At 64.3% G+C, this 57,671-nt stretch carries 49 protein-coding genes (2 of these 49 cut by a window edge); 26 read left to right on the forward strand and 23 right to left on the reverse strand.

Features of this window, described 5'->3' with window-relative positions; translation table 11 throughout:
* The 4 genes from fusA to AB4Y42_RS10210 all read right to left on the reverse strand — a co-directional run.
* Positions 1 to 650 carry the start of an elongation factor G gene (fusA, locus tag AB4Y42_RS10195; RefSeq protein ID WP_342948498.1) on the reverse strand. The gene continues 1,459 nt to the left of window position 1, outside the view, so the window shows 650 of its 2,109 coding nt (coding positions 1-650); it begins with the start codon at positions 648 to 650; the stop codon falls past the left edge of the window.
* Between the two features lie 312 nt (positions 651 to 962).
* Entirely contained in the window at positions 963 to 1,481 is a 519-nt protein-coding gene (locus AB4Y42_RS10200; protein WP_368694094.1) for a DUF192 domain-containing protein, read from the reverse strand.
* Between the two features lie 232 nt (positions 1,482 to 1,713).
* A complete protein-coding gene (locus AB4Y42_RS10205; RefSeq protein ID WP_028213393.1) occupies positions 1,714 to 1,914 on the reverse strand; it encodes a hypothetical protein in 201 nt (66 codons plus the stop codon).
* A gap of 344 nt (positions 1,915 to 2,258) precedes the next feature.
* The gene (locus AB4Y42_RS10210; protein ID WP_368687663.1) at positions 2,259 to 2,840 is read right to left on the reverse strand and encodes a pseudouridine synthase; all 582 of its coding nucleotides are present in this window, start codon (positions 2,838 to 2,840) and stop codon (positions 2,259 to 2,261) included.
* Positions 2,841 to 3,247: 407 nt separating this feature from the next.
* On the opposite strand from AB4Y42_RS10210, the gene icd reads away from it, so the two are divergent.
* Positions 3,248 to 4,504, forward strand: a complete 1,257-nt coding sequence (gene icd, locus AB4Y42_RS10215) for an NADP-dependent isocitrate dehydrogenase (protein ID WP_368694095.1) — start codon at positions 3,248 to 3,250, stop codon at positions 4,502 to 4,504.
* 155 nt (positions 4,505 to 4,659) lie between these two features.
* On the opposite strand, the gene AB4Y42_RS10220 is transcribed toward icd, so the two are convergent.
* A complete protein-coding gene (locus AB4Y42_RS10220; RefSeq protein WP_368694096.1) occupies positions 4,660 to 4,848 on the reverse strand; it encodes a hypothetical protein in 189 nt (62 codons plus the stop codon).
* A 296-nt stretch (positions 4,849 to 5,144) separates the two neighbouring features.
* Between AB4Y42_RS10220 and AB4Y42_RS10225 the strand changes: the two genes are divergently transcribed.
* Positions 5,145 to 6,758 carry a multicopper oxidase family protein gene (locus AB4Y42_RS10225; RefSeq protein WP_368694097.1) on the forward strand — a complete coding sequence of 538 codons (1,614 nt, stop codon included), beginning with the start codon at positions 5,145 to 5,147 and terminating at the stop codon, positions 6,756 to 6,758.
* Between the two features lie 79 nt (positions 6,759 to 6,837).
* Here the strand turns inward: AB4Y42_RS10225 and cspD are convergent, their stop codons facing one another.
* On the reverse strand, positions 6,838 to 7,044 hold the full coding sequence (gene cspD, locus AB4Y42_RS10230) for a cold shock domain-containing protein CspD (RefSeq protein ID WP_017776809.1): 207 nt from the start codon (positions 7,042 to 7,044) through the stop codon (positions 6,838 to 6,840).
* A gap of 585 nt (positions 7,045 to 7,629) precedes the next feature.
* On the opposite strand from cspD, the gene clpS reads away from it, so the two are divergent.
* From clpS to AB4Y42_RS10245, 3 genes are all read left to right on the forward strand, one after another.
* Positions 7,630 to 7,944, forward strand: coding sequence for an ATP-dependent Clp protease adapter ClpS (gene clpS, locus AB4Y42_RS10235; RefSeq protein ID WP_028213389.1), 315 nt, complete (start codon positions 7,630 to 7,632; stop codon positions 7,942 to 7,944).
* The gene (gene clpA / locus AB4Y42_RS10240; protein WP_069262762.1) at positions 7,941 to 10,232 is read left to right on the forward strand and encodes an ATP-dependent Clp protease ATP-binding subunit ClpA; all 2,292 of its coding nucleotides are present in this window, start codon (positions 7,941 to 7,943) and stop codon (positions 10,230 to 10,232) included. The genes clpS and clpA overlap by 4 nt, the downstream gene beginning before the upstream one ends.
* A 215-nt stretch (positions 10,233 to 10,447) precedes the next feature.
* Positions 10,448 to 11,863 (forward strand): amino acid permease, encoded by a 1,416-nt coding sequence (locus tag AB4Y42_RS10245; protein WP_368687667.1) that lies wholly within the window; start codon positions 10,448 to 10,450, stop codon positions 11,861 to 11,863.
* Positions 11,864 to 11,919: 56 nt separating this feature from the next.
* Here AB4Y42_RS10245 and dut read toward each other — a convergent pair whose 3' ends face one another.
* From dut to AB4Y42_RS10275, 6 genes are all read right to left on the reverse strand, one after another.
* On the reverse strand, positions 11,920 to 12,366 hold the full coding sequence (gene dut, locus AB4Y42_RS10250; protein ID WP_028205273.1) for a dUTP diphosphatase: 447 nt from the start codon (positions 12,364 to 12,366) through the stop codon (positions 11,920 to 11,922).
* 32 nt (positions 12,367 to 12,398) lie between these two features.
* Positions 12,399 to 13,403: an LLM class flavin-dependent oxidoreductase gene (locus tag AB4Y42_RS10255; RefSeq protein WP_368694098.1), complete on the reverse strand. Its 1,005-nt coding sequence runs from the start codon at positions 13,401 to 13,403 to the stop codon at positions 12,399 to 12,401.
* A 67-nt stretch (positions 13,404 to 13,470) separates the two neighbouring features.
* On the reverse strand, positions 13,471 to 14,700 hold the full coding sequence (coaBC, locus tag AB4Y42_RS10260; protein ID WP_368694099.1) for a bifunctional phosphopantothenoylcysteine decarboxylase/phosphopantothenate--cysteine ligase CoaBC: 1,230 nt from the start codon (positions 14,698 to 14,700) through the stop codon (positions 13,471 to 13,473).
* A gap of 86 nt (positions 14,701 to 14,786) precedes the next feature.
* Positions 14,787 to 15,302, reverse strand: a complete 516-nt coding sequence (lspA, locus tag AB4Y42_RS10265; protein WP_368687671.1) for a signal peptidase II — start codon at positions 15,300 to 15,302, stop codon at positions 14,787 to 14,789.
* Positions 15,302 to 18,151 carry an isoleucine--tRNA ligase gene (gene ileS / locus AB4Y42_RS10270; RefSeq protein WP_368687672.1) on the reverse strand — a complete coding sequence of 950 codons (2,850 nt, stop codon included), beginning with the start codon at positions 18,149 to 18,151 and terminating at the stop codon, positions 15,302 to 15,304. The genes lspA and ileS overlap by 1 nt, the downstream gene beginning before the upstream one ends.
* 141 nt (positions 18,152 to 18,292) lie before the next feature.
* On the reverse strand, positions 18,293 to 19,288 hold the full coding sequence (locus tag AB4Y42_RS10275) for a bifunctional riboflavin kinase/FAD synthetase (RefSeq protein ID WP_368687673.1): 996 nt from the start codon (positions 19,286 to 19,288) through the stop codon (positions 18,293 to 18,295).
* Positions 19,289 to 19,478: 190 nt separating this feature from the next.
* On the opposite strand from AB4Y42_RS10275, the gene purN reads away from it, so the two are divergent.
* The 5 genes from purN to nadC all read left to right on the forward strand — a co-directional run bounded on the left by purN (position 19,479) and on the right by nadC (position 25,415).
* On the forward strand, positions 19,479 to 20,138 hold the full coding sequence (gene purN / locus AB4Y42_RS10280; RefSeq protein WP_368687674.1) for a phosphoribosylglycinamide formyltransferase: 660 nt from the start codon (positions 19,479 to 19,481) through the stop codon (positions 20,136 to 20,138).
* Positions 20,135 to 21,526, forward strand: coding sequence for an RsmB/NOP family class I SAM-dependent RNA methyltransferase (locus tag AB4Y42_RS10285; protein ID WP_368694100.1), 1,392 nt, complete (start codon positions 20,135 to 20,137; stop codon positions 21,524 to 21,526). Before purN ends, AB4Y42_RS10285 begins: the two co-directional genes overlap by 4 nt.
* A 484-nt stretch (positions 21,527 to 22,010) precedes the next feature.
* Positions 22,011 to 23,207: an acyl-CoA desaturase gene (locus AB4Y42_RS10290; protein ID WP_342921099.1), complete on the forward strand. Its 1,197-nt coding sequence runs from the start codon at positions 22,011 to 22,013 to the stop codon at positions 23,205 to 23,207.
* 177 nt (positions 23,208 to 23,384) lie between these two features.
* Entirely contained in the window at positions 23,385 to 24,515 is a 1,131-nt protein-coding gene (gene nadA / locus AB4Y42_RS10295; RefSeq protein WP_368687758.1) for a quinolinate synthase NadA, read from the forward strand.
* A complete protein-coding gene (gene nadC / locus AB4Y42_RS10300) occupies positions 24,516 to 25,415 on the forward strand; it encodes a carboxylating nicotinate-nucleotide diphosphorylase (RefSeq protein ID WP_368694101.1) in 900 nt (299 codons plus the stop codon).
* A gap of 89 nt (positions 25,416 to 25,504) precedes the next feature.
* Here nadC and nadB read toward each other — a convergent pair whose 3' ends face one another.
* The 4 genes from nadB to radC all read right to left on the reverse strand — a co-directional run bounded on the left by nadB (position 25,505) and on the right by radC (position 28,869).
* Positions 25,505 to 27,106, reverse strand: a complete 1,602-nt coding sequence (gene nadB / locus AB4Y42_RS10305) for an L-aspartate oxidase (protein ID WP_368694102.1) — start codon at positions 27,104 to 27,106, stop codon at positions 25,505 to 25,507.
* Positions 27,107 to 27,376: 270 nt separating this feature from the next.
* On the reverse strand, positions 27,377 to 27,544 hold the full coding sequence (gene rpmG, locus AB4Y42_RS10310; protein WP_027794136.1) for a 50S ribosomal protein L33: 168 nt from the start codon (positions 27,542 to 27,544) through the stop codon (positions 27,377 to 27,379).
* A 10-nt stretch (positions 27,545 to 27,554) separates the two neighbouring features.
* Positions 27,555 to 27,788 carry a 50S ribosomal protein L28 gene (gene rpmB, locus AB4Y42_RS10315; protein ID WP_027794135.1) on the reverse strand — a complete coding sequence of 78 codons (234 nt, stop codon included), beginning with the start codon at positions 27,786 to 27,788 and terminating at the stop codon, positions 27,555 to 27,557.
* 256 nt (positions 27,789 to 28,044) lie between these two features.
* Entirely contained in the window at positions 28,045 to 28,869 is an 825-nt protein-coding gene (radC, locus tag AB4Y42_RS10320) for a DNA repair protein RadC (protein ID WP_368694103.1), read from the reverse strand.
* Positions 28,870 to 29,058: 189 nt separating this feature from the next.
* Here radC and AB4Y42_RS10325 point away from each other — a divergent pair, with 189 nt between their 5' ends.
* From AB4Y42_RS10325 to AB4Y42_RS10355, 7 genes are all read left to right on the forward strand, one after another.
* On the forward strand, positions 29,059 to 29,514 hold the full coding sequence (locus AB4Y42_RS10325) for a peptidylprolyl isomerase (RefSeq protein WP_368694104.1): 456 nt from the start codon (positions 29,059 to 29,061) through the stop codon (positions 29,512 to 29,514).
* 5 nt (positions 29,515 to 29,519) lie between these two features.
* A complete protein-coding gene (ispH, locus tag AB4Y42_RS10330) occupies positions 29,520 to 30,491 on the forward strand; it encodes a 4-hydroxy-3-methylbut-2-enyl diphosphate reductase (RefSeq protein WP_368687680.1) in 972 nt (323 codons plus the stop codon).
* 550 nt (positions 30,492 to 31,041) lie between these two features.
* A complete protein-coding gene (locus AB4Y42_RS10335; protein ID WP_368694105.1) occupies positions 31,042 to 31,344 on the forward strand; it encodes a hypothetical protein in 303 nt (100 codons plus the stop codon).
* Positions 31,345 to 31,557: 213 nt separating this feature from the next.
* Positions 31,558 to 32,508: a branched-chain amino acid ABC transporter permease gene (locus tag AB4Y42_RS10340; RefSeq protein WP_133185789.1), complete on the forward strand. Its 951-nt coding sequence runs from the start codon at positions 31,558 to 31,560 to the stop codon at positions 32,506 to 32,508.
* A 16-nt stretch (positions 32,509 to 32,524) separates the two neighbouring features.
* Positions 32,525 to 33,694, forward strand: a complete 1,170-nt coding sequence (locus AB4Y42_RS10345; RefSeq protein ID WP_368694106.1) for an ABC transporter ATP-binding protein — start codon at positions 32,525 to 32,527, stop codon at positions 33,692 to 33,694.
* Positions 33,695 to 33,709: 15 nt separating this feature from the next.
* Positions 33,710 to 34,486 carry an ABC transporter ATP-binding protein gene (locus AB4Y42_RS10350; RefSeq protein WP_069262747.1) on the forward strand — a complete coding sequence of 259 codons (777 nt, stop codon included), beginning with the start codon at positions 33,710 to 33,712 and terminating at the stop codon, positions 34,484 to 34,486.
* On the forward strand, positions 34,486 to 35,202 hold the full coding sequence (locus AB4Y42_RS10355) for an ABC transporter ATP-binding protein (protein WP_112173207.1): 717 nt from the start codon (positions 34,486 to 34,488) through the stop codon (positions 35,200 to 35,202). The genes AB4Y42_RS10350 and AB4Y42_RS10355 overlap by 1 nt, the downstream gene beginning before the upstream one ends.
* 96 nt (positions 35,203 to 35,298) lie before the next feature.
* Here AB4Y42_RS10355 and AB4Y42_RS10360 read toward each other — a convergent pair whose 3' ends face one another.
* The 3 genes from AB4Y42_RS10360 to AB4Y42_RS10370 all read right to left on the reverse strand — a co-directional run bounded on the left by AB4Y42_RS10360 (position 35,299) and on the right by AB4Y42_RS10370 (position 38,336).
* Positions 35,299 to 35,769: a GNAT family acetyltransferase gene (locus AB4Y42_RS10360; protein WP_368687683.1), complete on the reverse strand. Its 471-nt coding sequence runs from the start codon at positions 35,767 to 35,769 to the stop codon at positions 35,299 to 35,301.
* An 18-nt stretch (positions 35,770 to 35,787) separates the two neighbouring features.
* Positions 35,788 to 36,972, reverse strand: a complete 1,185-nt coding sequence (locus AB4Y42_RS10365; protein WP_254316012.1) for an acetylornithine transaminase — start codon at positions 36,970 to 36,972, stop codon at positions 35,788 to 35,790.
* A gap of 332 nt (positions 36,973 to 37,304) precedes the next feature.
* A complete protein-coding gene (locus tag AB4Y42_RS10370) occupies positions 37,305 to 38,336 on the reverse strand; it encodes a CDP-6-deoxy-delta-3,4-glucoseen reductase (protein WP_368694107.1) in 1,032 nt (343 codons plus the stop codon).
* Between the two features lie 121 nt (positions 38,337 to 38,457).
* Here AB4Y42_RS10370 and AB4Y42_RS10375 point away from each other — a divergent pair, with 121 nt between their 5' ends.
* Entirely contained in the window at positions 38,458 to 39,540 is a 1,083-nt protein-coding gene (locus AB4Y42_RS10375; RefSeq protein WP_368694108.1) for an NAD-dependent epimerase/dehydratase family protein, read from the forward strand.
* A 34-nt stretch (positions 39,541 to 39,574) separates the two neighbouring features.
* On the opposite strand, the gene AB4Y42_RS10380 is transcribed toward AB4Y42_RS10375, so the two are convergent.
* Together AB4Y42_RS10380 and AB4Y42_RS10385 are read right to left on the reverse strand one after the other, a co-directional pair.
* A complete protein-coding gene (locus tag AB4Y42_RS10380) occupies positions 39,575 to 39,763 on the reverse strand; it encodes a hypothetical protein (protein ID WP_042260822.1) in 189 nt (62 codons plus the stop codon).
* A 155-nt stretch (positions 39,764 to 39,918) separates the two neighbouring features.
* A complete protein-coding gene (locus AB4Y42_RS10385; protein ID WP_368694109.1) occupies positions 39,919 to 40,626 on the reverse strand; it encodes a pseudouridine synthase in 708 nt (235 codons plus the stop codon).
* A 254-nt stretch (positions 40,627 to 40,880) separates the two neighbouring features.
* On the opposite strand from AB4Y42_RS10385, the gene poxB reads away from it, so the two are divergent.
* Complete coding sequence (gene poxB, locus AB4Y42_RS10390; RefSeq protein WP_368694110.1) at positions 40,881 to 42,599, forward strand: ubiquinone-dependent pyruvate dehydrogenase; 1,719 nt, start codon at positions 40,881 to 40,883, stop codon at positions 42,597 to 42,599.
* 21 nt (positions 42,600 to 42,620) lie between these two features.
* Here poxB and AB4Y42_RS10395 read toward each other — a convergent pair whose 3' ends face one another.
* Complete coding sequence (locus AB4Y42_RS10395) at positions 42,621 to 42,842, reverse strand: hypothetical protein (protein ID WP_368687688.1); 222 nt, start codon at positions 42,840 to 42,842, stop codon at positions 42,621 to 42,623.
* Between the two features lie 151 nt (positions 42,843 to 42,993).
* Between AB4Y42_RS10395 and AB4Y42_RS10400 the strand changes: the two genes are divergently transcribed.
* From AB4Y42_RS10400 to AB4Y42_RS10415, 4 genes are all read left to right on the forward strand, one after another.
* Positions 42,994 to 43,932 carry a hypothetical protein gene (locus tag AB4Y42_RS10400; RefSeq protein ID WP_368694111.1) on the forward strand — a complete coding sequence of 313 codons (939 nt, stop codon included), beginning with the start codon at positions 42,994 to 42,996 and terminating at the stop codon, positions 43,930 to 43,932.
* Positions 43,933 to 44,061: 129 nt separating this feature from the next.
* Positions 44,062 to 44,385, forward strand: coding sequence for a hypothetical protein (locus AB4Y42_RS10405; protein ID WP_368694112.1), 324 nt, complete (start codon positions 44,062 to 44,064; stop codon positions 44,383 to 44,385).
* A gap of 405 nt (positions 44,386 to 44,790) precedes the next feature.
* Positions 44,791 to 45,531, forward strand: a complete 741-nt coding sequence (locus AB4Y42_RS10410) for a hypothetical protein (RefSeq protein ID WP_368687691.1) — start codon at positions 44,791 to 44,793, stop codon at positions 45,529 to 45,531.
* Positions 45,532 to 46,187: 656 nt separating this feature from the next.
* On the forward strand, positions 46,188 to 46,838 hold the full coding sequence (locus AB4Y42_RS10415; protein WP_368687692.1) for a hypothetical protein: 651 nt from the start codon (positions 46,188 to 46,190) through the stop codon (positions 46,836 to 46,838).
* Here the strand turns inward: AB4Y42_RS10415 and AB4Y42_RS10420 are convergent.
* Positions 46,722 to 47,333: an AAA family ATPase gene (locus tag AB4Y42_RS10420; protein WP_368694113.1), complete on the reverse strand. Its 612-nt coding sequence runs from the start codon at positions 47,331 to 47,333 to the stop codon at positions 46,722 to 46,724. The genes AB4Y42_RS10415 and AB4Y42_RS10420 overlap by 117 nt on opposite strands.
* A gap of 264 nt (positions 47,334 to 47,597) precedes the next feature.
* Between AB4Y42_RS10420 and AB4Y42_RS10425 the strand changes: the two genes are divergently transcribed.
* From AB4Y42_RS10425 to AB4Y42_RS10435, 3 genes are all read left to right on the forward strand, one after another.
* A complete protein-coding gene (locus AB4Y42_RS10425) occupies positions 47,598 to 55,739 on the forward strand; it encodes a hemagglutinin repeat-containing protein (RefSeq protein WP_368694114.1) in 8,142 nt (2,713 codons plus the stop codon).
* On the forward strand, positions 55,736 to 56,107 hold the full coding sequence (locus AB4Y42_RS10430) for a hypothetical protein (RefSeq protein WP_368687694.1): 372 nt from the start codon (positions 55,736 to 55,738) through the stop codon (positions 56,105 to 56,107). Before AB4Y42_RS10425 ends, AB4Y42_RS10430 begins: the two co-directional genes overlap by 4 nt.
* Positions 56,108 to 57,340: 1,233 nt before the next feature.
* A protein-coding gene (locus tag AB4Y42_RS10435; protein WP_368687695.1) for a ShlB/FhaC/HecB family hemolysin secretion/activation protein crosses the window boundary here: on the forward strand, positions 57,341 to 57,671 show its start. 1,412 nt of this gene lie beyond the right edge of the window; 331 of the gene's 1,743 nt are visible here — the first part of the coding sequence; the start codon lies at positions 57,341 to 57,343; its stop codon lies off the right edge, out of view.

The raw sequence follows: 57,671 nt of genomic DNA on the forward strand, positions 1-57,671 counted from the left end.
TCGTGCGCAAGTTCGACGAGATTCGCGGGGATGTCCTCGTACTCGAACTTCACGCCCTGGCTCTCGTCGTCCCAGACGATAGCCTTCATCTTCACGAGATCGACCACGCCCTGGAAGTGATCTTCCGCGCCCACCGGAATCTGGATAGGCACGGCCACGCCCTTCAGGCGCTCGCCGATCTGCCGCTGCACGCGGAAGAAGTCCGCACCCACGCGGTCCATCTTGTTGACGAACGCGATGCGCGGCACCTTGTACTTGTTCGCCTGACGCCACACGGTTTCCGACTGCGGCTGCACGCCGCCCACGGAGTCGTACACCATGCACGCGCCGTCGAGCACGCGCATGGAGCGCTCGACTTCGATCGTGAAGTCCACGTGCCCCGGGGTGTCGATGATGTTGATGCGGTGTTCGGGGTAATTGCCGGCCATGCCCTTCCAGAACGCAGTGGTCGCCGCCGAGGTGATCGTGATGCCGCGTTCCTGTTCCTGCTCCATCCAGTCCATGGTCGCCGCGCCGTCGTGAACCTCGCCGAGCTTGTGATTCACGCCGGTGTAGAAAAGGATGCGCTCGGTCGTCGTGGTTTTGCCGGCGTCGATGTGAGCGCTGATCCCGATGTTGCGATAGCGCTCGATGGGGGTCTTGCGAGGCACGGTGATCTCCTTGGAATGACGCGCCATGGAAGCTGCCGGGCGGCACGCGGCGCGGCCAGCGCGCGGCCCGATGCGCCGCATGGCGCACGCGTTGGTGGCACGCGCCATGCGGGGGATTTATAGGATAGCGCTTGCGCGGCGGTTTTGCAGGGCGTTTGCCGCGGCGCGGGAAGTGGCGACCGCGCTGCGCAGGGGCGCCAGGCGGCGCGCCGGCGGGCAGGGGGGCGCAAAAAAAGCCGGCGCCGCGCGCGTGCGGGGCCGGCTTGCGTTTTTGCGCGGCGCGCGAATGGCGCGCGCTGGGTCGCCGCGCGCTTACTGCAGCGGCGGCAGTCCCTGAATCTTCATGCCGGGCTTGATGCCCTTCGCCGTGAACCAGCCCTTCGGCATTTCGAGCGCGAAGACGCCGTTGTTACGCGGGCAGTGGTTGTTGGTCGTTTCGGCCTGCATCTCGTCGATGTCGGTGATCGTACCGTCGGCGCGAATAAAAGCGATCGACAGCGGGATCAGCGTGTTCTTCATCCAGAAGCAGTGCACGGCGTTTTCGCCGAACACGAACAGCATGCCTTCATTGGGCCCGAGCTGCGAGCGGTACATGAGGCCTTGTTCACGGTCCGCGTCGTTGGCGGCGACCGCTGCGTCGATCACGAACATGCCTGCCGTGAGCTTCACGCGCGGAAATTCGCTCGGCTGCTTCGCGCCCGGCGGCATCTGCTGCGCCTGCGCGATGCTCGACGTGGCCGTCGCGGTGAACATGAGCGCCGCGAAAGCGGCCAATGGCAATGCGACGACAAGCGCGCAGCGCACGAAGAACGAGCGCAGGGAAAATCGCACGAGAGACTCCTTCCTGTAGGTTAATCCGCGCATGTTACGCGACCAGGTCAGAGCGGGTCAAAATGCGCGGCGCGGTTCACGTCATCGACGTGATGCGGCGAGCGCGCGTGACAAAAAAATGGCTGAAAATCGGGCAGCCAAACAAAAAGGCAGAACGCCTTGCGGCGCTCTGCCTTTCGTCGCGCTGAAGAGCAGCACCGAGTGCCGCGGCTTCATGCGTCTTACAACAAGCTTACTCCGAAGCTGCCGAAGCGGCTTCAGCCTTCGCTGCCTTCTTGTGCGACGACTTCTTGTGTGCCTTCTTGTGCGACGACTTGTGAGCAGCCGAAGCAGCAGCAGCCGGAGCAGCCGAAGCAGCTTCCGGAGCCGAAGCTTGTGCGAATGCAGCCGATGCGAAGAGACCAGCGACCAGAGCAGCGATCAGTTTGTTCATGTTGTGAATCCTCAAGCTTGAGTTGATTAACCAAGTGACCCGGTTTTTGGAGTCAGGTCGGTAAACGTGCCATCCACCTTTCGGTTGACAGCCGCTTTCGACAAATTCACGTGAATTTGATTTCTGCGTCTGCCAGCGGTCGGGACCGTACATTGCTGCGAGGACCCTGAAGGCTGAATGCCGGATAGCTTCTGGAGGCATCTGCGTCGAATAACGCATGGTCTCGCGAGACGGTTGACGCAAACTTTTGATTTGCTTCGTAACGAGACGCAACAGAAAGATGAGGGACGTGCCGCGTAATTCGAAAAAAAATGATCAGCACGCGAAAAGTGCTTGCACAACAATCACTTGTGTCTGTGAGACGTGTTTTGCCAGGGCGCATTGGTGGGCACGTCGATGCTTTCGCCGGGTGCCAGGCCAAGTGAAAAAATATCGAGCGCGCCGATCGCGACGCGTACGAGTCGCAACGTTGGATAGCCCACTGCCGCGGTCATGCGTCGCACTTGCCGGTTCTTGCCTTCGCTGATCGCAATCTCGACCCACGTGGTGGGGATCGACGCGCGATAACGAATCGGCGGATGACGCGGCCACAAATTTTCGGGCTCAACAATGATTCTTGTTCGACACGGCTGCGTCACGAAGTCACCGAGATCGAGGCCGCGTTCGAGCGCGGCAAGCGCTGCCGCATCAGGTTCGCCTTCCACTTGCGCCCAATAGCGCTTCACGAGCTTGCGTTTCGGTTCGGCGATGCGTGCTTGCAAGGCGCCGTCGTCGGTGAGGAGCAGGAGCCCTTCGCTATCGGAGTCGAGCCGGCCCGCGGGATAGACGCCCGGCACCTTCACCCAGTCCGCGAGAGACTGACGGGTTTCGTGCGGCGAAAACTGACAGATCGTGCCGAACGGTTTATTGAGGGCGATCAAGCGCATGACTGGGCGACGGGTACGAATGGATGACTGGCTGGCGCCGAGATCTTAATGCATATTACGTTTCGCCGATTTCTACGTCTTATATAAGACATAAGATACGAGCGGACCGGATCATCCGATAGTGGCGACGACAACCCACGCGAGGACGCCGCGCGCGCGGTACGGACATGTTCGCCATGCCGCGCCGCAGCACCGCAAATGGCTTGCTTTGAGCCGGCGTTCGTGTGAAGGGCGCGGCACGCATGCGCGAGGCGTGGGCTAGAATAGCCGCCAGACCCTCACGCCGACGGGCTGTTCGCGCCGCCAGGCAAGCCGCCCGCTCTCGCCGGGCGAACAGGCTTCGCCGCCGCTGCGAGGCGCCGCGCGCCACACCCGCTACCACAGCCTTGCCCTTACTGGAGTCGATCATGCCGTATCAGCACATCGTGGTTCCGACCGGCGGTGAAAAGATCACCGTCAATCCGGACTTCTCGCTCAACGTCTCGGACCAGCCGATCATCCCGTACATCGAAGGCGACGGCACGGGCGTGGACATTACGCCGGTCATGCTGAAAGTGGTCGATGCGGCAGTCGAAAAGGCCTACGGCGGCAAGCGCAAGATTCACTGGATGGAAATCTACGCGGGCGAGAAGGCGACGCGGGTCTACGGTCCCGACGTGTGGCTGCCCGAAGAAACGCTCGACGTCGTGAAGGAATACGTGGTGTCGATCAAGGGGCCGCTCACGACGCCGGTGGGCGGCGGCATCCGCTCGCTCAACGTCGCGCTGCGCCAGCAGCTCGATCTGTACGTGTGCCTGCGCCCGGTGCAGTACTTCAAGGGCGTGCCCTCGCCGGTGCGCGCGCCGGAGAAGGTCAACATGGTCATTTTCCGCGAGAACTCGGAGGACATCTATGCGGGCATCGAATGGCCCGCGGAGTCCGAAGGCGCGAAGAAGCTCATCAGCTTCCTGCGCGAAGAGATGGGCGTGGCGAAGATCCGCTTCCCGGACAGTTCCGGCGTCGGCGTCAAGCCGGTGTCGCGCGAAGGCACGGAGCGTCTCGTGCGCAAGGCGATCCAGTATGCGATCGACAACGAGCGCCGCTCGGTCACGCTCGTGCACAAGGGCAACATCATGAAGTACACCGAAGGCGCGTTCCGCGACTACGGTTATGCGCTCGCGCAGAAGGAGTTCGCAGCGGAACTGATAGACGGCGGCCCGTGGATGAAGATCAAGAATCCGAAGACGGGCGGCGACATCGTGATCAAGGACGTGATCGCCGATGCCTTCCTGCAGCAGATCCTGCTGCGCCCTGCCGAATACGACGTGATCGCCACGCTGAACCTGAACGGCGATTACATTTCCGATGCGCTGGCGGCACAGGTGGGCGGCATCGGGATCGCACCGGGCGCGAATCTTTCGGACTCCGTGGCGATGTTCGAGGCGACTCACGGCACGGCCCCCAAGTATGCGGGCAAGGACTATGTGAATCCGGGCTCCGAAATTCTTTCGGCGGAAATGATGCTGCGTCATCTCGGCTGGTTCGAAGCGGCGAACCTCATCATCGCCTCGATGGAGAAGTCAATTCTGCAGAAGCGCGTGACCTATGACTTCGCGCGTTTGATGGAAGGGGCGACGCAGGTATCGTGCTCGGGCTTCGGGCAGGTGATGATCGAGAATATGTAGGCACAAGACGGCTCATCGCCGTCCTGGTGGAAAAAACCGGCAGATCGCAAGATCTGCCGGCTTTTTTTATCCGGCTCGCCGTCAATCCGTCACGATTGGGCGGTCGATCCGACTTCGCTCACCCCGTGCGCTATCATGGCAGCGGTCAATCGAATTCATCCGCAGCTTCGTACAACGTGCCAGTCGTCTATCGCTTCTTTCTCGTCTGCCTGCTCGCGCTGCTTTCCATGCGCGGCGCGATGGCGTGCGAGCACGCGCAGCACGATGCGCTGGCGGCGCACGCTGCACTCACGCCGCACGTTGTCGTCGCCGCCGGCGGTCGTTGCGCCGGGACGAGCACTCATGGTCAGGGTTCGCATTCCCCTTGCGGCACGAGTTGCTGCGTCGCGGGCTGCTGCGCGCATTGCAGCGTGCCTTCCGTGGTGACCGCATTCGATGTGCAAACCGGCGCTCGTTCCGCGCTTACCGTGCTTTCCGCAGCCTTGCGCGCCGGCATTACGCACGCGCCTCCTTTGCCTCCTCCAATCGCCTGAACAGTGGCGCTCGCGCTTTGCGCGAGCGCAACGAATTCCGCGCGCACGGCGTGCGTGTTGTCGCGCGACGCGTGCCCAGGCATGAACGAGGTATGAGGATTTCATCGATGAAACGAAGAGCATTTCTATCCGGCGCGTTGGGCGCCGCCACCGCGACCCTGTTCGCGCGCCATGCATCCGCACAGAACGCGGGCGATGCGATGCACGGCATGCACGGCATGCACGGCATGACGGACATGCCGGCGATGTCGGGCGGCACGATGCACGCGCAAGGGCCGCTTGCGCCCGCCGATGCGTTACCCGCCGGCGCGCCGCTTGCCGCGCTGCGCACGCTCGCCAATCAGAGCCGCGAGCCAGGCCAGTTTCGCGCGACTCTCGTCGCGCAACCCGCTGCGCGGGCGCTGCTGCCCGGAAAGCAGCAAACCGTCTTCTGGCAATACGATGCACTCTCAGCGGCCGAAAACGATGGCCCGGTCATCGGCCCGATGATCGACGTACGCGAGGGCGACACCGTCGAAATCACCTTCGTGAACCGGCTGCCCCTGCCGTCGACGATTCACTGGCACGGCCTGCCCGTGCCGCCCGATCAGGACGGCAATCCATCGAAACCCGTCGCGCCTGGCGCGCAGCATGTTTATCGCTTCACGCTGCCGCCGGGGAGCGCGGGCACCTACTGGTATCACCCGCATCCGCACATGCTGAGTTCGGAGCAGGTGTTCCGAGGGCTGGCGGGGCCCTTCGTCGTGCGTGCCGCCGATGATCCGCTCGCGGCGTGGCCCGAGCGGCATCTGTTCGTGTCCGACCTGAAGCTCGCGGCGGACGGCACGATTCCCGCGAACGGCATGATGGACTGGATGAACGGCCGCGAAGGTCAGTACGTGCTCGTCAACGGCGCGCGTCAGCCTCACATCGAGGTCGTGCGCGATGAGCGCTGGCGCGTCTGGAATGGCTGTAACGCGCGCTATCTGCAACTCGCCTTCGACGACGGCCGCGCGTTCACGCAGGTGGGCACCGACGGCGGGCTGCTGGGCGCGCCGCGCGAGGGCGTGACCTCGTTGTTGCTCGCGCCGGGCGAACGCGTGGAGCTGATCGTGCGCGTGGGGCAGGGCGCCTCGCGTGCGTCGCTGATTGCCGCGCAATACGACCGTCGCAAGATGGCGATGACGCACGGCAGCTTGCCTGCTGGGCCATCGCTGATCCTCGCGAGGGTTGGCTTCGCACCGGCAGGCGCGACACAAACGGCGCTGCCGGCGCGCCTGCGCGAGATTGCGCCGCTCATTTCTTCAGGTTCCCTAACGGTCCCGAAACAGAGCGTGCTGTTCAGCGAGGCGATGGACATGAAAGCGATGCACGCACCGGGCGCGTCCGCGCAGCCCATGCCGCGCGGCATGCAGTTCATGGTGAACGGAGCGGTATTCGATCCGGCGCGCGTGACGCTGACGAGCCGGCGCGGCGAAGTCGAGCACTGGACGATTGCAAACGGCACGGACATGGATCATCCGTTTCATCTGCACGGTACGCAATTTCAGGTGCTGGCGCGCGAGCGCGGCGGTGTGCGCAAGGAGGAGGATCTGCTGGCTTGGCGCGACACAGTGAACGTGCGGCCCGGTGAAACGGTGCACATCGCCACCGTCCAGCACGAGGCGGGCGATCGCATGTTTCATTGCCATATCCTCGAGCACGAGGATCTCGGCATGATGGGTACGTTGCGCGTGAGCTAGCACGCGAACGTTAAAAAACCATTACACCAAAAAGAAACCCGGCCGAAGCCGGGTTTCCAAGGTACGGGTACCGAACAGATCAGGCTGCTGCCTGAATGTTCGATGCCTGTTTACCCTTCGGGCCTTGCACGACCTCGAAGCTCACCTTCTGCCCTTCTTTGAGGGTCTTGAAGCCATTCATTTGAATAGCCGAAAAGTGAGCGAACAGGTCCTCACCGCCTTCATCCGGCGTAATGAACCCGAAACCCTTCGCGTCGTTGAACCACTTGACCGTACCGGTTGCCATACCAACTTCCCCTGTAACTCATGTCACTACCACGAGCAGTTCGAAAAGCTAAACGATCGCGGTGCGATCGCCCCCTCCTCACAAGCTCACCAACGGCATTTTTTCGAATTAAAGGCGGTTGAAAAAAGTGCCAGCTTGATTGTTGAGGGTCTTTAATCTGCTGTCAAGAATATTTTGAGACGCTCCTTGACACGTTGTAAAGAGCGCATTTCCAGGGTTTTTCCTGCTTTTCGCCGACGCTGGGCACCGGTGCATAAAGCAGGTGCAGGAGAGCGTCTTGAAAAATCGCGCAGGTGACGCATATGCGATGCACCGCACCATGGAATCTGACACTGAGCGTGCGGGCGCCTACAGTCGCTTCCCACGGCAACGTCAAGGTTGTGCGATACTCGATTCAACGGTGGCGTGAAAGCTGCTGAGAGCAGGATTGTGTACCGGCCCCGCAGCCGGTCCAAGGGATCGGGGCCGGGCCAGGGCGCATGAATTGCTTGCAGCGGGTCGCAGGTCGGGAGCGCCGGGTTCACCGGCCGGCCGGTCAGGTTACGGCAGGATTGCGGGCCTGTCCGAGTTGTTTAGAATGGGTGTATGGCGATTATCCCGGACAAGCAGGATTCAACCGTACTGGAGCGGCAGGAGCAAAAGGTCAAACCGCCCTCCATGTACAAGGTCGTGCTAATGAATGATGACTACACGCCGATGGAATTCGTCGTGATGGTCGTGCAGGAATATTTCAATAAGGACCGCGAGACCGCAACGCAGATCATGTTGAAGGTCCATCGCGAGGGCAGGGGTGTTTGTGGGGTCTATACGCGGGACATCGCGTCGACCAAGGTTGAGCAAGTCGTTACCCACGCACGGCAGGCCGGGCATCCGCTGCAGTGTGTGATGGAGGAAGCATGATTGCCCAGGAACTGGAAGTCAGCCTGCACATGGCGTTCATGGAAGCACGTCAGGCGCGGCACGAGTTCATAACGGTCGAGCATCTGCTGCTGGCGCTGTTGGACAATCCAACAGCGGCGGAAGTGCTGCGCGCGTGTGCCGCCAATATCGAAGACCTGCGACAGAACCTGCGCAACTTCATTCACGACAATACCCCTACGGTTCCCGGCACGGATGACGTCGATACGCAGCCGACGCTCGGGTTCCAGCGCGTGATCCAGCGCGCGATCATGCACGTTCAGTCCACTTCCAACGGCAAGAAGGAAGTGACGGGCGCGAACGTACTGGTCGCCATCTTCGGCGAGAAGGACTCGCACGCGGTGTACTACCTGCAGCAGCAGGGCGTCACGCGTCTGGATGTCGTGAATTTCATTTCGCACGGTATCGCGAAGACGGGCAGCGGCGAAGCCGCCAAGGCCAGCGACGCGAACGCCGAAGCCGAAGACGCCGCCGGCCAGAAGGAAACCCCGCTCGCCCAGTTCACGCAGAACCTGAACCAGATGGCGAAGGACGGCCGGATCGATCCGCTCATCGGTCGCGAACTGGAAGTGGAGCGCGTGGTGCAGGTGCTGTGCCGCCGCCGCAAGAACAATCCGCTGCTCGTCGGTGAGGCCGGTGTCGGCAAGACCGCGATCGCGGAAGGGCTCGCCTGGCGCATCACGCGCGGCGAAGTCCCGGACATTCTCGCGGATGCCCAGGTCTACTCGCTCGACATGGGCGCGCTGCTGGCGGGCACGAAATATCGCGGCGACTTCGAGCAACGCCTCAAAACGGTGCTGAAAGAACTGAAAGAGCGTCCGCACGCCATTCTGTTCATCGACGAAATTCATACGCTGATCGGCGCGGGCGCCGCGTCGGGCGGTACGCTCGATGCGTCGAACCTGCTCAAGCCGGCGCTCTCGTCGGGCACGCTCAAGTGCATCGGCGCGACGACGTTCACGGAATACCGCGGCATCTTCGAGAAGGACGCGGCGCTGTCGCGGCGCTTCCAGAAGGTCGACGTGGTCGAGCCGACCGTCGAGCAAACCGTGGCGATCCTGCGCGGTCTGAAGTCGCGCTTCGAAGAGCACCACGGCGTGAAGTATTCGTCGGGCGCGCTGAACGCGGCCGCTGAACTGTCGGCGCGCTTCATCACCGACCGTCACTTGCCCGACAAGGCAATCGACGTGATCGACGAAGCGGGCGCGGCCCAGCGCATCCTGCCGAAGTCGAAGCAGAAGAAGACCATCGGCAAGAGCGAGATCGAGGAAATCATCTCGAAGATCGCGCGCGTGCCGGCGCAAAGCGTGTCGCAGGACGATCGCAGCAAGCTGCAGACGCTCGACCGCGATCTCAAGGCCGTGGTGTTCGGCCAGGATCCGGCCATCGACGCGCTCTCGGCTTCGATCAAGATGGCGCGCGCGGGGCTCGGCAAGACGGACAAGCCGATCGGTTCGTTCCTGTTCTCGGGCCCGACCGGCGTCGGCAAGACCGAAGTGGCGCGCCAGCTCGCGTTCACGCTCGGCATCGAGCTGATCCGCTTCGACATGTCCGAGTACATGGAGCGCCATGCGGTGAGCCGTCTGATCGGCGCGCCGCCGGGCTATGTCGGGTTCGACCAGGGCGGTCTGCTCACCGAAGCCGTCACGAAGAAGCCGCACTGCGTGCTGCTGCTCGACGAAATCGAGAAGGCGCACCCGGACATCTTCAACGTGCTGCTGCAGGTGATGGACCACGGCACGCTGACCGACAACAACGGCCGCAAGGCGGATTTCCGCAACGTCATCATCATCATGACGACGAACGCAGGCGCCGAGGCGATGAACAAGTCGACGATCGGCTTCACGACCCGGCGCGAGCAGGGCGACGAGCTGGCCGATATCAAGCGCCTGTTCACGCCCGAGTTCCGCAACCGGCTCGATCAGACGATCAGCTTCCGTGCGCTCGATGAGGAAATCATCATGCGCGTGGTCGACAAGTTCCTCATGCAACTGGAAGACCAGCTGCACGAGAAGAAGGTCGACGCGGTCTTCACCGACGCGCTGCGCAAGCATCTGGCCAAGCACGGCTTCGACCCGCTCATGGGCGCGCGGCCGATGCAGCGCCTGATCCAGGACACGATCCGCCGTGCGCTCGCCGACGAACTGCTGTTCGGCAAGCTCATGAACGGCGGCCGCGTGACCGTGGACGTGGACGCGGAAGACAAGGTCCAGCTGACGTTCGACGAGCAGCCGGCGCCGCGCAATCCGGAAGCGGTGGAAGTGGAGTAAGCGACACCGCACACGGCTTCAAGGCAAGACGGCGCAGTCCGAAAGGACTGCGCCGTTTTCTTTTGTGCTGTGGCAGGTCCAGGCGTTGCGGCGTGACGCGCGGGCGCGCCAGCCGGCTGCCGGCAATCAGCCGGTAAAATGCGCGTTTGTCCCGCCAGGGCGTTTATTTGATGCGCAGCGCTCAGTAGCGTCTCGCGCGAAGCAGGGGTGTAACAGTGGTACCACGTAAATCGGGCGCGTTCGAAGCCATCGTCGAGCGCGAACAAGGGCTGCGCCAGGGTTTGTCCGCTGGGCAGATGACGATGATCGCCATAGGCGGCGCAGTTGGCACGGGGCTCTTTCTCGGCAGCGGCTTCGCGATCTCGTTCGCCGGACCTGGCGTGCTCATTTCCTACGCGATCGGCGCGCTGATCGCCTTGCTGCTGATGGGCGCGCTTGCCGAGATGACCGTCGCGCATCCCGTATCGGGCTCGTTCGGCGCGTATGCCGAGCACTACATCGGGCCGCTCGCCGGGTTCGTCGTGCGCTATGCGTACTGGTCGGCGTATGTGCTGGCGGTGGGCACCGAGGTCGCGGCAATCGCTGTCTACATGAAATTCTGGTTCCCCCACGTGCCGGGGCTCTACTGGATCGTCGGATTTTCAGCAGCGTTGATCGTTGTGAACGCAATGAGTGTGCGCGCGTACGGCACCATCGAATATCTGTTTTCGAGCCTCAAGATCGCGGCCATCGTCGCGTTCATCGTGCTGGGTGCATGGTTCGTGTGGCGCGCGCCGGCCGGGTCCGGCGTGGGCTTCGCGAACTACACGTCGCACGGCGGCTTGCTGCCGCGAGGCTGGTGGGGCGTGTGGGTGGGGACGATCGTCTCGCTCTTCAGCTACCTGGGCGTGGAGACGATCGCCGTGGCGGCTGCCGAGGCGCAGGACCCGCAACGCGCCGTCACGCGCGCGTTTCGCGCAACCGTGCTGCGCCTCGTGCTGTTCTATCTGCTCACGCTTGCGCTCATGCTCGCCATCGTGCCGTGGACCCAGGCGGGTGGCAACGAGAGCCCGTTCGTGAAGGTCATGGCCGCAACCGGCGTGCCATACGCTGCGGGTGCGATCAACTTCATCGTGCTCGTGGCGGCGCTCTCGGCCATGAACAGCCAGCTCTACATCACCACGCGCATGATGTTCAGCCTTTCCCGCGCGGGTTACGCGCCGGCGACGTTCGGGCGCCTCACGCGTCACGGCGTGCCGACGGCCGCGCTTTCGCTGTCCACCATCGGCATTGCGGTGGCGGCCGTGCTCAACGCGCTCTGGCCGCAGGCAGCGTTCACGCTGATGATGTCGATCGCCATGTTCGGCGCGATGTTCACGTGGTTCATGATCTTCGTCACGCAGATCTTTTTCCGCGTGCGCCAGGCGCGCGAAGGCGGCGCGCCGCTCGCGTTCCGCATGTGGGGCTTTCCGTTTACGAGCGTGCTGGGCGCGCTGCTGATGCTCGGCATTCTGGCTGGCACGGCCTTCACGCGCGAATTCCGCATGACGCTGGCCTACGGCCTCGCGTTTCTCGCGGTGCTCGTCGTGGTGTATGCGCTCTGGTACCGCCGGCGTCCCGGCGCGGCGCAGCGAACCGAAGCCTCCGTCTAAAACGCAAAAAAAGCACGCCAAGGCGTGCTTTTTTGTTGTCGGCGCAACCGCCTGCGTCAGTGCTTGCCCGTGCTGCCGAAGCCGCCCGCGCCGCGCTCGCTCGCCTCGAAGTCGTCGACGATGTTGAACTGCGCCTGCACGACCGGCACGATCACGAGCTGCGCGAGGCGCTCCAGCGGGTTGAGCGTGAAGGTGGTGTGGCCGCGGTTCCAGGTCGAAATCATCAGTTCGCCCTGGTAGTCCGAGTCGATCAGGCCGACCAGATTGCCGAGCACGATACCGTGCTTGTGGCCGAGGCCCGAGCGCGGCAGGATCAGCGCCGCGTAGCCCGGATCGGCCACGTGGATGGCGAGGCCCGTCGGCACGAGCTTCGTTTCGCCCGGTTCGAGCGTGATCGGCGCGTCGAGGCACGCGCGCAGGTCGAGGCCGGCGCTGCCCGGCGTGGCGTAGTGGGGCAGCTGGTCGCGCATGCGCTCGTTCAGGATCTTGATGTCGATTTTCATGAAGTCAGGGTGAGTGGGCGGTGGTGGATCGCTCAGGCGCGAGGCAGCTGGAACGCCTCGGCGAGCAGTTCATAAGAGCGCAGACGAGCCTTGTAGCTGCCCGCAACGGTCAGCACGATCAGTTCGTCGGCGCGAAAGTTGTCCTTGATGGCGAGAAGGCGCTCGGTGACGCTCTCGGGCGTGCCGATGACGCTGCGCGGCTTCTCGCGGTCGATCACGATCTGCTCGCGCTCGCCATACTCCTGCGCGCGTCCTTGTTCGAGGCTCGGGATCGGCGCGTTCAGGCCGTAGGCCATCTGCACGCGGCGCAGGTCGACGGCCTTTTCGAGGTCGGCGGCCTCGGCTTCGGTGTCGGCGCAGATCGCGAACACGGCGCAGGCGAGATACGGCTTCGCTTCGTGGCCCGGCTTGAAGCGGTCGAGATAGGCCTCGGCCACCAGATGTCCGAAGTGCGCGTTGATGAAGTGCGCGAACGAGAAGCGCAGCCCGAGCTGCGCGGCGAGGTTGCCGCCGAAGTCGCTCGAACCGAGCACCCAGAGCTGCGGGCGCGTCTGGATCTGCGGCTGCAGCACGACGCCGCTCGCGAGATGATCGGCGGGGAGCGTGCCGTCCATCAGGCCGACGAGATCCTGCACCTGCTGCGCGAACAGGTCGCCGCGGTTGTACGTGCCCGCGGCCACGGCCTGCGCCGTGCGCATGTCGCCGCCCGGCGCGCGCCCGACACCGAGATCGATGCGCCGCGGAAAGAGCGCTTCGAGCATCATGAACTGCTCGGCGACCTTGAAGGGGCTGTAATAGGGCAGCATGATGCCGCCCGAGCCGATGCGGATGCGCTTCGTGACGCTGCCGAGGCGCGCGAGCAAGACTTCTGGGCACGGGTTGCACACGCCCAGCAGGCCGTGATGCTCGGCGCACCAGTAGCGCGTATAGCCGAGGTCGTCGGCGAGCTGTGCAAGCTCGATGGTGGCGGCGATGGCGTCCGCCGCGCTGTGCCCGGCGATGACGGGCGACTGGTCGAGTACCGAAAGCAGTGTCATGGCAGTACTGCTCCTTGCCTGGGTTCGCGGCGCCCAACGCCGGCACACGGATGCGCCGGCGCGCGCGTCACGAGATGATGCTCGGGTCCGGCAGACGCCGCGCGATTTCGGCGACGAGCGTCTGCGCGAGCGCCTGCTTGGCCGCGCGCGGCAGCGGCTTGCGGCCGCCCGCCTCGAACAGCACGACTTCATTGTCGTCCTGACCGAAGGTGAGCGGGCCGAGATTGCCGATCAGCAGCGGCACCTTCTTGCGCGCACGCTTTTCTTCGCCGTGCACGTCGAGGTCGCCGCTTTCGGCGGCGAAGCCCACACAGTACGGCGGATTCGGCAAGGCCGCGACCGAGGCGAGAATATCCGGGTTCTCGACGAACGTGAACGTCGGCATGCGGTGCTCGGCCGTCTTCTTGATCTTGTGCTCGGCGACATGATCGACGCGCCAGTCGGCCACTGCCGCCACGCCGATGAAGACATCGGCGTCGGTCGCGGCGCGCATGACCGCGTCGTACATCTGCTGGGCGGTCTGCACGTCTTCGCGATACACGCCCCACGGCGTTGCCAGCGCGACCGGGCCCGCGACCAGATGCACCTCGGCGCCCGCCTGCTGCGCGGCGCGTGCGAGCGCGAAACCCATCTTGCCGCTCGAGCGGTTGGTGATGCCGCGCACGGGATCGAGCGGCTCGAAGGTCGGGCCGGCGGTGATCAGGAGCTTGCGGCCCGCGAGCACCTTCGGCGCGAAGAACGACACGATCGCCTCATACACGGCCTCGGGTTCGAGCATGCGCCCGTCGCCGATCTCGCCGCACGCCTGCGGGCCGGAATCGGGGCCGAGCGTTTCGATGCCGTCCGCGCGCAGTTGCGCGACGTTGCGCTGCGTGGCCGGGTTTTGCCACATCTGCCGGTTCATCGCGGGCACGACCAGCAGCGGACAGTCGCGCGCCACGCACAGCGTGGAGAGCAGGTCGTCGGCGAAACCGTGGGCGAGTTTGGCGAGGAAGTCGGTCGAGGCGGGCGCGATGACGATGGCGTCGGCCTCGCGAGAGAGATCGATGTGCGCCATGTTGTTGGGCACGCGGCCGTCCCACTGGCTCGTGTAGACGGGGCGGCCCGAGAGCGCCTGCATGGTGACCGGCGTGATGAACTGCGTGGCCGCCTCGGTCATCACGACCTGCACGGTCGCGCCGGCCTTGGTCAGCAGGCGCGTGAGCTCGGCGATCTTGTAGCAGGCAATGCCGCCCGTCATGCCGAGCACGAGGTGGCGGCCGGCCAGTTCGCCTGGGTTTGCAGCGGACGTGTTCAAGTCACAGCTCCTATGTCGACCAGAGCTGGCGCGTTAGCGCCTGACTCGGGTCCCATGTCACGAAGTTGCGTGGGCAGCCCGCACGCTCAGCGCGCGCCGCGCACGCGCCGCAGTTCGTCGAACACCAGCAGCGCCGCGCCGATGCAGATCGCGCTATCGGCGAGGTTGAACGCCGGCCAGTGCCAGCCGCCCACGTGGAAATCGAGAAAGTCGATCACGTGGCCGTACAGCAGGCGGTCGATCACGTTGCCGAGCGCGCCGCCCATGATGAGCGCGAGCGCCGTGCAGAAGAGCTTCTGCGTGGCGTGGCGCTTGAGCAGATAGCAGATCACGAGCGCCGCCACCACGCCGAGCGCCGTGAACGCCCAGCGCTGCCAGCCGCCAGCGGCCGACAGGAAGCTGAATGCCGCGCCCTTGTTGTAAACCAGCACGAGGTTGAAGAACGGCGTGATCGCGCGGCCTTCGCCGTAGCTGAACACCTTGTTGATGGCGATTTTCGTGAGCTGGTCGGCGAGGATCACGATCACCGCGACCCCCAGCCACGGCGCGAGCGTGCCGCCCGCGCCATTCGACCTGGACTGCTTCGGCAGGGTTTTCGCCATTATGCCGCGCTCCGTTTTTCACCGTCGCCGAACAGATTCGCCACGCAGCGGCCGCACAGGCCCGGATGCTCCGCGTTCGCGCCCACGTCCTCGCGGTAGTGCCAGCAGCGCTCGCACTTGAGGTACTTCGAGGTGACCACTTCCACGCCTTCTTCGGCTTCGCCGTCGACCTTCACGATTTCCGCCGCCGAGGTGATCAGCACGAATTTCAGGTCGTCGCCGAGCGAGGCGAGCGCGTCGTAGCGCGCGCCGCTCGCGAGAATGCGCACTTCGGCCTGCAGCGACGAGCCGATCTGGTTCGCCACCCGCGCCTCTTCGAGTGCCTTCGTCACGTTGCCGCGCACTTCGCGCAGCAGCGTCCACTTGGCGATCAGCTCCGGCGCGCCTTCGACGTCCGGGAAGGCGTGGAAGGTTTCGGTGAAGATGGTTTCGCTTTGCGGCTGGAACACCTTCCAGGCTTCTTCGGCCGTGAACGACAGGAACGGCGCGAGGATGCGCAGCAGGCTGTGCGTGATGTGATGCAGCGCCGTTTGCGCGCCGCGGCGGGCCTTCGAGTCCGCTGCGCTCGTGTAGAGGCGGTCCTTCAGCACGTCGAGGTAGAAGCCGCCCAGGTCTTCCGAGCAGAACGTCTGGAGCTTGGCCACGACCGGGTGGAACTCGTAGCGGTCGTAGTGGGCGAGCACGTCGTTTTGCAGTGTGTGCGTGAGCGCGACGGCATAGCGGTCGATCTCGAGCCAGTCGCTCGCGGGCAGCGCGTGCTTCTCGAAGTCGAAGTCCGAGAGGTTCGAGAGCAGGAAGCGCAGCGTGTTGCGGATACGGCGATAGCCTTCCGTCACGCGCTTGAGAATTTCTTCCGAGATGGCCAGCTCGCCCGAGTAGTCGGTCGAGGCGATCCACAGACGGATGATTTCCGCGCCCAGGCGGTTCGCCACTTCATGCGGATCGACACCGTTGCCGAGCGACTTCGACATCTTGCGGCCTTCGCCGTCGACGGTGAAGCCGTGCGTGAGCAGCGCGTTGTAGGGCGGGCGGCCGTCGAGCATCGACGCCGTGAGCAGCGACGAGTGGAACCAGCCGCGGTGCTGGTCCGAGCCTTCCAGGTAGAGGTCGGCCGGGAACTGCAGTTCGTCCTTGTGCGAGCCGCGCAGCACGTGCCAGTGCGTCGTGCCCGAGTCGAACCACACGTCGAGCGTGTCGCGGTTCTTCTCGTACAGGTTGGCGTCGTCGCCGATCAGCTCGCGCGGGTCGAGCGTCTGCCACGCTTCGATGCCTTCCTTCTCCACGCGCTGCGCCACCTGCTCGAGCAGCTCCAGCGTGCGCGGATGCAGCTCGCCGGTTTCCTTGTGCACGAAGAACGCCATCGGCACGCCCCATTGGCGCTGGCGCGAGAGCGTCCAGTCCGGGCGGTTGGCGATCATCGAATAGAGGCGCTGCTTGCCCCACGAGGGGTAGAACGCCGTCGCCTCGATGCCTTCGAGCGCCGTTTCGCGCAGCGTCTTGCCGCCGTCCGCAGGCAGAACGTCCATGCCCGCGAACCACTGCGAGGTCGCGCGGTAGATGATCGGCGTCTTGTGGCGCCAGCAGTGCATGTAGCTGTGCAGGTACTTCTCGCTGCGCAGGAGCGTGCCGGCGGCGTCGAGTGCGTCGACGATCTTCGGGTTCGCCGCCCAGATCGAGAGGCCGCCGAACAGCGGCAGCGATTCGATGTAGCGGCCATCGCCCATCACCGGGCTGATGATGTCCGAGTCGGCCATGCCGTGCGCCTTGCACGACACGAAGTCTTCCACGCCGTAGGCGGGCGCGGAGTGCACGATGCCCGTGCCGGTGTCGGTCGTGACGTAGTCGCCGAGATAGATCGGCGAGGTGCGCTTGTAGCCCGGGTGCGCCGAGGCGAGCGGGTGATTGAAGCGCAGCAGCGAGAGCTTCTCGCCCTTCGTCGTGGCGACGATCTTGCCTTCGAGGCCGAACTCCTTCATGCACGCTTCCACGCGCTCGACGGCGAGGATCAGCAGGCCGCGTTGCGTGTCCACGAGCGCGTAGTCGATCTCCGGATGCACGTTCAGCGCCTGGTTCGACGGAATCGTCCAGGGCGTGGTGGTCCAGATCACGATGCCGCCTTCCTCGCGCGGCAGCGCGGGCAGGCCGAACGCGGCCGCCGTTTCGGCCGGTTGCGCGAACGTGAACAGCACGTCGATGGTCGGGTCGGTCTTGTCCTTGTACTCGACTTCGGCTTCGGCGAGCGCCGAGCCGCAGTCGAAGCACCAGTTCACGGGCTTGAGGCCCCGGAACACATAGCCCTTCTCGATGATCTTCGCGAGGGCGCGGATCTCGCCGGCCTCGTTCGCGAAGTTCATCGTCTTGTACGGGTTGTTCCAGTCGCCGAGCACGCCCAGGCGCTTGAAGCCCTTCTTTTGCGTCTCGATCTGGCCGGCCGCGTACTCGCGCGCCTTCTGCATCACTTCCTGGGCGGGCAGCGACTTGCCGAACTGCTTCTCGATCTGGATTTCGATCGGCATGCCGTGGCAGTCCCAGCCCGGCACGTAGACCGCGTCGAAGCCCGCGAGATTGCGCGCCTTGACGATCATGTCCTTGAGGATCTTGTTCACCGCGTGGCCGAGGTGGATGTCGCCGTTCGCATACGGCGGGCCGTCGTGCAGGATGAACTTCTTGCGGCCCTTCGAAGCCGCGCGGATCTTCTCGTAGACCTGGTTCTCTTCCCATTCCTTGACCCATTGCGGCTCGCGCTTCGGCAGGTCGCCGCGCATCGGGAACGGAGTGTCGAGCAGGTTGACGGGGTATTTGGATTCGGTCTTCTGTGGCTTGCCGGAGGATGCTTTCTTGTCGCTCATGGTGAGATCACGTGGAATTCGGGGGATGCATGGCGTCAGCGTTGCGGCCGATGCCGCGCAACCGTCGCCTCGGGCGCTGCATGCCGTGCTGTGTGCACGCGGCGCCTGGGGGCGGGGCAGCCCGCGCACGCGGGCCGCGGGTCACCTAATTCGGTCGGTGGCCGAGGTGGCGAAGCCGGTGGAGGCGCCGCCGGCCACGTCTGCGCCCGCGGCGGCGAACCACGCGCGCGTGTTCGCCACGTCGCGAGCGATCGCGGCGGTAAGCGTTTCGAGGTCGGGAAACTTCTCCTCGTCACGCAGCTTCTTGAGAAACTCGACGCGCACGAGCTTGCCGTAGGCGTCGCCGTGCCAGTCGAGCAGATGCACCTCGAGCAGCACGCGGCCCGAGTCGTCCACGGTCGGGCGCAGGCCGAGGCTCGCGACGCCCGGCAGCGGATGGTCGGCAATGCCATGCACCATCACGACGAAAATACCCTTGAGCGCCGGCCGCTTATGGCCGATCAGCAGGTTCATCGTGGGGAAGCCCAGGTCGCGCCCGAGTTTCAGGCCGTGCGTGACGTGCGCGCTGATGTGATAGCCGCGGCCCAGCGAGGCGCGCGCGGCGTCGAGGTCGCCCGCGTGCAGTTGCGCACGCACGGCGGAGCTGGAAATGCGCACGCCCGAAGGGTCGGCCACGGTCGCCATCTGCTCGACTTCGAAGCCGTGCTGCGCGCCCGCGGCCTGCAGCGAAGTGAAGTCGCCCGCGCGCTTTGCGCCATAGCGGAAGTCGTCGCCGATCATCATCCAGCGCGCGTGCAGCCCGCCCACGATGATGCGCTCGACGAACGCCTCGGGCGACTGGCTCGCGAACGTGTGATTGAAATGCTCGACCACCACGCGGTCCACGCCGTTCTCGCGCAGCGCCTCGAGCTTGTCGCGCAGCATGGCGATGCGCGGCGGGGCGCTGGCCGGGTTGAAGAACTCGCGCGGATGCGGCTCGAAGGTCATCACGCAGACGGGCAGGCCGCGCGCGTCGGCTGCCGCGCGCACGCGCGCGAGCAATGCCTGATGCCCGCGGTGGACACCGTCGAAATTGCCGATGGTCAGCGCGCAGGGCGCGCGGCTTTCGGCATTGGGAAGACCGCGGAAGACTCTCACGATAGCGGAACCTGGTGGAACCTCGAAAAGCGCGCTGGCGCAGCACGCGTGCCAATGATCGACTGTTGGCCGACTGACCCGGCCACTCGCGGCCCCAAGGACCGCGACGAAACAGAAGATTATAAACGCACGAGGCGACGATCGCCGCCGCACGAGCGTTGAGCCGGCCCCCCGATGATAAAATCCGCGGATGAAAAATCTCGTCATCCTGATTTCGGGGCGGGGCAGCAACATGGAAGCCATCGTGCGCGCCTGCGCGCGGGAAGCTTGGGGCGCGCGCATCGCCGCCGTGATTGCCAACCGTCCTGACGCCGCGGGCCTCGCGTTCGCGGCTTCGAACGGCATTGCCACGGCGGTCGTCGACCACCGCCAGTTTCCCGATCGCGCCAGCTTCGACGCGGCGCTCGCTCAAGTCATCGACGGCTACGCGCCGGACCTCGTCGTGCTGGCGGGCTTCATGCGCGTGCTGACCGAATCGTTCGTCGGCCACTATGCGGGTCGGATGCTCAATATCCATCCTTCGCTGCTGCCGATGTTTCCGGGCCTCAAGACGCACCAGCAGGCGCTCGACGCCGGCTGCCGCGTGCACGGCGCGACGGTGCATTTCGTCACGCCCACGCTCGATCATGGTCCGATCGTCGCGCAGTCGGTGGTTCCGGTGCGCACGGGCGACGACGCCGCGGCACTCGCCGCGCGCGTGCTCAAGACCGAACATCTGATGTATCCGCGCGCGGTGCGCTGGTTCGTCGAAGGGCGCCTCGCGCTCGACGGCGAACGCGTGACGCTCACGCCGGCCGAGCCACAGTGGCTCTTCTTTGACGACTCGCAAGCCGCCGGGGAGGGCGCATGAGACTGCATGGTTTTCTGATTGGACAGACTGAAACGTTGCTTGCCGACGTCCTGAAATTCACGGGTCCGGCCGACGCCGTGACGAGCCGCTTCTTCCGCGAGCATCCGAAGCTCGGCCACGCCGAGCGCGGGGTGATCGCCGAAGCCGTGTTCGCGGTGCTGCGCCGGCGCATGGAGTTCGCGCACCTGGCCGAAAGCGGCGCGGGCAGCCCGACGCGCCGCCTCACGCTGCTCGGCCTGATGGCGACGGCGGGCCGCTCGGCGATCCGTCCGTTCGTCTCGGACGCCGAGGCGACCTGGCTCGAGCACGTCGCGAAGATCGACCCGGCAAGCCTGCCGCTGCGCGTGCAGCTGAATCTGCCGGAGTGGATCATGAAGGCGCTGGAAACGCGCTTTGAGCCCACCGAACTCCCGCAACTGGCCGCCGCGCTCAATTACCCGGCGCCGCTCGATCTGCGCGCCAATCCCATCAAGGCGAGTCGCGAGGAGCTGATCCGCGCGCTGTCCGAGTCGGGCATCGAAGGCGGCGAAACGCCATTCGCGCCGTTCGGCGTGCGCGTGACGGGCAAGCCCGCGCTCGCGAAACTCGACTCGTTCAAGAACGGCTGGTTCGAGGTGCAGGACGAGGGCAGCCAGCTGCTGTGCACGCTGCTGGCGCCGCGCCGCGGCGAGATGGTCGTGGACTTCTGCGCGGGCGCGGGCGGCAAGACGCTGGCGCTCGGCGCGATGATGCGCTCGACGGGCCGGCTCTACGCCTTCGACGTGTCCGACCGGCGCCTCGCCAAGCTCAAGCCGCGCCTCGCGCGCAGCGGCCTTTCGAACGTCAATCCCGTGCTGATCGACAGCGAGCACGACGCCAAGATCAAGCGGCTGATCGGCAAGATCGACCGCGTGCTCGTGGATGCGCCGTGCTCGGGCCTCGGCACGCTGCGCCGCAACCCCGACCTCAAGTGGCGCCAGTCGCCGGAGTCGATCGCCGAACTCGCGCCCAAGCAGCTTTCGATTCTCACGAGCGCGGCGCGCCTGCTCAAGCGCGGCGGCCGTCTCGTCTACGCGACCTGCAGCATTCTCGAAGCCGAGAACGAAGCGGTCGTGAAGCAGTTCCTCGAGGCGCACCCCGAGTTCGTGCTGGTGAGCGCGCGCGACGTGCTGGCCGAGCAGCGCGTGGGCCTCGACACGGGTGACTACCTGTCGCTGTGGCCGCACCGCCACGCCACCGACGGCTTCTTTGCCGCCGTGCTGGAGCGTCGCGGCGAAGCGAAGCCGAAGAGCAAGGCCGCCGGCGCGCAGACCACGCCCGAAGAAGCCGCAGCGGAGCAAGAGGCGTCCGACGCAATCGCGAAGGCGCAGGAAAGCGAAGCGGCCGAGCCGGACGCCGCACTGGAGTAAGCCGCGCGGCAGGTGCGATGTTTGCGGGACCGTCCGGTGGGGAGAAGCCGGGCGGTCCGCGATAGCCGTGTTGGCCGATTGCTCGTTGCGTATTGGCGACATCTTCGACGCGGACCCTGTTCAGGGCGGTGACATACGCATCATCGCGCCCTGATTCCGAGCGAGCGCCGTATCGCATCGAATAATCAGGCGATGCGGGGCAACTCGAACCAGGATTCCTGTAGAGCGTGCGGAAGATGGGATCGCGGTGAAAGACTAGATGGGGCCAGATATCATGGAAAGTGCCAATTGAGCTGCGGCAAAGCGCCTCGAAACGCCCTTCAGATGTTGACGCCGTAACCATTAAAGAAAAAAATCTCCCTTTGTTACAAACACTTGGAACGGTTCTAGTAGAATGCCGTCCAATCGCATCTAGTCGCTTTCACTTTCTTGACACCGGCGCCTGGCTGAAAGGCCGACGCGCTTCGCTTCACAGGTAAATGCCTTGTTGAACTCCCTGCTTGATTTCCTCGCCCACGGGGTGCTCCATTTCTCGTGGTGGCAGATCGTGCTGTTCGCAGTGGTGGTCACCCACATCACGATCATCGGCGTGACGGTGTACCTGCACCGCTGCCAGGCGCACCGCGCGCTGGATCTGCATCCCATCGCGAGCCACTTCTTCCGCTTCTGGCTGTGGATGACCACGGGCATGCTCACGGGCCAGTGGGCCGCGATCCACCGCAAGCACCACGCCAAGTGCGAAACGGAAGAAGATCCGCACAGCCCGCAAACGCGTGGCATCTGGAAGGTGCTGCTCGAAGGCGCCGAACTCTATCGCGCCGAAGCAAAGAACGAAGAAACGCTGCGCCGTTTCAGCCACGGCACGCCCAACGACTGGATGGAGCGCAACGTCTACACGCGCTACCCCATTCTCGGCGTGAGCATCATGATGGTGATCGACGTCGCGCTGTTCGGCGCCGTCGGCCTCACCGTGTGGGCCGTGCAGATGGCGTGGATTCCGTTCTGGGCCGCAGGCGTCGTGAACGGCCTCGGCCACTTCTGGGGCTACCGCAACTTCAATTCGTCCGACGCGAGCACGAACCTTCTGCCGTTCGGCATCATCATTGGCGGCGAAGAGTTGCACAACAACCACCACACGTTCGCGACTTCGGCGAAGCTCTCGAACAAGTGGTACGAGTTCGACATCGGCTGGATGTATATCCGCATGATGCAGGCGGTTGGCCTTGCCAAGGTGAAGAAGGTCGCGCCGACCCCGCGTCTCGCCAAGGGCAAGCTCGTGGCCGACCACGAGACGCTGCAGGCCGTGCTCTCGAACCGCTATGAAGTCATGGCGAGCTACGCGAAGGCCGTGAAGCAGGCGTACCGCCAGGAACTGGCGCACCTGAAGGAAGTGGGCGAGCGCGAGAAGTACAAGGTCATGCGCGGCGCGCGCAAGTGGTTCGACAAGGAAGAAGCCAGCCTGAACGAACCCCAAAAGCGCCAGCTGCCGCAAATCTTCGCGAACAGCCAGAAGCTGCGCACGTTCATCGAACTGCGCAACGAACTCGCCGCGATCTGGGAACGTTCGAGCGCCTCGCGCGAACAGCTGCTCACGCAGCTCCAGGATTGGTGCCATCGCGCCGAACAAAGCGGTATCAAGGCGCTGCAGGAATTCGCTTCGCGCCTGCGCCGCTACGCCTGATCACCGGCTTGATCGTCCCGAGCGGATTTTGGCCCCTCAGTGGGGCGCAGGAAAATCCTTTAGAATGACGAGACGTCACAAAACCCCGCGCTGGCGGGGTTTTTCTTTTTGGGCCGCAAAAAAGCCGGAGTCCCCACAATGGCTTCATGGCGCGGCGATCGGTAGGGGCAGGAGATGATGAGTCAGGCGATCAGGAAGGTCGAATACGACCGGCCGCAGGGTGCCGTCTGCAGCGTTGGACAGGCTTGGGCACGCGTGCCCGATGCGCCGTCCACGGCAGAGCGCGTGGCATTGAAGGAGCGGATTCGCGCGTTGCTCAAGCGCGAGAAGGCGGTGCTTGTCGCGCACTATTATGTGGATGCCGAATTGCAGGAGCTCGCCGACGAAACCGGCGGCTGCGTGGCCGATTCGCTCGAGATGGCGCGCTTCGGCCGCGACCACGAGGCACAGACGCTCGTCGTGGCGGGCGTGCGCTTCATGGGCGAGACCGCGAAGATTCTGAGTCCGAACAAGCGCATTCTCATGCCCGACCTCGACGCGACCTGCTCGCTCGATCTCGGCTGCCCCATCGACGAATTCTCGGCGTTCTGCGACGAGCATCCGGACCGCACCGTGGTCGTCTATGCGAACACGAGCGCGGCCGTGAAGGCGCGCGCGGACTGGATGGTCACGTCGTCCATCGGTCTCGAGATCGTCGCCGACTTGCACGCGAAGGGCGAAAAGATTCTGTGGGCGCCGGACCGGCACCTGGGCAGCTACATCCAGAAGAAGACCGGCGCCGACATGCTGCTGTGGCAAGGCTCGTGCCTCGTGCATGACGAGTTCAAGGGCGTCGAGCTCGATCTGCTGCGCGCCGAATATCCGGACGCCAGGATTCTCGTCCACCCCGAATCGCCTGAAAGCGTCGTCGCGCTCGCGGACGTGGTCGGCTCGACCACGCAGCTGATCGACGCCGCCGTGAAGCTCGACGCGCAACGCTTCATCGTCGCAACCGATCTCGGCATTCTGCACAAGATGCGCCTCGCGGCGCCGGGCAAGACCTTCATCGAAGCGCCGACGGCCGGCAACAGCGCCACCTGCAAGAGCTGCGCGCATTGCCCGTGGATGGCCATGAACGGTCTGGCGAATCTCGCCGATGTGCTGGAGCGCGGTCACAACGAGATTCACGTCGACAGCGCGATCGGCGAGCGCGCGCGTCTGCCGATCGATCGCATGCTGGCGTTCGCGGCGGAGCACAAGCGCCGCGTGCAGGCGAGCGGCGACCTCGCGCGCGACACCGCGCTGTTCTCGCAAGTGGGAGCGGCGTAAATGGGCGCACTCGAATTGCTCGCAGTCGATGCCGTTGCGCCCGTGCTGGCTGAAGTGCGCGCGCAGTACGGCGCGGCGTTCGACGCCGCGATCGCACGCAACGTGGCGGACGCGCTCGCGGAAGACGTGGGCCCCGGCGACCAGACCGGCCGTCTCGTGCCCGCCGATGAAATGCGCGACGCGCGCATCATCGTGCGCGAAGACGCGGTGCTGTGCGGCGTGCTCTGGTTCGACGGCGTGGTGAAGCAGGTCGATCCGCGCATCGAAGTGCGCTGGCACTATCGCGAAGGCGAGCGCATGGCCGCCGACACGACCGTCTGCTCGCTGCGCGGTCCGGCGCGCTCGCTGCTCACGGCCGAGCGCAACGCGATGAACTTCCTGCAGCTGCTTTCGGGCGTGGCGAGCGTGACGCGCCGCTACGTCGACATGATCGCGCACACAAGCACGCGCATTCTGGACACGCGCAAGACGATGCCCGGCCTGCGCCTCGCGCAGAAGTACGCGGTGCGCGTGGGCGGTGGCGTCAACCAGCGTCTCGCGCTTTACGACGGCATCCTGATCAAGGAAAACCACATTGCTGCGGCAGGTGGCGTCGGCGCGGCGCTGGACGCAGCGCTCGCGCTCGATGCGGGCGTGCCGATCCAGATCGAAGTCGAGACGCTCGAGCAGCTCGACGCGGCGCTCGCGCACGGTGCGGAGTCGGTGCTGCTCGACAACTTCTCGTTCGACATGATGCGCGACGCGGTGAAGCTCACGGCGGGGCGTGCGGTGCTCGAAGTCTCGGGCGGCGTGAGTTTCGACACGGTGCGCACGATCGCGGAAACGGGCGTGGACCGCGTATCGATTGGCGCGTTGACGAAGGACGTGCGCGCGACGGACTTTTCGATGCGCATTGTCTGAAGCTGGCAACGCCCAGTTGAACCAGAACGAAAAAGGCCGCCTCGCGATGAGGCGGCCTTTGTTTTTGCGGCGCTTTTAATTCGTCCGGCTCATGAAACCGTGCGATTGCGTACGCGCTCCGGCGCGAGCACGGTCGGCAGCGCCTTGGGCAGCGAGTTCGGCCAGTCGCGGCTGTAGTGCAGGCCACGGCTCTCGCGGCGCGAGCGTGCGCTTTCCACGATCAGCGAAGCGACTTCGACGAGGTTGCGCAATTCCAGCAGGTCGCGCGTGACGCGGAAATTTGCGTAGTACTCGAGAATTTCATCGCGCAGCAGGGCGATGCGATGTTCGGCGCGCTCGAGCCGCTTGTCGGTGCGCACGATGCCGACGTAATTCCACATCAGCCGACGCAGCTCGTCCCAGTTGTGGGCCACGACGACTTCCTCGTCGGAATCGGAGACGCGGCTTTCGTCCCAGTCGGGCAGCGGCGCATGCGCGCCCGCACTGAACCCTTCCGCCTCGATCGCCTCGGCCGCCGAGCGGCCGATCACGAGGCACTCGAGCAGCGAGTTGCTCGCAAGGCGGTTCGCGCCGTGCAGGCCCGTGTACGACGTCTCGCCCACGGCGTAGAGGCCCGCGAGATCGGTGCGCCCGGCCAGGTCGGTGACGACGCCGCCACAGGTGTAATGCGCGGCGGGCACCACGGGAATCGGCTCCTTCGTGATGTCGATGCCGAATTCGCGGCAGCGCGCGAGGATGGTCGGGAAATGCTCTTCGAGAAACGCCGGCGGCTGATGGCTGATGTCGAGATGCACGCAGTCGATGCCGTGCTTCTTGATCTCGAAGTCGATCGCGCGGGCGACGATGTCGCGCGGCGCCAGTTCGGCGCGCGCGTCGTGCGCGGGCATGAAGCGGGTGCCGTCGGGCAGGCGCAGCACGCCGCCTTCCCCGCGCACGGCTTCCGAAATCAGGAACGACTTGGCGTGCGGGTGGAACAGGCAGGTGGGGTGGAACTGGATGAACTCCATGTTCGCCACCCGGCAGCCTGCGCGCCACGCCATGGCGATGCCGTCGCCGGTGGCCGTGTCGGGATTCGTCGTGTACAGGTAGACCTTACCCGCGCCGCCCGTGGCGAGCACCGTGTGCGGCGCCTGGATCGTCACCGTGCGGTCGTTTTTCAGATCGAGCGCATAGAGGCCGTGGCAGCGACGGCCCGGCAGACCCAGCCGGTCGGACGTGATGACGTCGATCGCCTGATGGTCTTCGAGGATCGTGATGTTCGGGTGCGAGCGCGCACGTTCGAGCAGCGTTTGCACGACCGCGTGGCCGGTGGCGTCGGCGGCGTGGATGATGCGGCGATGGCTGTGGCCGCCTTCGCGCGTGAGATGAAAGCCGAGCTCGGCGGCGGCGTCCTTCGTGAACGGCACGTCTTGGGCAATCAGCCATTCGATGGCCGCGCGGCCATGCTCGACGATGTAGCGCGTGGCTGCCTCGTCGCACAGGCCGCCGCCGGCGACGAGCGTATCGTCCACGTGGTTCTCCACGCTGTCGGCCGAATCGAGCACGGCGGCAATGCCGCCCTGCGCGCGGTCACTTGCACCTTCGGTCATCGCGCGCTTGGCGATGATCACGACGCGACGCGAACCGGCGAGATTCAGCGCGACGCTCAGTCCTGCGAGGCCGCTGCCGACGATCGCTACATCGAAATTCATGATCCTGCTTCTCCGTCTCTCTTGTTCTACGCTTTCTGGCCGCCGCGTTTGCCGCGGTCCTGCGCCGTCATGGCATATGACACGCGTATGGCAGCCGGTATAAAGCGGGAAGCATACTCCGAGAGAGGAGCGAACGGATAGCGCCAGTTTGGGCGCCGCCGTTAAAACACCGTTGCAGCGCGCGAACCGAGGCGGGGCGGGCGCGCAAAAAGAAAAACCCCGCTAAAAAGCGGGGTTTTTCTGTCTTCGTCAGGCTAGAAACCCGATCAATTACTTGATCTTGGTTTCCTTGTACTCGACGTGCTTGCGAACAACCGGGTCGAACTTCTTGATCGACATTTTTTCCGGCATGTTGCGCTTGTTCTTCGTGGTCGTGTAGAAGTGACCCGTACCTGCGGTCGATTCCAGCTTGATCTTGTCGCGGACGCCCTTGGCCATGATTTACTCCTTACAGTTCGCCGCGTGCGCGCAGGTCTGCGAGCACGGAATCGATGCCGTTCTTGTCGATCAGGCGCAGGCCTGCGTTCGAGATGCGCAGACGCACCCAACGGTTCTCGCTTTCAACCCAGAAACGGCGGTTTTGCAGATTCGGGAGGAAACGGCGCTTGGTTTTGTTGTTAGCGTGGGAAACGTTGTTGCCGCTCATCGGCGCTTTCCCAGTGACTTGGCATACACGTGCCATGAGACACTCCTACGGAAATTCTGAGTTCGAGAGCCGCTTAAGTTTCCCAGGCGAGAAATGGCCGGACCAAGAGCGCGCTCACGTATGGATGAGAGACAACCTCGAACCCAGGCCATATTTCCCCTGGAACGCCTCGATGGGCTTCGGAACAGGGTTGGAAATAGGCAAACCGTAATTCTAGCAGAAAAAGTCCTGGAAAATCAAACCCAATTTGCACATGGTGTTGTGTGCCGCCGCGCCTGGTGCTTGTGTCGCCTCAGCTCCAGCCTTGGCGCGCGAAGGAAAACGTCTCCCGGGTGCCGATGACCAGGTGGTCGATGAGTTGAACCTCCACGAGCGCCAGCGTTTCGCGCAACACCCGCGTGAGGCGCCGGTCGCTCGCGCTCGGCTGCACCGCGCCCGAAGGGTGATTATGGGCAACGATCAGGCTCGCGGCATTGAGCGTCAGCGCGCGCCGCACGATTTCGCGCGGATACACCGCCATGCGCGTGAGCGAGCCGCGCGAGCTTTCCTCTGTGCGGATCAGCCGATGGCGCGCGTCCAGAAAGAGGCAAACGAACACCTCGTGCGGCCGCCCGCCGATCAGGAGGCGCAAATAGTCCTCGACCGCACCGGGAGAGTCGACGAGCGGCTTGTCGTCGAGCGCCTGCGCGAGCGCCCGCCGCGCGAGTTCCGTCACCGCTTGCAGCATCGCGGCTTTTGCGGGCCCGATGCCGCGCAGGGCCTCGAATTCTTCGGGCGGCGCGTCGAGCATGGCGCGCAGCGAGCCGAATTGGGCCAGCAGCGTGCGCGCCACCTCGAAGACATCGTGGCCCGGCAAGCCGAAGCCGAGCAGGATCGCGAGCAACTCCACGTCCGAGAGCGCGGCGGCGCCGACCGAGCGCAGCCGCTCGCGGGGCATGTCGCGGCGTGGTGCCGCTGGCGCCGCGTTCTCGTGGGTCGAGACCGCAGGCGCTGCCGGAGCGGGGCGGGCGCCGCTGCGGGGGCCGCGCTCCGCGCAGTCCGGCCCGGGCAGGCGGACGGCGAGGGCGCCGCCGACGGTATCGGGCGCCGTATCCGGCATGCAGGCAGGTTCCCTCATGGCAATCTCCACAGACAAATAAGGCGTGCGCGGCGCGCGCGAGTGTGAGCGTTGGCAGTGCACAATCGTGCCGCGACCGCCTCGGCCAACTGGCTTACAATAGATGCTTTCCGGCCGCCCGAGGCAGGCCGGACCGGCGCCTTGCGGCGCGCACGCGCGAAGCGCGCGTTACGACGAAATGAGTTACGCATGAGCATCATCGACATCTCCGAAGTGAAATCCGGTTCCCACGTGACGCTGAATTACCGGCTTTCACTCGCCGATGGCACCGAAATCGTCAATACCTTTGTCGACCGTCCCGCCACCCTGCTGATGGGCGCCGGCCAGCTTGCGCCGCCGCTGGAAGAGATTCTGCAGGGCCTGAAGGTGGGTCACCACTCGACCTTTCAGCTAGAATCCGGCGTCGCTTTCGGCCAGCGCAACCCCGACCTGATCCAGCGCGTCTCGCTCAAGACCCTGCGCGAGAACGGCATGATCGGCGAGGAGTTCAGCCCGGGCGACCTGATCGAATTCAATGCCCCCAACGGCGGGCGCTACGCGGGTGTGCTCAAGGAAGTGAACGAGACCTCCGCCCTGTTCGATTTCAACCACCCGCTCGCTGGCCAGGCGGTTGCGTTCGAAGTGCAAATCATCGGAATCCTTTAAAGCCCATGACCAACACGGACACGTCCCTCATCGCAGAACTGGCCGACGCGGAAATCCTGCTCGCCCAGCCGCGCGGCTTTTGCGCCGGCGTCGATCGGGCTATCGAGATCGTCGAGCGCGCCATCCAGCTTCATGGCGCACCGATCTACGTGCGTCACGAGATCGTCCACAACGCCTATGTCGTCGAAGACCTGCGCAAGAAGGGGGCGATCTTCATCGAGCAGCTCGATGAAGTCCCGTCCGGCAACACGGTGATCTTCAGCGCGCACGGCGTCTCCAAGTCGGTGCGCGCCGACGCCGAGGCGCGCGGCCTGCGCGTCTACGACGCGACCTGCCCGCTCGTCACGAAGGTGCACGTGGAAGTCGCGAAGATGCGCGACGAAGGGCTCGACATCGTCATGATCGGGCACAAGGGGCATCCGGAAGTGGAAGGCACCATGGGGCAGGTGGCCGAGGGCATGTACCTCGTCGAAGACATTGCCGATGTCGAGGCGCTCAAGCTGCGCGACCCGCAGCGCGTGGCGTTCGTCACGCAGACCACGCTCTCGGTGGACGACGCCGCGGAAATCATCGCGGCGCTCAAGGCGCGCTTTCCGTCCATTCGCGAGCCGAAGAAGCAGGACATCTGCTACGCCACGCAGAATCGCCAGGACGCCGTCAAGTTCATGGCGCCGCAGTGCGACGTCGTGATCGTGGTGGGCAGCCCGAACAGTTCTAATTCGAACCGGTTGCGTGAAGTGGCCGAGAAGCGCGGCATTCCTGCCTATATGGTGGATGCGCCCGAGCAGATCGACCCCCAGTGGCTCGCCGGCAAGCGCCGGATCGGCCTGACGGCTGGCGCCTCGGCTCCCGAAGCGCTCGCTCAGGAGATCATTCGCCGCCTGCACGAACTTGGTGCGCGCAACGTGCGTGCGCTCGAAGGCATCGAGGAGAACATTGCATTCCCGTTGCCGCGCGGACTCGGTCAGCCAGGCTGACGCCTCCCGCACTCCGCGAGAACGCGCCCATGTGGCGCGTTTTTTTATGCCCGTGACAGATGCGGAATGCCAATAATAAGGGTCGCATGATGAGAAGAGGCAGGTTAACCTCACATTGGCCGGGTGCTCTTATTAGTGTTTTCTCTAGCGTGAGGGCCGAATTGCGTGGTGTGACCCCGAATATATGGGGCAATTGACACGCTTTCGACACGAATGCACCGCGCCGGAGCGGCATTATTATGCCCTCCCTTAAATATCCTTCATTTGAACCAATGCCCGCCCGACAAGGCATTGCGGCCATTATCTGCAACACATGATGCGAAGCATGTCGATTTTTGGTGCAACTGGTGCACGAAAATGCGGCGCAACCTGCGGTGCAACCCCTCTCGGGTGGTTATCTAAAAATATGGTTGCAATGCAGGAAAACCCTGCCGGCTCAACAATATTGCCCGTCGCATAATTGGCGTTACAATGCGCGCGTTCTGAAGGCTGGACATCCCATGAGAAGGCCATCAGGCAAGCATTTCGGAAGGCGCAGGAGACCTGATTAATGCAATTCAAGTCGGCTTTTGCCGCGTCATCGATCAATGCGGTTGCGCCCTGCCACACGTGGCACAGCCGCAATGTCGAGACGGGCACGAGCGCAACATCGATCATTTCTGGCATGCAGATTGCTTTTGCATGCACCGGCGTTGTCACGCCGGTTCGCCGCCTGGGCGCAACGGATCTCGCAGCTGAGATCCCGCAGTGCGCGGGTGGCCGGGGAGAGGGAGTCATGGCGTTTGACGCATTCGCGTTTGCCGGCCGCAAGGCTCGCCGCGAATACGCCAACGTGAATATGACGCGTAGTTGATTGAACCCGACGGCACCGAACCATCCGACGGTGCCGTTTTTGCATCCGCTTTTGGCGAGCCTGCCGCTGCAACACAGCGGCAACGCAAACCAGGGCGGCCAACCGTTACCGGTTTTTACTTCAATACCCGAAAGTGTCGTTGCGGTTCCGTAAAACATCGCCCACCGGCCGATGACGAGCGCGAATCCGGTTGCACGGGCTAAGGAGCATTAAATGGATATTTTCATCCAGCAGATCCTGAATGGGCTGGTGCTTGGCAGCATCTACGCCATCATCGCACTGGGCTACACCATGGTGTACGGGATTCTGGGCATCATCAACTTCGCGCACGGCGACGTGCTCATGGTAGGCGCCATGGTCGCGCTCTCCGCGATCAACGTGCTCCACAATCACTTCCCGGGCCTGGGGAACATCCCCACGCTGTGCATTGCGCTCGCGGTTGCCGCGGTCGTGTGTGCGGTCGTCGGGTACACGATCGAAAAGGTCGCGTACCGGCCGCTGCGCCGCGCGCCGCGCCTCGCGCCGCTGATCACCGCGATCGGGGTGTCGATCCTGCTGCAGACGCTCGCCATGATCATCTGGGGCCGCAATCCGCTCGCGTTCCCCCAGCTCATCTCGACCGATCCGATCAACGTCATCAAGCCCACTGAAACCGGCGTGGGCGCCGTGATCTCGATGACGGAAATCGTCATCATCGTCGTCGCGTTCGTCGTGATGGCGGGTCTCCTGCTCCTCGTGCACAAGACCAAGCTCGGCCGCGCCATGCGCGCCATCGCCGAGAACCCGAACAATGCCTCGCTGATGGGCGTGAACCCGAACTTCGTGATCTCGGCCACGTTCATGATCGGCTCGGCGCTCGCCGCGCTGGCCGGCGTGATGATCGCCTCGGAATACGGCAACGCGCACTTCTACATGGGTTTCATCCCCGGCATGAAGGCCTTCACGGCCGCGGTGCTGGGCGGTATCGGCAACCTCGGCGGCGCGATGGTCGGCGGCGTGGTGCTCGGCCTGATCGAGCAGCTCGGCGCAGGCTACATCGGCAACCTGACCGGCGGGGTGTTCGGCAGTAACTATCAGGACGTCTTCGCATTCATCGTGCTGATCGTCGTGCTCGTGTTCCGTCCGTCGGGGCTGCTGGGCGAACGTGTCGCGGACCGCGCATAAGAGGGAGTAACACAACATGACTTCAATTCAACCGATCGAGCCGTCGACGACGCTCATCCCCGAAAAGAACATGACGAAGACCCTCACGGTCGGCATCGTGACGGCCATCGTCGTGGCAGCGCTCCCCTTCGTGGTGGGCGCCGCGGGCGGCAACTACTGGGTGCGCGTGCTCGACTTCGCGATGCTGTACGTGATGCTCGCGCTGGGCCTGAACGTGGTGGTGGGCTTCGCCGGCCTGCTGGACCTGGGCTACATCGCGTTCTACGCGGTGGGCGCCTATGTCGCCGCGCTGCTCACGTCGCCGCACCTGACCACGCAGTTCACGTGGATCGCCAACATGTTCCCGGGCGGCCTGCACACGCCGTACTGGATCGTGATTCCGTGCGCCATGGCGCTCGCCGCGCTGTTCGGCGTGCTGCTCGGCGCGCCGACGCTGCGTCTGCGTGGCGACTACCTCGCCATCGTGACCCTGGGCTTCGGGGAAATCGTTCGTATCTTCATGAACAACCTCGACCGTCCGGTGAACATCACCAACGGGCCGCAGGGCATTACCGGCGTCGCGCCGCTGCAGGTGTTCGGCTTCAATCTCGCGCAGCCGCACGAGATCCTCGGCTTCACGTTCACGTCGGTCTACATGTACTACTACGTGTTCGTGATCTGCGCGCTGCTCGTGATCTGGGTGTGTACGCGTCTGCAGCACTCGCGTATCGGCCGCGCATGGGCCGCGATCCGCGAGGACGAAATCGCCGCCAAGGCCATGGGTATCAACACCCGTAACGTCAAGCTGCTCGCCTTTGCGATGGGCGCGTCGTTCGGCGGTCTGTCGGGTGCGATGTTCGGTGCGTTCCAGGGCTTCGTGTCGCCGGAATCGTTCACGTTCTGGGAATCGGTCGTCGTGCTCGCCTGCGTGGTGCTGGGCGGCATGGGCCACATCCCCGGCGTGATTCTCGGCGCCGTGCTGCTCGCCATTTTCCCCGAGTTCCTGCGCTCGACGATGGGCCCGCTCCAGCACATGCTGTTCGGCCACGAAGTCGTCGATACGGAAGTCATTCGCCAGCTGCTCTACGGCCTCGCCATGGTCGTCATCATGCTGTATCGCTCGGAAGGCCTGTGGCCGGCGGCGAAGCACGAAGACAAGATCGCGAAGATCGCCAAGCGCGCCAGCAAGAAGCCGGTTCGCGCATAACGGGGAGAACAGAATATGAGCAACAAAGCTATCCGCCTGTCCGTGAAGGGCGTGAACAAGCGCTTCGGCGGCCTGCAGGCGCTGTCCGACGTTGGCCTGCAGATCGAGGAAGGCACGATCTACGGCCTGATCGGCCCGAACGGCGCCGGCAAGACGACGTTCTTCAACGTGATTACCGGCCTCTACACGCCTGATTCGGGCGAATTCAAGCTCGACGGTACGGCCTACACGCCGACCGCCGTGTATCAGGTGGCGCAGGCCGGCATTGCACGTACCTTCCAGAACATTCGCCTGTTCGGCGGCATGACCGCGCTCGAGAACGTGATGGTCGGCCGCCACGTGCGCACGAAGCACGGCCTGCTCGGCGCCGTGTTCCAGACCCCCTCGGAGCGTCAGGAAGAGCGCGAGATCAAGGAACGCGCGATCGAGCTGCTCGAATACGTGGGCATCGCGCAATACGCGGACTACACCTCGCGCAACCTCTCGTACGGTCACCAGCGCCGTCTGGAAATCGCGCGCGCGCTCGCGACCGATCCGAAGCTGCTCGCGCTCGACGAGCCGGCAGCCGGCATGAACGCGACCGAGAAGGTCGAACTCACGCGCCTGCTCGACAAGATCCGCGCCGATGGCAAGACCATCCTGCTGATCGAGCACGACGTGAAACTGGTGATGGGCCTGTGCAACCGGATGACAGTGCTCGACTACGGCAAGGTGATCTCCGAAGGGCTGCCGCAAGACGTGCAGAAGGACCCGAAGGTGATCGAGGCATATCTGGGTGCGGGGGTTCACTGATGTCGACATCGGTTCTGAAAATCAAGGGTCTGCAGGTCAACTACGGCGGGATCCAGGCAGTCAAGGGCGTGGACATGGAAGTTCGCCAGGGCGAACTCGTCACGCTGATCGGCGCGAACGGCGCGGGCAAGACCACGACGATGAAGGCCATCACGGGTCTGAAGCCGTACTCGGCTGGCGACATCGAGTACATGGGCCAGTCGATCAAGGGCGTGCCCGCGTATGAACTGCTCAAGCGCGGCCTCGCGATGGTGCCGGAAGGCCGCGGCATCTTCGCGCGCATGTCGATCCTCGAAAACATGCAGATGGGCGCGTACCTGCGCAGCGACAACGACGGCATCCAGAAGGACGTCGAGCGCATGTTTGGCTTCTTTCCGCGCCTGAAGGAACGCGCCACGCAGCTCGCAGGCACGCTCTCCGGCGGCGAGCAGCAGATGCTGGCCATGGCGCGCGCGATCATCAGCAAGCCGAAGCTTCTGCTGCTCGATGAGCCTTCGATGGGTCTCTCGCCGATCATGGTCGAGAAGATCTTCGAAGTGGTGCGTACGATCTCGTCGGAAGGCATCACGGTGCTGCTCGTGGAGCAGAACGCACGCCTTGCGCTGCAGGCGGCCAATCGCGGCTACGTGATGGACTCGGGTCTCGTGACGATGGAAGGCGAGGCCAAGCAGATGCTCGACGATCCGAAGGTGCGTGCCGCGTACCTGGGCGAGTAAGCTGCATCGCGTTGCGGTCCTTGCGGCCGCATAAAAGACAAAAGCCGCATGGGTGCGAACCCATGCGGCTTTTTTCATGGCATCGATCGGTCAGGCTCAGGCGAGCGCTTCGGACTCCTGCACGGCGAGCCGCTTGCCGAGGCTCACCACGGCATCGGCGCGATAGCCGAGCCGCTCGTAGAACGCGAGCACCTCGGCCTTGTCGGTGAGCACCTGAAGGTTGAGCTTGAGGCATCCCAGCGCGGCGAGCGCGTTTTCCGCATGGCGCACGAGCCGCGTGCCGAGGCCGTGGCGCCGCGCTTCGGGCGCGACGGCGACCGAGTAGAGCCAGCCGCGATGCCCGTCGTAACCGGCCATGGCCGTGCCGACGAGCGCGCCGTCGACGTCGCCGCCGTCGCGAACAGCAACGAAGAACAGCTCCGGCTGCGTGCCGAGCTTGTTCGCGATCGACAGACGCGGATTGCGATGCGGGCGGCTCGCGTCGTTGTACTCGGGAAACGCCTGCAGCCAGAGCGCGATCACCGCGTCGGTATCGGCTTCGCTGAACACGCGGATCGTGACGGACATCGCTCGTGCTCCGTCTGGTTACAGCGAGTCCAGGATCGTGCGCAGCATCGCCATCATCTGGTCGATTTCCTGCGTCGTCACGTTCAGCGCCGGCATGAAGCGCAGCAGGTTCGGGCGCGCGGCGTTGAGCAGCAGGCCGTCCGGCTGCATGAGGCGCGCCTTCTCGACGATCTCCGGGCCGATGTCCTTGCCGAGCAGCAGCGCGCGCAGCAAGCCTTCGCCACGCTCGCCCTGGAAGCCGCGTTCGGCCGAAAGCTCGAGCAGCTTTTCGCGCAGGTACTCGCCGCGGGCACGCACGCCTTCGAGGAAGCCGGGCGCAACCAGTTGCGAGATCACCGAATAGCCCACGGCGGTCATCAGCGGGTTGCCGTTGTACGTGCCGCCCTGATCGCCCGCTTCGAACACGGCGATTTCCTTCTTCGCGAGCAGCGCCGCGAGCGGCACGCCGCCGCCGATGCCCTTGCCGAGCGTCATGATGTCCGGCTCGATGCCCGAGAGTTCGTAGGCGAAGAGGGTGCCCGCACGGCCGCAGCCGCTCTGCACTTCGTCGACGATCAGCAGGATGCCGTGCTTCTTCGTGAGCGCGCGCAGTTGCTGCATGAATTCGCGCGTGGCGGGAATCACGCCGCCTTCGCCCTGGATCGGTTCGAGCATCACGGCGACGGTCTTCGCGTTGATGAGCTTCTCGACCGAGGCGATGTCGTTCAGGTCGGCCTTCGGGAAGCCCGGCACTTGCGGTGCGTAGATCGTGTCCCAGCCCGGCTTGCCGCTCGCCGACATGGTCGCGATCGTGCGGCCGTGGAAGCTGTGGTCGAACGTGATGATCTCGTAGGCGCCGTCACGATGCTTCTTGCCCCACTTGCGCGCGAGCTTGATCGCGCCTTCGTTGGCTTCGGCGCCGCTGTTGGCGAAGAACACCTTGTCGAAGCAGCTGTGCTCGGTGAGCAGGCCTGCGAGCTTCGCCATCGGCTCGTTGTAGAAGGCCGGCGACGGGTTGATGAGCAGGCGCGACTGCTTTTCCAGCGCCTCGATCATGCCGTCGTTGCAGTGCCCGAGGCTGTTGACGGCCCAACCCTGGATGAAGTCCAGGTATCGCTTGCCTTCGTTGTCGTAGAGCCACGACCCCTTGCCATGCGTGAAAACGATTTCGGGCCGGTTGGTGATGTACATCAGCGACTCGATCGGGTACTCGGAATAATTCATGGCAACGGGCTCCGCGTTGGGGCTGCACAAGGGTTGAAGACGATACGGCGGAAAAACAAAAAGCCACGGACTGGCCGTGGCTTTCGTGATTCGAACTTGCTGTGCGTTGAGAAGTGCAACGCGCGTCCGCGAGTAGCCAGGCCCTAAAGATGGGGCGAGCGGCGACGTCGAAGGGCGGACAGGATGCAGTTCATGGGCGCAAGAATACGACAAGCCGAATGGCGATGTAAACCATCAATGTGCCGAATTTATCCAGGCGGCCGAAGAATTTTTCGTGACGGCTGCCCGGCGGGGCGATGCATTGCATACGCAACGACCCGCTCGGGCCGGCTTCAGACGGCGTTCGCGAGGTCCGCGGCGCTCGTGAACGAGTCCGCGTAGAACTCGTCGTCGGGCAGGCCGTGGTGCTGCGTGAAGTCGCGCTGCGCGGACTCCACCATCACCGGCGCGCCGCACGCATAGACCTGGTGGCCCGACAGATCGGGCAGATCCTCGATCACGGCGCGGTGCACGAAGCCCGTGCGGCCGGTCCAGCTGTCGCCGGCGGCGGGCTCGGAGAGCACCGGCACGAAGCGGAAGTTCGGGATCTCATTCGCCCATTGCTCGGCGAGATCCATCAGGTACAGGTCCTTCTTCTGGCGCGCGCCCCAGTAGAGCGTCATCGGGCGGTTCAGGTTCTTGTGGACCGCGTGCTCGACGATCGCCTTGAGCGGCGCGAAGCCGGTGCCGGAGGCGAGCAGCACGATCGGCTTATCGGAATCCTCCCGCAGGAAGAAGGTGCCGAGCGGCGCTTCGAAGCGCAGGATGTCGCGCTCCTTCATCTGCGAGAAGACGTGGTCGGTGAACTTGCCGCCCGGCATGTGGCGGATGTGCAGCTCGATCGGGCCTTCCTCGTGCGGCGCGCTCGCCATCGAGTAGCTGCGGCGCGTGCCGTCCTTGAGGATGAATTCGAGGTACTGGCCGGCCAGATACTGCAGGCGCTCGTTGGCGGGCAACTGCAGCTTGAGGACGACGACGTCGTCGGCGCGGCGCTCGATGGCGGCGATGCGGGTAGGCAGCTTGCGCACCTGCACGTCGCCCACGCCCGCCACTTCGCGGATATCGACTTCGAGGTCGGTTTGCGCCGTCGCACAGCAGAAGAGGGCCATGCCGCGCGTTCTTTCGTCATTGGAAAGCGCCGAAGCCGCGTGGGCGCGCTGCTCCACTTCGCCGTTGCAGACCGTGCCCTTGCACGAGCCGCATGCGCCGTTCTTGCAGCCATAAGGCAGGCCGATGCCCTGACGCAGGGCCGCGTTGAGAATGGGTTCGTCGGGCTCGACCTGGAATTGCCGGCCGCTTTGCTTGAGCGTTACGTTGAAAGCCATATTCAGGGAAGCGTAAGTCTGTATCCGAGGGTTGATTCCGGGCGCGGGTCGCTTTGGTCAGGTCGCCGCGTTTGCTTGCCGGCCTTCGCCGCGAGGCCCGGGCCGCTAAAATGGTTCCACCATGATTGCCACACGAACCTTGCGCCGTGCGCGCATCCTGATTGTCGGTTGCGGCGACGTCGGCCTGCGCGGCGTCGCCCAGTTGCGCGAGCGGCCGGACCGCGCGCGCGTATTCGCGCTCGCGCGCCGTGCCGAGCGCGCAGACGCGGTGCGGGCCGCGGGTGCAACGCCGGTGCGCGGCGACCTCGATTCGCGCACGAGTCTCGCGCGCATCGCGGGCCTGGCAGGCACCGTCCTGCACCTCGCGCCCCCGCAAAAATCCGGCGACGACGACCTGCGCACGCGCCGCCTGATCGCAGCGCTCGCGGCGCGGCGTCGCGCGGTGTCGCGGCCTGCGCTGGCGGGCGTGGCGCCGCGCGCCTTGCGGCCCCCATTGCATTGCCTCGTGGACCGCATGCGCCGCAGCGCTGTCGGCGATGCCGCAGCCTTTGGAGCATCCGTCATTGTACCCGAGCGCATCCGGCGGTTTTCCCGCGGCCGGCGCAGGCGCCTCGCACGCCCGAGGCTCGTCTACGCAAGCACGACGGGGGTGTACGGGGATTGCGGCGGCGCGCGCATCGACGAAACACGCACGGTGCAGCCCGCCAACGCCCGCGCCATCCGCCGGGTGTCGGCCGAACGGCAACTGCGCCGCGCCACGGCGCGCGGCGCGCTCAGCGCCACGATCGCGCGCATTCCCGGCATTTACGCGGCGAACCGCCTGCCGCTGGCGCGGCTGGAGAAGCGCACGCCGGCGCTCATCGCGAGCGACGACGTCTACACGAGCCACATCCACGCAGACGACCTCGCGGCGATTCTCCTGCGCCTCGCGACGCACGGCCGCCCGGGGCGCACGATCCACGCGACAGACAACAGCGAACTGAAGATGGGCGAGTATTTCGACCGCGTAGCCGATGCCTTCGGCCTCGCGCGCGCCCCACGCGTGAGCCGCGCCGAGGCCGAGCGCGAACTCGAGCCGGTCTTGCTGTCGTTCATGCGGGAGTCGAGACGGCTCGCCAATACGCGCCTCAAGCGCGAACTGCGCGTGCGTTTGCGTTATCCCGACGTAGATGCGTTCTTGCGCACGCTGCCGCCGCACCCGTGACTGCGGGCGGGCGGCGCGGCGCAAAGCGTGCCGTTCACGTGATGGCCGGCAGCGCTTCGAGCAGGAGGAAGCACAATAGCGCTCCGATGAGCGCCCCGATGAGGTTCGGATGATACTGATGTCGCATATGCATCGACGCGAGCAGGCCCCCAATCAGAACCGCCCCTAGCGCCATGAAGGCCATCAACACGAATGAAATTTCGAATGAGCCGTTGATGATCATGATGCCCCTCCTTGCAACTTGTAATCGTTCTTGAGACGAGTATAGGGCGGAAGCTCGGCAAGGACATGCTGCGGCGCGGCGAAAACGATGCCTGTTTGCAAGCATCGGTGTGTCAACGCACTGAGCGGCGGGTGCCCGCGCCGCCCGGTGGTGGTTTACCCGTTGTTGCGCAACGCGTCGAGCGCCGCGGCGTCGAGCCATTGCCAGGCGCCCGGTGCCAGACCGGCGGGCAGGGAAAAGCCGCCGATGCGCTCGCGGTGGAGCGCCTCGACGCGGTTGCCGGCCGCGGCCACCATCCGTTTGACCTGATGATATTTGCCTTCGAGCACGGTCAGCTCCAGCTCGTGGTCCGTACGTGCGTGGGCGGCGACGGCGGCAATCGGCTCGCGCTCGCCGTGCAGCAGCACGCCTGCACGCAGGGCATCGAGCTGGGTGTCGTCGAGCGGATGGCGTGTACTCGCCACGTAGACCTTCGGCACCTTGCGTTTGGGCGACGTGAAGGCGTGGACGAACTGGCCATCGTCGGAAAGCAGCAGGAGGCCGGTCGTATCCTGATCGAGGCGGCCCACGCACTGCACGTTGCGCTGCGCGAACTGCGGCGGCAGCAGATGAAACACGCTCAGGTGATGCTGCGGATCGCGCGAGCACTCATAGCCCGCGGGCTTGTTGAGCGCAATGTAGGCGCGCTCGTGAAACGGCCACGGCGTGCCGTCCACGCTGAAGACGAGGCCGGCCGTGTCGAACGTGGCGAGCGGGTCGCTGCAAGGTTCGCCCGCAACGGCGACCCGCGCGTCGGCGATGAGCGCGCGGCATTGGCGGCGTGAGCCGAAACCCTGGGTGAAGAGGATGCTTTCGAGATTCATGACGGACGGCGGACAGCGTAGAGCCGGCTATTTTATCCGTGGCGACGTGGTCCGCGCCGCCGTGCCCGCCGCCTGTCCGCTTCGCACGGCTTGACCGCGTATTTCGGGCGGATGGCGTAACGTAACGCAGGGCATTCGCAGGTCCGGCGCAGTGGCAGGCCCCGGACGCCTGAATCCTTGCCCCCACATTTCTTCTCGCGCAGCGCCCGGCCCCGGTGCGCGCGCTGCGCCATACGGCTCACGTGGAGAACACCATGGCGAAGACAATCGCGGATCATCTGGCGAAAACGCTCGAGGCAGTCGGCGTCGAGCGCATCTGGGGCGTGACCGGCGACAGCCTGAACGGCTTGTCGGCGAGCCTGCGCAAGCTCGGCACGATCCGCTGGATGCACACGCGGCACGAGGAAGTCGCCGCCTTCGCGGCGGGCGCCGAGGCAGCGGCGACCGGCCGACTCGCGGTGTGCGCGGGCAGTTGCGGGCCCGGCAACCTGCATCTCATCAACGGTCTTTACGACTGCCATCGCAACCGCTCGCCGGTGCTCGCGATCGCGGCGCACATTCCCTCGACGGAAATCGGCCTCGGCTATTTCCAGGAGACGCACCCGACCGAACTCTTCCGCGAGTGCAGCCACTACGTGGAACTGGTGACGAATGCCTCGCAGTTCCCGCGCGTGCTCGACACCGCGCTGCGCACCGCGATCGACCAGAAGGGCGTCGCCGTGATCGTGCTGCCCGGCGACGTGGCGCTTCTGGACGCATCCGACGAGGAGCCGGCATGGGCCCAGGCGGCGCGTCCGGCGACCTTGCCTTCGTCGGCGGATATCGACCGGCTCGCCGAGCTGCTCAATCGCTCCGAGGCGGTGACGCTCCTGTGCGGTAGCGGCTGCAAGGGCTCGCATGACGAAGTGGTGGCCTTCGCGGACGCGCTCGGCGCGCCGACGGTGCATGCGCTGCGCGGCAAGCAGTACGTCGAATGGGACAACCCCTACGACGTGGGTATGACCGGACTGATCGGCTTCAGCTCGGGCTACCACGCGATGATGTCGTGCGACACGCTCGTCATGCTCGGCACCGACTTCCCGTATCGCAACTTCTATCCGCAGCACGCGAATATCGTGCAGATCGACCGCGACGCGGCCGCGCTCGGCAAACGCGCGCCGCTCGCGCTCGGGCTCATCGGCGATGTACGCGAGACGTTGCGCGCGCTCACGCCGAAGCTCACGCGCAAGACCGACCGGCGCTTCCTCGAGCATGCGCGCGAGCACTACGCGAACGCGCGCAAGGGGCTCGACGAACTCGCGCGCCCGGCGGCCGCCGGCAAGCCGCTGCATCCGCAGTATGTGGTGGCGCGTCTCGACGCGCTCGCCGAGGACGACGCCATCTTCGCGGTCGACGTTGGCACGCCCACGCTGTGGGCCGCGCGCTACCTGACGATGAACGGCCGGCGCCGCCTGCACGGCTCGTTCAACCACGGCTCGATGGCGAACGCCATGCCGCAGGCGCTCGGCGCGCAGGCAGCGCATGCTGGGCGCCAGGTGGTCTCGCTCTCCGGTGACGGCGGTCTTTCGATGCTGCTGGGCGACATTCTCACCGCGCGCCAGCTTGACCTGCCGATCAAGATCGTTGTCCTGAATAACAGCTCGCTCGGTTTCGTCGCCATGGAGATGAAGGCAGGCGGCTACGTGGAGACGGGCACCGATCTGGCGGCCACCAACTTCGCGGATATCGCGCAAGGCGCGGGTCTCTTCAGCGTGCGCGTCGAGACGTCCGAAGCGCTCGATGAGGCGTTGCGCGCGGCGTTCTCGCACGCAGGGCCGGCGCTCGTCGACGTGGTGACGACGAAGCACGAACTGGCCATGCCGCCGAAGCTGCAGTGGGCGCAGGCGAAAGGGTTCAGCCTCTATATGCTGCGTGCGGTGCTGAGCGGGCGCGGCGACGAGGTGGTGGAGCTGGCGCAGACGAATTTGCGCTGAGGCGCGTGCGGCAGACCTGCGTCAGTCGGTGATCGAGACGCAGGTGCTGTCCTCTGGCCAAGTGCGAAATTCATCGACCCGGCCCGCGCGCACGTCGAGCAGCAGCCGCTCCAGCGCTTCGAGCCTGGCGGATCGGTCTGCGCTCGAGCGGATCAACGTTGCGGCGGCGCGTCCGGAGACGGACTCGTGGGCCTCGATGAGGATGCGTATGGCTTCCTCTCGCGTCATGAAAATGCGGTCCATCGTGCGCTCCCGGTTTGCTATCTCAATAACTTCGACAACGATAGCAGCGGGGCGCGGCACGCCGTGCGGCATCCGCAGGACGCTTGATCTTCGTCCAAACAAGGGCGTGCCGGCTTCGGGCCGGCAACAAAAAACCCGCGAAGCGTTGAGCTTGCGCGGGTTTCAGGATTCCGGCGGATATTGCCGGAAAGCATTCTGGTGCCTCGGGCATTGGGCCGCGAAGAACGAAAGCCAGAAGCATCTCCAGACGTGGGCGAAGATGTGGCGCGCGTCGCAGACGGGCGATGTCGAGGCGATGGGCCAGCACGCGATGGACCTCTACAACGAATTCGCGGACGGCACGACGGCGACCTCGCGCGAAGTCGTGAAGGACAAGGTCGGCAACGTGACGGGCTTCAACGTGAAGCTCAAGAACGACGTCACGCGCGAGGAGCGCTCGACGTTCATCGGCAAGGACCAGATGATGAGCATGGGCCTGGCCGCGCTCTCGCCCCCGCAGATGTTCGAGGCCGCGTACAAGGCGCAGCAGACGAAGGACGCCGCCGCCGCGAAGGCCGCCGGGAAGGTTGGCGAGGCGCGGCTCAAGCTCGCGGGCGACCTCGCGGTGGAGAACGCACGGCAGGGCGGGCGCGTGGCGCTGCAAACGCAGAAGGCCAGCAACGACATCGCGCGCGACACGAACAAGAGCAAGCTGGACGCGCAGAACCGCAGCAACACGGTTGCGGACGAGCTTGGCGCGAAGGTAGACGCTCTACGCGCGGCCGGCTACTCCGACCAGCAAATCCGCGACGCGCTGCCGCGGATGCTCGGCGCAAACGAGTTCAAGCGCGGCTTCTCGCCGGAAGAGACCCGCCGACAACTCACCATCGAAATGTCCAAGGATGCCTCGTTCAGCCTCCAGCCCGCCGAGAAGAAGCGCAAGGCTATCGACGACGCGATGAACACCATCTATGGGAACGGTGAGTCGAGTGCTCGCGGTGGTGCCGGGGGGCGACCGGCACGACTGACAACCCGTTCAAGGGGGGGCAACCCGGCGAAGAAAGGCCTGCCGTACCTCGACACGAAGACGGGGCACGTGATCTACCGTTAGTTTGCGATAGTTTCGGGCGCGTCGTTTCCGCGAACGACGCTCCTCCCACGAGACAAATCAGGAGGATGGCGCCACAATTGAGCAACCACCCATCACATCCGCAACCGTCGGTGATTGGCAACGCGAGCTATGAAATTCATTGAGCGCCACCCCAAGTTATCCACAGTCGCATTGCTAATCGGCTCCTTCATCGTGCTCTATCCGGCGTTCGCGCATCTAGCCGATAGAGGCAAACTTATCGACCGCAACACGGAGGCCCGCATCGCCGCGCACTGCGCTGAAACCGTTGAGGGTATTCGCGGCATCGATGCGCAGGCAAACGTATACCAAGCGTGTTTCAACAGCACGTGGCAGACCGTCGAACGCCTGCTGACATCGCGCGAGTACGGCGAGCAGTGGGCGCGCGAGAGCGATGGCGATGGGTTCAGTCCGGGCGTGAGCCGCTACTGGTAGTACTCCATGAATGACGCTCATCTGGATCTCGCGCATCGCCTATGGATGGCGCGATTGACGATAGTGGTTTCGCAATCAAACCATTGCGGGAAGATGCAACCAGAGATTGATTGCGGGCAGTTGGCGCGTTGGGCTTCCCTCGCTATCGTTAGTGCGTCGCTGAAACAACAGCGGCCGGGCGTGGAAACCCGATGTCACAAAGGCGGACGAGCCGCCGCGACTGCGGCTATTTTTTCGTCTGCGCTACGCTCTGCGCGTCAATTTTCAATGGCGGGTCGGGCGAGGGCCAGCTTCGGCTGGGCCGGTTTCCTTTGTGGCCGGTTTTCCACCCCTCGTCGTCAGGCCCGCCACCCCTCATGTGGAAATGAGCGGCGGGCCTCCTCAAAACACAAAGGAGTCCGCCGTATGCATAACGCCGACGCTGTCGATACAACCCGCCCCCGAAAGGGTTGCCATCCGTTCAGATACAAGGACAACGCCCTTGGCCTAGAACGCCTGCCCTTCGTTGCCGGACCACGCTCCGCGGTTGCTGCGCCCTATTGGGGTGTTCCGACAACGTGTCATGGCGACGATGCTTTCGAGGTTGGTGCCGCGATGGCTGATGCGTACCTGAAGCATCTCCGTGAGGACACGGATGATTGCCCCGTCAGCGACCTGGCAAACATCGTTGAGTCGTTCCTGATGCGTTTCGAGCAGGAAGGCGGACGGGCAATGCCGGGCCTCGGGTGTAGCGCGCAGAGCGAGAGTTTCGGAAGCCTCCGCCAGCAATGCGCCGGGTTCTTCGGCACGCTCGACGCGTGGCTCACTCTAGCGGCGAAGGACAGCGCGAGCTACCTCGATGCTCTCACCGAGGACATGATTGTTCAGAGGGCTAACCGTGCAATGCACGGCTCGTTGCGGCAAATCGAAGTGGTGATAGAGCGACGACCAAACGGGGTAGATCTGTACGTGTCGTCCGCTGTGAGGTTCGCGGCGCCCTTCGTGCCCGTCGACGCTACGCCCCTTGACCTTGACGACGCGCGGGTGCGCGAATTCCTGTTCGCTGGCGCCGAGCGCTCGGGGTTCGATATCCCGGTGGACAGCGATATGGACGGCTACGTGGGGGATGACGGCGACGAAACCCACATCCGCATGTGGTTGAAGTAAGACATTGGCGGGGACACGCGCGAGAGGCTGCGCGTAGCTATGCGCGTGCACCCATCGCGCACGCTGAGACTGATGCCTACGTGCCCGCACGCGCGATTCGCCCGGTAGGTATCTGCCCCCCACTGGGGGCGAGCGTGGCTCCCTCGAAAAACCACGCCACATTGGTGGTGACGCCCGCATCCTATCAATGAACCCGGCGCAACGACGAGTTGCGCCTTGAACCGCGCCCCTCTTCTTCGTGCCCTTCCCGGTAACAATGAGAGCGATGCGGGAGGTAAAGCAATCGTAAGCGATTCGAAGTCGTTACGCGCGGTATTACTTGGGAATGGCGAATTTCGGCTCTATCGTGCGCGCCCGAAACGCTGCCTGCAGCCTGATCCGTATCCTGTCTGGCAATGCGGCCGAACCTTTCTGGCTTGTGGCTGTGCCCGGCGTCATTTCGGAGCAGAGGCAACGATGAACAATTGGGACCTTTCGCAAAGCGCGTCAAAGATCGATTTGACACACTGTACGGCAGCAAGGGGGCGAAGCATGCCGCCGGCACGTACTCTTATCCATCGTGGAAGGCCTTTTTCCCAAGGGCGCCAGGAATTGAGGAAATACGTGCGTACGATGCCCGGGCAATTCGGTGCACCGCGGCGACCTATGAGCGCGCGATGCTTATCCTCGACGCGACATGCAAGGCGGCTCGCTCTCGCGGTTTCGATATTTCGATGGGATGGCGGTGCACGCGGATCGACCTTTCCCGGGACGGTGCGGCCTCAGGCTTGCGCATTGTTGAGCCGAGTTTCCGCGCGAACACAAGCCTCCTCTCGGAGGCCGAACGAAGGTCGATCAGTGGCGCCGGAACGATTGGTACCGGATGGCTTGAACTGCTGCTCAATGAGCACTCCGACGCGCGGTTGCAATTCAAAGAGAAGTCCAGTATTGCTGGTCTGATCGAGCGCCTTCCCGAGGTGATGTCGAAACTTGAGACGTCTCACGCTGTAATGGTCGCCTTCTGGGAAAAGAGGCGCCGTACCGATCTGGCTTTCGAGGCGGCTCATGTGGAGCGTCAGCAAGCGGATCGCGAACTTGCGGCGGAGCGCGCGCGGCGCGACAAGTTAATCGAAAACGCTCAGAAGTGGCACGCTGCCCGCGTGGTTCGGGAGTACGTTGCGGCGATGGAGGCAAACGTGTCACCGAAGAATCTAGCGGCACACGCCGAATACAATCGCTGGCGCGATTGGGCACTCGGTATCGCAAACAACCTCGAATTGCGAGCCCAGTTCGTACCACAATCCGGCGACGATGGCGCGCGTGCGTGATGTTTTCGCTGCCGGCGGGTTGCGCGGGGAGCACGGTCGTTGCCTGGTCGAGATTCTTCGAGGCGCTCGATAGCGGCGCCCTGTCGGCAGTCGAGAGCACGCGTGCTGGCTGTGATGCAGCAACCTTGGCCTCAAGCTCGCGCCAACGTTCCACGAGGCGCCCGGTGAACTCGGGCGAAAGCTGCGCGACGATGACGTAGCTATCGCGCTTGCCGATTTGGTACTCGTGCGCGGGCCGATTGAGGTTGTCGCGGTATTCCTCCAACGGAGGAAGATCAATAACGCCGCGCTCGGCAACCTGATAAGCCGTCTCTGGGCTTGTGGATGCAGAGACGCCTCGACTTCATCAATAAGTAGAAGGGAATACTGGGGGATTCCTTGAAGCACTCGGAAAAGATCGAGTGTGGCGTCTTCGCCGGCTCCTTTGTGAAACTGAGAGACTTCCCCGCATTCCCTTTCGAGCAACCCTACCTGTCGGCGGGCAGCATGGTCCACAGGTGGTTGCTACCACTATCCCTGCTATTCGTGCTATTGATCGCGGTCCAACCGGGCAACGTGTAGCAGGGGTGGTAAGTGTGGCAGTCCAAACCCAATTCCGGGCGCTGAAGTGCTTTCACCTGAATCGGGTGTCAATCCGGGAAAACCAAAACCGATGGCGGGCATTTGCGTCTGATCAATTTTTGGCGCTAGTTAACATTTCCCTTTCATATCTTGCGCGAGTATATGGGTCTCCATGGTCCTTTCTCGTGACAAAGAATAATGAACAGGAATGCTTACCGGCTGGTGTTCAGCAGGCTGCGGGGCATGCTCGTCGCGATTTCGGAAACTGCAACCGCACACGCACACGGTAATGCCAGTCGCGGTGAAGCCCTTCGATCCGTCGCACTGCAATCGTTCACGCTTTTCGCCATGCGTCATGTGGCCTTTGCCGCACTGGCTGTATTCGGACTCGCACCTGCCCTTGCGGATGCGCAGATTGTGCCCTCGGGCGCCAATGCGCCGAATGTCATCAATACCGCGAATGGCATTCCACAGGTCGACGTGAACAGGCCCTCCGGGGCTGGCGTGTCAATGAATACGTATTCGCAGTTTGATGTATCGCAAAAAGGCGCAATTCTCAACAATTCACCCGTCATCACCGGCACGCAGCTCGCGGGGCAGATCAACGGCAATCCTAACTTCGGGGCGAACGACGCCGCGAAGCTCATCGTCAACCAGGTCAACAGCAACAATCCGTCGCAGTTACGCGGTTTCGTCGAGGTGGCGGGCCAGAAGGCGACCGTGGTGATCGCCAACCCCTCTGGCATCCTGGTGGACGGCGGCGGTTTCATCAACACCACGCGCGGCATTCTTACCACCGGCAATCCCGTTTTCGACGGCAGCGGCAACCTCGCCGGATTTGACGTCACCCAGGGCAACATCACCGTCCAGGGCGCGGGCCTGAACGCCTCGAACATTGACCAGGTTGACCTGCTGGCGCGCGCGGTGCAGGCCAATGCGGCGATCTACGCGAATACGCTGAATGTCATGACCGGTTCGAACCGCGTCGACTACGCGAGCCTGAATCCGACGGCTATCGCGGGCACAGGTGCCGTGCCGGGCGTATCCATCGACGTGTCGCAGCTGGGCGGCATGTACGCGAACCGCATCACCCTGATCGGCACCGAGAACGGCGTCGGGGTGGCGAATGCGGGCACCCTTGCCGCGCAGGCGGGCGACCTCACGCTCACGGCTTCGGGCCAGCTTGTGCAGTCGGGCACAATGAACGCGAGCGGCAACGTTGGCATCAACGCCGCGAGCGTTGCGAACAGCGGCACCGTCTACGCGCAGCAGAATACCGCCATCAATACGGGCGGCGCAGTCACGAACAGCGGCACGCTCGCGGCACAGCAGAACACGTCCGTCAACGCGGGCAGCGTGAGTTCGACCGGCACGCTCGGCGCGGGCGTGAACGGCGACGGCTCGGTTGGCAACAGCGGTGACCTGTCGGTCGCGGCGTCGGGCCAGCTCGACGCAACCGGCCTGAACGTGGCAGGCGGTCACGCCACGCTCGCGGGTAGCGGCGTGAACCTCGCGGGCAGCGAGACGGCCGCCAACGGCAACCTGTCGCTGGCGGCGAGCGCGGGCGACCTGAACCTCACTGGCGCGACGACGAGCGCGGGCGGCGCCGTGAACGCGCAGGCAGCAGGCGCGCTGGTCAACGACCGTGGCACGCTCACGGGCGGCAGCGGCGTGACGCTCAACGCGGGCAGCCTGTCGAACCAGGGCGGCGGGATTTCATCGCACGGGGCGCTCGCCGCACAGGCGTCGGGCCAGATCGCAAACCAGGGGGGCTCGCTTGTCTCGCAGGGCGCCATGCTGGTGAACGGCAGCGCCATCGCGAACAACCAGGGGACCATGCAGAGCGCCGCAGGGCTGAGCGTGATAGGCGCATCCCTCGATAACACGGCAGGCCGCATCACCTCCCTGAGCGGCGATGGCCTCCTGGTGACGACCACGGGCGCGCTCACGAACGCCGCAGGCACGACCGCCACCGGCGCACAGGGCGGCGTGATCGGCGGCAATGGCGCGGTGACACTTCAGGGCGGCACGGTTGCCAATCACGGTACGGTGAGTGCGCAGACGGACCTTCAGGTCGACACGCAGTCCCTGAACAACGACGCAGGCGCGCTTCAGGCGGCGGGCAATGCCACGGTCAACGCGGGGGCGCAACTGACCAGCAGCGGCGGCACGATCGTGGCGGGCCAGGCGGCGAGCGTCACCGCGGCGACGCTCGACAACAGTTCGGGGACCACGCAGGCCGCGCAACTGTCGCTGAACGCGACGAACGTCGTCAATCATGCGGGCACGATCACGCAGACGGGTACCGGCGCGATGAACGTCGCCGTCTCCGGGCTGCTGGACAATTCGGCGGGCGGCACGCTCCAGACCAACAGCACTGACCTTACGCTTGGCGCCGCCACGCTCAACAACGACGGGGGCACGATTCTCGCCGCCGGGACCGGCACGCTGACGATTGCACCGGGCAACGGCGCGGGAACGTTCTCGAACGCGGGCGGCCAGATCATCGCGGCGGGACAGCTCGTAGCGCAGGCGGGCAGCCTCGACAACTCGGGCGGCGTGCTCGCTGCTCAGGGCAACCTCGCGGCTTCCATTGCAGGCGATGTGAACAACGCGCAGGGCGTGGTGCGGTCGCTGTCGTCCATTTCCCTCGCGAGCGGCGGTGCGCTGACGGATACGAACGGCCAGATCCAGTCCGGCACGGGCGCCGCGGGCGACGCCAGCACGCTCGCGGTGCTGGCCGCGTCCATCGACAACACGGGTGGTATCGTCGGCAACCTCGGCACGGGCGACACGACCGTGCAGGGCGGCAGCCAGATCGTCAACAGCAACGGCCTCATCACGGGCAACGGCAACGTCGCCGTGAATGCGTCCTCGATTTCGAACACCCAGGGTGGCGCAGTCAGTGGCGCGAACGTTTCGGTTCAGGCCGGTACGCTCGATAACACGGGCGGCAATATCGGCAACCTGGCCGGTTCGGGCGGCGATGTCGCCATTGCGACGACTGGCGCGCTCACGAACACCAACGGCCAGATCGGTGCGACCCGTGATCTGGCCGTGAACGCGGCGACGCTCACGGGCGGCGGCACGTACGGCGCGGCCAATGACGTGGCGATTGCCATGCAGGGCGACTTCGCACCCGCGCCCGATGTGCAGTTCAACGCCGGTCACGACCTGACCTTTACGCTGCCCGGCACATTCACCAACGCCGCGCTGCTGGAGGCGGCGAATAACCTCGGCATCGACGCGGGCGATATCGCCAACAGCGGCACGATGATGGCGGGCGGCACGCTCACCACACACTCGAACACGCTGGAAAACACTGGCGCCGTCGTGGGCGGCAGCGTGTCGCTCAACGCGACCCGTGTCATTTCCAACCTGGGCCCGACGGCGCTCATTGGCGCGACGGACAGTAACGGGACGCTCGAACTGCTCGCGCCCGACATCGAGAACCGCGACGACACGACGGCCACCGACGCGCAGGCGGGCACCGCGATCTTTGGACTTGGCGAGGTTGTCCTTGCAGGCGGCAGGGATGCGAACGGCAACTACACGAACGCGAACCTGATCAAGAACCAGTCGGGGCTGATCCAGTCCTCGGGCGACATGGCGCTTTACGCGAACCAGGTCACCAACACGCGGCGTGTGATGACGACCACGGGGGCCAACAGTGAGGCGGTCGATCCAGCCCTGCTGGAGCAGCTCGGCATCAGCCTGTCGGGCTGTACAGCCACTTACATGCAGGCGTGCGAGCCTGGCCATCCGCAGGTCCTGGGCTCGACGGGCGACCCGTCGATGATCGGTGGCGTGCCGACCGATCCGCCGCATGGCGGCCAGTGGAACAGCACGTACCAGTACACGACATATACCGGCGTGGCGCTCGCGAACCTGGTTTCGGCCATCAGTCCGGCCGCGCAGATCATTTCGGGCGGCGACCTCGATGCCTCGTCGGTCGGCCTGTTCTGGAACTACTGGAGCCAGGTCGCGGCAGTGGGCAACATCGCGATGCCCGCCACGCTCGACCAGGACAGCTGGCAGGGCCAGGCCGCGCCCCGGATGCAGGTCACTTATTCCGGCCAGTATCACTACGACAACTACGACAACAGCGAACACAACTGGCAGCTACCGTTCGGCGATGCCGGGTTTGTCACCAGCCATCCGGGCGGTTATACCCAGGCCGCTCCCGCCGATATCCGCTACTACGCCCTGCCGGCCTACGAATCGACGTTCGTGGCGGGCGGTACGCTCGCCGGCACGGGCGTGAGCATCGAGAACACGGCGGGCAACGCGGGCATTCCGTCGCTCGGCCTCGCGCCGGGCCAGTCGGTGACGGGCGTCAATGTCGACTCGCCCGGCGGCAGTGCCACCCAGGTGGATCCGGTCATTGCGCGTGCCACGGCGGTCAATGTCCTCGCCAACCTGACGATTCCGCAGGGAGGCCTGTTCAGGCCGGCGACCACACCGGGCGCCACCTACCTCATCGAGTCGAACCCGGCCTTTACGAACGCGAAATCGTTCCTGTCGAGCGACTACTACCTCCAGCAGCTGGGCCTGAATCCGCAGAGTGTAGAAAAGCGCCTGGGCGACGGCCTGTACGAGCAGCAGCTCGTGCAGAACCAGATGACGTCGCTTACCGGCAAGGCCGTGCCCGGCCCCTACACCGATACACAGGCGATGTATGAGGCGTTGCTGGCCTCGGGCGCGGCGCTGGCGCAGCAACTCGACCTGCCGCTCGGCATGAGCCTGTCGGCGGAGCAGGTGGCCGCACTCACCAGCAACGTGGTCATCCTGCAGACGCAGATCGTGGACGGGCAGTCCGTGCTGGTGCCGGTCGTCTATCTCGCGCAGGCCAGCCAGCAGAACCTGAACGGGCCGCTCATCGCGGCGACCGACATCGATCTGCAGAACGCGCAGACCTTCTCGAACAGCGGCACGGTCCAGGCCAGCAATACGCTCACGGTCAACGGCCAGTCCATCGACAACGCCTTCGGCACGCTGCAAAGCGGCGGCCTCATGGCGCTGGCGACGACGGGCAATGTGGATCTGACCTCGGCGACGGTGAACGCCGGGAGCCTGGCGCTGAACGCGGGCGGCAACCTGCTCCTGAATACGGCCACGAACACGGTGGACCAGGTGAGCGCGACGGGCGCGACGCGAACCTCCACCACGCTCGGTCCCATCGCGAACCTGAACGTGGCGGGCGATGCCCTGATCGTCACAGGCGGCAACTTCGAGCAGAACGCGGGCAACCTCAACGTGGGCGGCAACCTCGGCATGGCCGTGGGCGGCAACTGGGACATCGGCACGGTGCAGACCGGCGAGCACAAGGTGGTCGAGCGCGCGAACGGCGTATCGGATACGAACCTCAACAGTGCAACTGGCAGTTCCGTGAGCGTTGGCGGGGTTTCCGAGATTGGCGTGGGCGGCAACCTGACGGCGACCGGCGCGAACCTCAACCTGGCCGGTGGCGGGACACTCGCGGCGGTAGGTGACGTGACGTTGCAGGCCGCCACCACCACCTCGACCATCGACAGCAACAGCTCCGGCAGCGATCATCATGGCAGCTACGCCGAGTCCTCGCATACGTCCGTCCAGACGCTGACCGGCACGACACTGACCAGCGGCGACACGCTGAACGTGGTGTCGGGCCACAACATCAACGTGACGGGCAGCGCGATTGAACTCAGCCAGGGCAATGCGAACCTGGCGGCGGCGGGCGACGTGAATATCGGCGCGGCCACCGCCACGCAGGTCAGCAACTCGCAGGAGACGCACAGCCACAGCAACGTGGTGAGCGGCACGCAGGTTGCCAGCTCGCGCGACACGACCACGACGCTTTCGCAGGGTAGCCTGATTTCGGCGGACGGCGTGACGATTGCCAGCGGCCACGATATCAACGTGGCGGGCAGCGCGATTGTCGGCACAAACGACGTGTCACTGAGTGCCGCGCACGATGTGACCATCACCACATCGCAGGACACTATGCAGTCTGCCGGCACGTATCAGGAGAAGCATTCGGGCCTGGCCACGAGCGGGCTGTCGGTGACGGTAGGTAGCAGCAAGGTCGCCCAGACCGACCAGGAGTCGGGCGTCACGAACAATGCGAGCATGATCGGTTCGCTCGATGGGAACCTGAACATCACGGCAGGTAACGATCTCCACGTCACGGGCAGCGTGCTTCATGCGGGCCAGGACGTGACCATGGCGGGCAAAACCGTCACGATCGATGCGGCCTACGATACGGCCTCGCAGTCGCAGCAGCAGCAATATCATTCTGCGGGCCTCACCGTCGGTATCACGAATCCGGTCGTCTCCGCGATCCAGACTGCCACGCAGATGACCAGCGCCGCGCAGAATGTCAACGGCGATCCCCGCCTGCTCGCTCTCGCCGGGGAAACGACCGCGCTGGCGGCGAAGAATGCTTACGATGCGGTTGGCGGTGACCCCGTCAAGGCCGCCACGACGGTCGGCATCAACGTTTCGCTGGGAGCCAGCAGCCAGCACAGCAGCAGTACCTCGCAGTCGAGCACCGCCGCGGGAAGCACGGTATCCGCTGGCCGCAACGTGACGGTTGCTGCGTCGGGGGCAGGCGTCGACAGCAACATCAATGTCGTCGGCAGCACGATTTCGGCGGGCAATGACGCGCTGCTGGCTGCACAGGGCAATGTCAACCTGCTGGCCGCGCAGAATACGGCCAGCCAGCAGAGCGATAGCAGTGGTGGAAGCGTCGGCGTCGGCGTGTCATTGTCGGTCGGCTCCAAAACCGGCCTTGCATTCACGGCGGCCGCATCGGGCAATCGTGGCAACGCGGATGGCGATTCGTCAACCTGGACCAATACGCACGTGACGGCCGGCAATGCGCTGGCGATCCAGTCGGGTGGCGACACGAACCTGATCGGTGCCGTTGCTTCGGGTAACCAGGTGATTGCTGACGTGGGCGGCAATCTGAACATCCACAGCCTCCAGGATACGGATACCTACCACTCGAAGAACGAGGGTGCGGGCGTGTCGGTTAGCGTGTGCGCACCGCTGTGCGCTGGCAATTCGAGCGGGTCGGTGAGCGCGAGCCTGGCGAAGATAAAGAGCAACTACGCGAGCGTCAACGAACAGTCGGGCATCCACGCAGGCGAGGGCGGTTTCCAGGTTGGCGTGCAGGGGAACACGGATCTGCAAGGCGGTGTCATCACCAGCACCGACGCGGCAGTGCAGGATGGGAGCAATCATTTCTCGACAGGATCGCTGACGATGAGCGATATCCAGAATCACGCCGATTACGAAGGGACGGGGATGAGTGTCAATATCGGGCCGGTCGTGAGCCTGGACGGAGGCCTCTCGCCGGGGGCTTCTAGCGCGGGCTTTGCGCAGCGCGATGGCAGTGCGGACAGCGTGACGCGCTCGGGGATCAGCGGCATCGCGGGCAACGAGGCGGCGCGGACCGGCGATCAGGAAAGCGGAATCAAGCCGATCTTCGATGCGGCAAAAGTCCAGTCAGAAATCGACGCTCAGGTGAAGATCACGCAGCAGTTCAGCGAGCAGGCAAGCACGGCGCTGAGCAACTACGTCACGGGGCAGCGCGCGGATTTACAGCAGAAGCTGAAGGATGCGACGGCCCCCGACGAGAAGGCGCAGATTCAAAGCCAGCTCGACCAGTTGAACACCGACCAGCGGATGCTGAATGTGCTGATTGGTGTGGTGTCGGGTCAGGTGACGGCGGCAGCCGCGCAGGGCGTCCTGTCGGAGGCAGCGGACCTGATGCGTCAGGCGTCGATCCAGAATTCGTCGCTGTTTCCGGGGGTGGTGGATAGCACTGGCGAGACGCTGACGAACCTGTCAGGGGAAAGTGCAGGAGTGAACGGGGATGGCGTCAAGCTCGGCGGGACGCGGCTGTCGCTGGACAGTGTTTGTGGTCGGGATAACAGCGCGTGTGTGCATGATGCGGACAACAATCTTGTATTGAACGGCCTTGGCCAGCCTCAGCTTTTGCCGGGCTACACGGTGGAAGATTATCTGGCGAGTTCAGAGGCGCAATCGGTCGCGGGACTGACGGGCGGGATTCAGGGTACAACGGGGACGCTGGCGGGTATCCAGTATCCGCCGGGCGGTCTAGTGGACCAGATTATTGAGGCGTATGCGGGAACGCATGATTTTATTGGAGGACAAGTTGCCGGGTTGTACGACGATCAGGGCAATACCAAACGGAGCATGTCGTCCGCTGAAAAAACCGCACATAACATCTGGTCGGATGCGGCGATTCTGCCAGCAACGCCCTTTGCGGCGGCAACGGCGCTGCCGCCGCAGGTCTGGAATGCGATAGCCGCGATCCTTCAGGTGCTGAAATGAAAAGATATCTTCTTTCGGGTTGTCTTGCCGGGGCCGGGTTCATTACCAGCGGTTGCATCATTTTGGACGGCGCACCGACCGGCGAAGCGTATGAACGAGCCATTTCCCCCTCGACCTCTCACTCCGATTCCTGGGAAAAGGCGGGCGTGAGCGAGGAACAGAAACGGGACGACTGGATTGCCTGCGGAGGTAAAAGAAACGGGCTTTTTGACCCGCCTTATAACCGGAAGTCCGATGGAGACGCCGGGGCTTTTTTTGCCAGAGAAAACAGGAAGCTTCAGCGTTGTCTTATCGGGAAGGGGTATCGGTTTACGGGACAGTGTATCCATGACATGGCAAAAACTGAGCCAGCTTGTGGTGCGCCATAAATGTAAACAATCTACGGACTCTTGGGTTGCCTTGTAGGTGTGGGTTTGATTACCGGGTGCTGTCCTATTCTATGTTTCGTCCAGCACGGTGAAGTGTATGAACGGTACGCTTACCCTCCTACCTCTTACTCTGATTTCTGGGAAAAACCGGGTGTGAGCGAGGAACAGAAACAGGAGGACTGGGTTGCTTGCGGAGGGGAAAAATGGACGGTTTCGCCCGCAATTCAATCAACAGTCCGGTGGAGACTCCGCTGTGTTTTTCATTAAAGCAAGCAGGATATTCCAACACTGCCTGATCGGAAAGGGCTATCGGTTTGCGGGCCAGTGTACCGGCAATATGCCGAAATTTGAGCCAGCTTGTAGTGCGCCTTAAATGAACAGAATTTACCTCCTTTCGGGTTGTCTTGTGGGGGCTGGGTTGATTACGAGCAGTTGCATTATTTTGGATGGGGCACCCCCAGTTCGGCACGACCCTCCCTACGCCAGCTTCTGGGAAAAGCCCGGTCTGAGCAATGAGCAGAAACAGGCAGACTGGGTTGCCTGTGGAGGCGCTGTGCGTGGGAGTTTTAGCCCGCAACTTGAGCGTGGTGACACAAAACCCATGCTTGGAGAATACAGCAGGAAAGACAGAGCATTCCAGAGTTGCCTGATCGGAAAGGGCTATCGGTGGACGGGGCAGTGTACGAACGACTGGATGAAAACCACGCCAGCTTGTGGGGCGCGTTAAGTGGAAAGAACTTACCTACTTCTGGTTTGCCTTGTCGGGACGGGTTTCATGACGGGCGGCTGTCAAGATCGGTTACCCATGACCAACTTTAGTCATTCTCCTCATCCCCCCTCCAGCTTATGGGGGAAGCCCGGCGCGAGCGACGAGCAGAAACCGACAGACTGGGTTGCTTGCGGGGGAGTAAAGAATGGGCTTTTTAGCCCATTCTTTGAGCGTGAAACACTCGAAGAATTCTCAACGAAAAGTAGAATATTTCAGCGCTGTCTGATCGGGAAGGGCTATCGATGGACGGGGCAGTGTACGAGCGACTGGATGAAAAGCATGCCAGCTTGTGGTGTGCCTTAAATGAAAAGAATCTACTTGCCTTTAGGTTGTCTTGTTGGCGCAGATTTAATGTCGGGCTGCTGTCAAGATCGGTTCTGTTCTGAGTCTAAGGACGACGATGAAAAACAAGAAGGCTCGCACAAGCTACGAAAGGGACGACAACGAAAGTAATATAAGTGAAGATGAAAAACAAGAAAAAGTTTTTGCCCGTGCCACTCGCTATTCTCGTGCCTCTCGCCGTCCACGCGCAAATCCCGCCCAACGTAGCGGCGGCGGCCCGCACGAATGCCGAACAGCAGCAACAGGTCGAGCAGCGACGCGACGCGCAGCAGCGCGAGGCGACCGTCGCTGCGCCGGTGGTGCGCTCGGCTGCACCCGCAGCGGGGGAATGGCCGGTGCTGCCCGTCGAGACGCCGTGCTTTCGTATCGACACGTTCACGGTCGAGGTGCCCGATACGCTGCCTGACGCCGTTCGCGCGAAAGGTGCGTCTGCCCTGCCGATGGACCGGTTTG

This window comes from Paraburkholderia sp. EG286B, from assembly GCF_040965655.1.
Taxonomy (GTDB): domain Bacteria; phylum Pseudomonadota; class Gammaproteobacteria; order Burkholderiales; family Burkholderiaceae; genus Paraburkholderia.

Coding starts and splice junctions, on each gene's coding strand:
- radC (WP_368694103.1), bottom strand. CDS start 28,869: ATGAGGGAACCTGCCTGCATGCCGGATACGGCGCCCGATACCGTCGGC.
- ispH (WP_368687680.1), top strand. CDS start 29,520: ATGACCAACACGGACACGTCCCTCATCGCAGAACTGGCCGACGCGGAA.
- AB4Y42_RS10385 (WP_368694109.1), bottom strand. CDS start 40,626: ATGAATCTCGAAAGCATCCTCTTCACCCAGGGTTTCGGCTCACGCCGC.
- nadB (WP_368694102.1), bottom strand. CDS start 27,106: ATGAATTTCGATGTAGCGATCGTCGGCAGCGGCCTCGCAGGACTGAGC.
- AB4Y42_RS10225 (WP_368694097.1), top strand. CDS start 5,145: ATGAAACGAAGAGCATTTCTATCCGGCGCGTTGGGCGCCGCCACCGCG.
- AB4Y42_RS10335 (WP_368694105.1), top strand. CDS start 31,042: ATGCAATTCAAGTCGGCTTTTGCCGCGTCATCGATCAATGCGGTTGCG.
- AB4Y42_RS10405 (WP_368694112.1), top strand. CDS start 44,062: ATGAAATTCATTGAGCGCCACCCCAAGTTATCCACAGTCGCATTGCTA.
- AB4Y42_RS10395 (WP_368687688.1), bottom strand. CDS start 42,842: ATGGACCGCATTTTCATGACGCGAGAGGAAGCCATACGCATCCTCATC.
- nadA (WP_368687758.1), top strand. CDS start 23,385: ATGAGTCAGGCGATCAGGAAGGTCGAATACGACCGGCCGCAGGGTGCC.
- purN (WP_368687674.1), top strand. CDS start 19,479: ATGAAAAATCTCGTCATCCTGATTTCGGGGCGGGGCAGCAACATGGAA.
- AB4Y42_RS10365 (WP_254316012.1), bottom strand. CDS start 36,972: ATGAATTATTCCGAGTACCCGATCGAGTCGCTGATGTACATCACCAAC.
- rpmG (WP_027794136.1), bottom strand. CDS start 27,544: ATGGCCAAGGGCGTCCGCGACAAGATCAAGCTGGAATCGACCGCAGGT.
- AB4Y42_RS10355 (WP_112173207.1), top strand. CDS start 34,486: ATGTCGACATCGGTTCTGAAAATCAAGGGTCTGCAGGTCAACTACGGC.
- AB4Y42_RS10415 (WP_368687692.1), top strand. CDS start 46,188: ATGCTTATCCTCGACGCGACATGCAAGGCGGCTCGCTCTCGCGGTTTC.
- icd (WP_368694095.1), top strand. CDS start 3,248: ATGCCGTATCAGCACATCGTGGTTCCGACCGGCGGTGAAAAGATCACC.
- ileS (WP_368687672.1), bottom strand. CDS start 18,151: ATGAGCGACAAGAAAGCATCCTCCGGCAAGCCACAGAAGACCGAATCC.
- lspA (WP_368687671.1), bottom strand. CDS start 15,302: ATGGCGAAAACCCTGCCGAAGCAGTCCAGGTCGAATGGCGCGGGCGGC.
- AB4Y42_RS10360 (WP_368687683.1), bottom strand. CDS start 35,769: ATGTCCGTCACGATCCGCGTGTTCAGCGAAGCCGATACCGACGCGGTG.
- AB4Y42_RS10425 (WP_368694114.1), top strand. CDS start 47,598: ATGAACAGGAATGCTTACCGGCTGGTGTTCAGCAGGCTGCGGGGCATG.
- AB4Y42_RS10220 (WP_368694096.1), bottom strand. CDS start 4,848: ATGAGTGCTCGTCCCGGCGCAACGACCGCCGGCGGCGACGACAACGTG.
- poxB (WP_368694110.1), top strand. CDS start 40,881: ATGGCGAAGACAATCGCGGATCATCTGGCGAAAACGCTCGAGGCAGTC.
- AB4Y42_RS10285 (WP_368694100.1), top strand. CDS start 20,135: ATGAGACTGCATGGTTTTCTGATTGGACAGACTGAAACGTTGCTTGCC.
- dut (WP_028205273.1), bottom strand. CDS start 12,366: ATGAAAATCGACATCAAGATCCTGAACGAGCGCATGCGCGACCAGCTG.
- clpA (WP_069262762.1), top strand. CDS start 7,941: ATGATTGCCCAGGAACTGGAAGTCAGCCTGCACATGGCGTTCATGGAA.
- AB4Y42_RS10210 (WP_368687663.1), bottom strand. CDS start 2,840: ATGCGCTTGATCGCCCTCAATAAACCGTTCGGCACGATCTGTCAGTTT.
- cspD (WP_017776809.1), bottom strand. CDS start 7,044: ATGGCAACCGGTACGGTCAAGTGGTTCAACGACGCGAAGGGTTTCGGG.
- AB4Y42_RS10205 (WP_028213393.1), bottom strand. CDS start 1,914: ATGAACAAACTGATCGCTGCTCTGGTCGCTGGTCTCTTCGCATCGGCT.
- nadC (WP_368694101.1), top strand. CDS start 24,516: ATGGGCGCACTCGAATTGCTCGCAGTCGATGCCGTTGCGCCCGTGCTG.
- clpS (WP_028213389.1), top strand. CDS start 7,630: ATGGCGATTATCCCGGACAAGCAGGATTCAACCGTACTGGAGCGGCAG.
- AB4Y42_RS10345 (WP_368694106.1), top strand. CDS start 32,525: ATGACTTCAATTCAACCGATCGAGCCGTCGACGACGCTCATCCCCGAA.
- AB4Y42_RS10410 (WP_368687691.1), top strand. CDS start 44,791: ATGCATAACGCCGACGCTGTCGATACAACCCGCCCCCGAAAGGGTTGC.
- rpmB (WP_027794135.1), bottom strand. CDS start 27,788: ATGGCACGTGTATGCCAAGTCACTGGGAAAGCGCCGATGAGCGGCAAC.
- AB4Y42_RS10340 (WP_133185789.1), top strand. CDS start 31,558: ATGGATATTTTCATCCAGCAGATCCTGAATGGGCTGGTGCTTGGCAGC.
- AB4Y42_RS10350 (WP_069262747.1), top strand. CDS start 33,710: ATGAGCAACAAAGCTATCCGCCTGTCCGTGAAGGGCGTGAACAAGCGC.
- AB4Y42_RS10380 (WP_042260822.1), bottom strand. CDS start 39,763: ATGATCATCAACGGCTCATTCGAAATTTCATTCGTGTTGATGGCCTTC.
- AB4Y42_RS10430 (WP_368687694.1), top strand. CDS start 55,736: ATGAAAAGATATCTTCTTTCGGGTTGTCTTGCCGGGGCCGGGTTCATT.
- AB4Y42_RS10370 (WP_368694107.1), bottom strand. CDS start 38,336: ATGGCTTTCAACGTAACGCTCAAGCAAAGCGGCCGGCAATTCCAGGTC.
- AB4Y42_RS10255 (WP_368694098.1), bottom strand. CDS start 13,403: ATGACACTGCTTTCGGTACTCGACCAGTCGCCCGTCATCGCCGGGCAC.
- AB4Y42_RS10325 (WP_368694104.1), top strand. CDS start 29,059: ATGAGCATCATCGACATCTCCGAAGTGAAATCCGGTTCCCACGTGACG.
- AB4Y42_RS10375 (WP_368694108.1), top strand. CDS start 38,458: ATGATTGCCACACGAACCTTGCGCCGTGCGCGCATCCTGATTGTCGGT.